Origin of the sequence: Wenxinia saemankumensis (assembly GCF_900141735.1) — a bacterium.
Lineage (GTDB): Bacteria > Pseudomonadota > Alphaproteobacteria > Rhodobacterales > Rhodobacteraceae > Wenxinia > Wenxinia saemankumensis.
The window spans coordinates 328,561-382,639 of the sequence record NZ_FQYO01000003.1 but is presented as its reverse complement, the minus strand read 5'-3'; the positions used below and the strand labels follow the sequence as shown (position 1 = coordinate 382,639).

Here is a 54,079-nt window from a genome sequence, read left to right as displayed (position 1 = left end):
ACGAGGAGACGACATGACGAGAGCCGCGATCTTCGACCTCGACGGCACGCTGATCGACAGCGAACGGCTGATCCTCGACGCGGGCGCGCTCGCGCTCGAGGCGATGGGCATCCCCGAGGGGCGCGCCCGCCTCGTCGCGCTGGTCGGCACGGCCGGCGATCAGGCGGCGCTGCTGCGCGGCGTCTTCGGCGAGACCTTCGACACCGCCACCTTCGAATCGCTCTGGGACGAGGAAGCGGCCCGCGCCTGGGCGGACGGCATCCCGCCCCGCGCCGGCGCGGTCGACCTGCTGCGGCACCTGCTGGATACCGGGGTCCCGCTGGCCCTGGCGACGAACTCGCCCACCGACTGGGCGCATCGCCGGCTGGCGGAGGCGGGGCTCGACCACGCCTTCCCGCCGGAGCACGTCTGGGGGCGCGACCGGGTCGAGCGGCCGAAGCCCGCGCCGGACCTGTTCCTCGCCGCCGCGCGCGGCCTGGGGATCGCGCCGGCCGATTGCGTGGCCTTCGAGGATTCCGATCCCGGAACCGCCGCCGCCCTTGCCGCGGGCATGACCGTGGTCCAGATCCCCGACCAGCGCCCCGCCGGCACGCGCGACGCCCACCACCTGGCGGAGAGCCTGCTGGACGGCGCGCGGGCCGCGGGGCTGATCTGAGAGCCGGAGGACCAGATGGACGAGATGGACGAGACCACCCGCACCGAGATCGAGGCCGCCGCCTTCCGCCGCCTGCGCCGCCACCTGATGGAGGAGCGGCCGGACGTGCAGAACATCGACCTGATGACCCTGGCCGGGTTCTGCCGCAACTGCCTGTCGCGCTGGATGCAGGAAGCCGCCGCCGAGCGCGGGGTGGAAATGGGCAAGGACGAGGCCCGCGCGCTCTATTACGGGATGCCCTACGAGGCGTGGCGGGCGATGCACCAGCGCGAGGCGACCGACGCCCAGAAGGCCGCCTTCGACGCCGTGCCGAAGGAGCATTAGGCGGGTGAACCGGACCCGGCCGGGGCGGGGGACGTCCCGTCCCCCCTTGGCCTGGCGGCCAATTCCCCCCTGGGGAGTATTTGGGGCAAGATAAGGGGGCGGCCGATTTCGCTCCCGTCAGGGGAGGGAAGACGAGGCCGGCGCAGGCCGACCTGGAAAGTCCCGCCGTTGGCGCGTCGTCCGGCCGGGGGCGGGGGACGTCCCGTCCCCCCTTGGCCGGGCGGCCAATTCCCCCCTGGGGAGTATTTCGGGCAAGAGAAGGGGGCGGCCGCTTTCGCTCCCGTCAGGGGAGGAAAGACGAGGCCGGCGCAGGCCGACCTGGAAAGTCCCGCCGTTGGCGCGTCGTCCGGCCGGGGGCGGGGGACGTCCCGTCCCCCCTTGGCCTGGCGGCCAATTCCCCCCTGGGGAGTATTTGGGGCAAGATAAGGGGGCGGCCGCGGGGTGCGGCCCTCAGTTCCGGACCAGTCCGACGCCGAAGATCCCGGCGGAGATGTCGATCCGCCGGAGCGTGCCCGCGGCATAGGTGAGGTCGATGTCGATCTGCCGGAAGCGGAAGGGCGAGACATGGCCCGGCCCCGCCACGACGCGGTAGTCGAGGGCGCAGACGGTGCCCTCCGCCGTCTCGGTGCGGGCGGTGACGCGCCCCTCGGTCACCCGGCGCCCGTCGTAGAGACGGAAGGATTGCGGACAATCGCTGCCCTGGACGATGCGCCACAGCCCCGTCACGGGATCCGAGACGGGGGCGGCCAGGGTGGCGGGATCGGAGGCCGCGGTCGCCTCGGAGGGCGGGTCGATCTCGACCCCCGTCACTTCGGCGCCGTCGAACAGGACCGACACCGCCCGCTCGTGGTTGCGGAAGAGGTACTGCGTGACCGCCGCCCCCGCCTCGGTCCGGCGGGGCGCCAGCGTCGCCTCGCTCACCCCGTCCGCCACGCCGAGCGGGGTGTTGTCGAGCGTGGTGCGGAAGAGGGCGGCGGTGCTCTCCATCGTGCCGATGCGGGTCCCGCCGAGCAGGACGTCGAACGTCTCGGCCGAGGCGGGGGCCGCGAGGGCGGCGAAGAGGGCGACGAGGCGGAACATGGCGGGTCCTTTCGGGGCCGGGTCGGGATCAGGAGGCGGCCTTGCGGCTTTCCTCGAAATAGATCTCGCGCAGGCGCCGGGCCACCGGGCCGGGCGTTCCGTCGCCGATGGGGGCCCCGTCGATCGCGACAACCGGCATCACGAAGGTGGAGGCCGAGGTGATGAAGGCCTCGTCCGCCGCCTGCGCCTCGGCAATGGTGAAGGCGCGCTCCTCGACCTTCATCTGCGCCTCGCGGGCGAAGCGCAGGACGGCGGCGCGGGTGATGCCCGACAGGATGTGGTCCCCGAGGTCGCGGGTGACGATCGTGCCGCCCGCGACGATGTAGGCGTTGTTCGACGTGCCCTCGGTCACGTGGCCGTCCTCGACCATCCAGGCGTCGTCGGCGCCTGCGGCCTTGGCCATCATCTTGCCCATGGACGGGTAGAGCAGCTGCACGGTCTTGATGTCGCGCCGCCCCCAGCGGCGGTCGTCGATGGAGATCACGCGGATCCCCGTCCTGGCGGCCGGGCTGTCCGCGAGGCCGGGCTTGTTCTGGGTGAACAGGACCACGGTCTGCGGCGTGTCCTGGGGCGGGTAGGCGAAGTCGCGGTCGGCGGGGGCGCCGCGGGTGATCTGCAGGTAGACCATGCCGTCCTCGACCCCGTTGCGGGCGACGAGTTCGCGGTGGATCCCGCGCAGGTCCTCGGCCGCCATCGGCATCGTCATGCCGAGCTCGGTCAGCGAGCGGTCCAGCCGGGCGGCATGGCCGTCGAAGTCGATGAGCCTGCCGCCGAGCACGCTCGTCACCTCGTAGACGCCGTCCGCCATGAGGAAGCCGCGGTCGAAGACCGAGACCTTCGCCTCCCCCTCGGGGAGGTAGTCGCCGTTGACGTAGACGGTTCGGGTCATGGGGGGCCTCTCATCGTGTCGCCCCGGTGGTGTGGCAGATCGGCGGGTGGGTCAAGATGCGACCGTCTCAGCCGGTCCGGGTCAGGCCGGGCGCGTCGATGTGCAGCCAGTCCACGCGGCGCGCCGGATCGTAGACGGAGACGGAGGGCGGCGGCAGGGTCTCGTCCGCGAAGCACCCGGCCCGGACGGCGATCTGCCCCTCCGCGTCGCCGAGGCCGTAGAAGACCGTGGTGCCGCAATCGGGGCAGAAGCTGTTGGTGATGGTCGTGCCCTCGTCGCCGGTGCGCCGCCACTCGCGGTAGCTTCCGGTGATCGTGACCTGCGCGCTTTCCCATCGCGCGTTCCAGGAGAAGGCGCTGCCGGACAGGCGCTTGCAGGCGTGGCAGTGGCAGATCGAGACCCGGATCGGGTCGCCCGTGCAGGTGAGGATCAGCTGCCCGCAGGCGCATCCGGCCGTGCGCCTCATCGGGCGCGCCTCCCCCGGGCGGACCGGGCCCGCGCTGGCCGCGCGACAGGACGCGCGGCCGGTGCCCCCTTCCCCGGCCGCCCCCGGGCGCGTCCTACCCCCATAGCGCGGCCTCCGGCGGGTGGACGAGGCTGCCGTCGAACCGCAGCGGCGGCTCGCGGTCCCGGGCGAGGAGGAGCGGGCCGTCGAGATCGACCACCTCGGCCCCCTGCGCGGCGAGCATCGCGGGGGCCATGGCAAGCGAGGAGCCGACCATGCAGCCGACCATGACCCGGTGCCCGGCGGTGCGGGCGGCATCGCACAGGGCCAGCGCCTCGGTCAGGCCGCCGGTCTTGTCGAGCTTGACGTTCACCACGTCGTAGAGCCCCGCGAGCGCGGGCAGCGACGCACGGTCGTGGCAGCTCTCGTCGGCGCAGAGCGGCACGGGGCGGTCGAGCCCGCGCAGCGCCTCGTCCTCGCCGGCGGGCAGCGGCTGCTCCACCAGCGCCACGCCGAGCCGGGCGAGATGGGGAGCGAGGTCGCGGTAGATCGCGGCGCTCCACCCCTCGTTCGCGTCGATCACGATGCGGGCCTCCGGCGCGCCGCGGCGCACCGCCTCGAGCCGGGGCATGTCGTCGGGCGTGCCGAGCTTGATCTTCAGCAGCGGGCGATGCGCCTCCTCGCGGGCGCGGGCCTCCATCGCCTCGGGACTTTCGAGCGAGAGGGTGTAGGCGGTGGTGAGGGGGCCGGGCGCGGGCAGGCCGAGGATCTGCCAGACGCGCCGCCCCTCCGTCTTCGCGCGCAGGTCCCAGAAGGCGCAGTCGACCGCGTTCCGGGCCGCCCCGGCGGGCAGGGCCTCCGGCAGGTCGGCATGGGCGAGGTCGGCGGGCAGGCCCCGTATCTGCGCCTCGACGCTGTCTAGGCTCTCGCCGTAGCGGGCATAGGGCACGCATTCGCCCCGCCCGGTGACGCCGCCGCGCGTCACGGTGGCGGTCAGGACCTGCGCCTCGGTCCGCGAGCCGCGCGAGATGGTGAAGGCGCGGGCGAGCGGAAAGGCCTCGCGGGTCACGTCGATCATGGGAGCCTCCTTGGCGGGGTCGGGGCGGGCGCGGGGCGGGCCGATGCGCCCCTGAGCGCGGTCCGCCCCCCGCTGTCCTGTCAGATCCCGTCCAGCGCGTCGACCAGGGGGCCGGCGCCGAAGCGGTAGGGGTCGGTCGCGGGCAGGTCCATCCGCTCCGCCGCCTCGGCAAGGCAGGCGCGGGCCGCGGCCTCGTCCAGCGCGGCGGTGTTGATCGAGAGGGCCACGAGCCGGCAGTCGGGATTCACCCGGCGCGCGTGAAGGAGCGCGGTGTCGCGCGCCTCCTCGAGGCTGGGAAGGGGATAGTGCGGCAGGCCGCGCATGTGGGTGCGCGTCGGTTCGTGGCAGAGGACCAGCGCGTCGGGCTGGCCGCCATGGATCAGCGCCAGCGAGACGCCCGCATAGGACGGGTGCGACAGGCTGCCCTGCCCCTCGATCAGGTCCCAGTGGTCCGGATCGTTGTCCGGGGTCAGCCATTCGATGCTGCCGGCCATGAAATCGGCGATGACCGCGTCGAGCGGCACGCCTTCCCCGGTGATGAGGATGCCGGTCTGGCCGGTGGCGCGGAACGTGGCCTTCATGCCCCGCTGACGCATCACCCGCTCCATCGCCATGGCCGTGTACATCTTGCCGGCGGAGCAGTCGGTGCCTACGGCGAGGCAGCGCTTTCCAGTGCGCCTCTCGCCGCTGGCAATGGGATAGCGCACGGACGGGATGCGCACGTCGTGCAGGCGCTGCCGCTCGGCCCTCGCCGCCGCCACGAGATCGGGCTGGTCCCGCAGCAGCGTGTGCAGGCCCGAGGCGATGTCGTAGCCCATCTCGACCGCCTCGATCATCGCGGCGCGCCAGCTTTCGGCGAAGGTTCCGCCGCGATTGGCGACGCCGATCACCAGCGTCCGCGCGCCCGCCTCCCACGCCTCGGCGAGACTCATGTCGGGCAGGCGCATGTCCGCCCTGCAGCCCGGCAGGCGGAGCTGCCCCACGGCATGCTCGGGGCGCCAGTCGCGGATGCCCTGCGCCACCTTCGCCGCCAGAGGGTCCGGCGCGTCGCCGAGGAAGAGGAGATAGGGGGTCGGGATCATCGCGCGCTCCGGCCGTTCGGGGTCTGTCCCCCCGAGGATGGGCCGCCCGGGGCCGAAGTCACGCGCCGTCCGGCCCTACCAGATGGGGAAGGTCGGTAGATGACCGGCCGCCTGCACGGCCTCGATCAGCTCCGCCAGCGGAATGAGCGCGAGGAAGACGAGCGCGTCGGCGAAGTTGCCGCGCAGCGCCCGCACGTCGGCGGTGATCCGCGGCGGGGTCGAGAAGCCCGACAGGCGCGGCAGGATCCGCGGCACGCGCGCGGCATAGTCGTCGTAGGCCGGGCCGAAGGCGCCGCGCAGGTAACGCTCCTCCCGGCGGGCGGTGATCCAGAGCACGGCGAAGGTGGCCCCGCCGATCAGTGCGGCGAGGGTGACCGAACTCAGCAGCAGGCCGAACGCCGTCGCCCCGATCGTGGAGAAGAGGTAGAGCGGGTGCCGGCACAGCGAATAGGGCCCGTCCTGCATGACCGTCCGGTTCTTGGCCGCGCCGATGTAGAGGATCGCCCAGAACCGGCCGAAGATCGCGGCGAAGAGCAGGATTCCCCCCAGCGGCTCGAGCGTCTCGGACGCGAGACCGCCATCCTGCCAGACAGGGCGGCCGCACAGGACCAGCGGGATCAGCGCCAGGCCGAGGAGCCGGAGCACGAGGATCCGCTGCCATTGCCGCACCGGGCGGGGCTGGCCCGCCTTTCCCGTCGATCCGTTGCCGGTCACCACATCGTCTCCTTCGCCCTGCCGGGCCACTGCGCGTCGTAGGCGGCGCCGTCGAAGCCGGCCCTCGCCTCCTCCAGCAGCTCGCCCACGCTCGGCAGGCCCGCGCTCTCGTCGGCGCCCGACCAAAGCCCCGCCCGCAGGATCGCGCGGGCACATTGCGAGTAGACCTCCGCCACGGTCACGACGATGACCGTCGCGGGCGATGCGGCACCGTGCCGCCCGTCCCGGGCGAAGCTCTCGCGCAGATCCTCGTCCGCGGTGAGGACGGCCCGGCCGTTCACGCGCACCACGTTGGCCGATCCGGGCACGAGGAACATCAGGCTCACCCGCCCGTCCGCGACGATGTTGCGCAGGGAATCGAGCCGGTTGTTGCCGCGCCAGTCCGGCATCAGCAGCGTGCTCTCGTCCGCGATCCGCACCACGGGGCCGTCATCGCCCCGGGGCGAGTCGTCGGTGCCGCCGGGGCCTACGGTCGTCAGCACGCAGAACCGGCTACGCCCGATCCAGTCCGCGTAGAGCGGCGTGATGCGGGGCCGGACCTTGATCGTCGCCGCCTCGCCCGGCCTGCCGTAGAGCGCCTCGAGCGCGGCGAGGTCGCGGATCGGCTGCATCAGCCGGCCACCCGGACCGGAAAGCCTGTTTCGGCGAGAAGGGCGTCGGACCGCGTCTCGATCTCGCCCTCCAGCCGCGCCATAAACTCCATCACCGGCAGGCCGGCGGGAATCTCGGGCAGGAACTCGACCACCGCGGTGCCGGGGCGGCGATGGACGCCGCGCCGCGGCCAGAAGATCCCGACATTGCAGGCGACGGGCACGCAGGGCTGGCCGAACGCCTCGTAGAGCGCGCCGGACCCGATCTTGTAGGGGGCGGGGACGCCCGGGGCGACGCGCGTGCCCTGCGGATAGATGATCAGCTGCCCCGGATCGGACCGGCCCGCCGCCACGTCCGCGACCATCCGCTTGACCGCCTGCGCGCGCCGGCCGCGATCGACCGGAACGCAGCCGATCCGGCGGGCGAACCAGCCCAGGATCGGGGCGTGGGTCAGCTCCTTCTTCATGATGAAGCGGCCGCGCGGGACCGAGCCGTAGATCATGATGATGTCGAGGAAGCTCTGGTGCTTGGCCGCGATCAGCACCTCGCCCGCGGGCGGCGTGCCCCGCACCTCGGTCCGCAGGCCCACGCACCAGCGCGCCAGCCAGCGGGCGTAGCGGCACCATCCCTGGCAGGCCGCGACCGCCCCCTCGCGGCTGGCCAGCGCCCAGGGCAGGTAGACGAGGCCGTAGACCGCCATCCCGGCATAGAGCAGGATCGAGAAGACGAGGCTGCGCGCCCATTGCACGGTGTAGCCGAGGCCGCCGCCGGCCCCCCGGCTCATGCCTGCGCCTCGAGCGAGCGCATCGCCGCCGCCCGCGTGGCGAGGAACGCGACGAGCGCGGCGAGCGGCGGGATCAGCACCGGCAGCAGCCAGCCCGCCCCGGAAAAGCCCAGCCCATCGAGGAAGCCGCCCGCCACCTCGCCTCGCGGCAAGATGGCGAGGGCGAGCGTGCCCGCCGCCGCCCCGGCCGCCGCGCCGATGGCCGTGCGGACGGTGAAGCGCCGGACGAAGGCGCGGGCGATGTAGACGTCGCGCGCCCCGACGAGCCGCAGCACCCGGATTACCTGCGCGTTGGCCGAGAGCGCCGCCTGCGCCGCCAGCGTGATCATCGCCCCGGTCGCCGCGCCGATCAGCAGGATCGACACCCAGCCCAGCAGGCGCAGCCGGCCCGCCGCCTCGACCAGCGGCTGCCGCCAAGCGGCGTGGTCGTCCAGCATCGCGCCCGGCACCTCGGCCTGGAGGCGGGCGCGCAGGCCGGTGGCGTCATAGCCCTCGGCATCCTCGACGATCTCGATCAGCTGCGGGATCGGCAGGTCCTCCAGGGGCAGCTGCGCGCCGAACCACGGCTCGAGCAGGGCCTGCTCCTCCTCCGACGTCAGGGCCCGGGCCGAGGCGATGCCGGGCGTGCTCTCCAGCACCCGCAGCGCGGCCTGGGTCTGCAGGTCCACCTGCGCCTCGGGGGCCGAGATGCGCAGCGTCGAGGTGCGGGCCAGCTCGGCGCCCCAGCGCTCCGCCAGCCGGCCGGAGGTGGAGGCGAGCGCCATCGCGAAGACCGCGAGAAAGGCCATCGCCCCGGCGGTGAACAGCGTCAGCCGCGCCGTGTAGCCGGTCGGCGGCACCGCCCGGTCAGCCTGCGGATCGCCCGCCAGCAGCGACAGGAGCAGCGAGAACCGCCTCACAGGTCCGCCCCCGCCGCCTGCAGCCGCCCGCCCTTCAGCCGCAGGACGCGGGACTGCACCTGTGCCTTGGCCGCGCGGATCAGGTTGAGGTCGTGGGTCGCGACCAGCACCGCCTTGCCCATGCGGTTCAGCTCGACCAGCAGGCGCAGCAGCCGCTGCGACATCTCCCAGTCGATGTTGCCCGTGGGCTCGTCGGCGATGATCACGTCGGGCGAGACGATGACGGCACGGGCCAGGGCGGCGCGCTGCCGTTCCCCGCCCGAGAGCTGCGGCGGCAGCTGGTCCACCTGATGCGACAGCCCGACCCAGGTCAGCAGCTCGCCGAGGTTCTGCTCGGCCTCGGCCTGCCGCCCGGCGACGGTGAGCGGCAGGGCGATGTTCTCGGCCAGCGGCAGGTGGTCGAGGAACTGGCAGTCCTGGTGCACCACGCCGATCCGGCGCCGCGCCAGGGCGATGCCGTCGCGGTCGACCTTGCGGGCGTCGGTGCCGAACAGCTTCACCCGGCCGGAGGTCGCGATCAGGTCGCCGTAGCAGAGCTTGAGCAGCGTCGTCTTGCCCACGCCCGACGGGCCGGTGAGGAACTGGAACGAGCCGGGCGCGAGGGTCAGCGACAGGTTCGAGAACAGCTCTCCGCCGCCGTAGCTGTACGACACGTCCTCGAGCTCGATCACCCCTGGTCCCCCGGCAACGGACATCGTGCGGCCGGCGCGCGCGGTGCCCCGGGCGCCGAAGCCGTCCTGCGCGCCTTGTGCCGAAAAGGTCGCGCGGGCGCAATCTGTCCCTGCGCGGGCCGGGGAAGCGCTTGGAACGGGAGCGAGGGATCGTTAGCGTTTCGCCAACGATGTGAGCAGGATGCCGGACGCCCCGGCCCGGGGACCGAAGGCCGAAGGACCAGATGCGACTGAGCTGTCCCAATTGCGCGGCGCAATACGAGGTGCCCGACGACGCGATCCCGCAGGCGGGGCGCGACGTGCAATGCTCCAATTGCGGGCAGATCTGGTTCGTCCCGGCCGATGGCGGCGCGGCCGCGCCGGCCCCGGATGCCGCGCCCGAGCCGCCGCCCGCCCCGCCCGCCGCCGAACCCGATCCGCGGCCCGTGCCCGACACGGTCCCGCCAGGCCCCGAGGACGGCTGGGGCGACGAACGGACGCAGGACGACGAGGACGACGAGAGCGCCCCGGCGGAGAAGCGCCCGGCGAGCGCGCCGCGCGCCCATCCGGCGGAGGGCGCCGCCCAGCCATCCGCGCGGGAGGGGGACGCCCCCGCCGGCGCCGCAGGGGACGCGACCGACGACGCGCCTGCCGAGGCAGGGACGAGCGGCACGTCCCCGGCAGCCGCGGGCCCGTCCGGCCGGGCGCTCTCGCCCGAGGTGCAGCGCATCCTGCGCGAGGAGGCGGAGCTGGAACGCCGCCGCCGCGCCGGTGCCGCGCCGATCGAATCGCAGCCCGATCTCGGCCTGACCGATCCCCCGGCCCCCGCCCCGGCGCCGGCCCCGGCCCCGGCCCCGAGTCCGGCGCCGGAGGCAGAGGGACAGGACGCGCCGCAGGCCGCGACCGCCCCCAGCGCGGCCGAGGCCGAGGGCCAGCATTCCGAGGAGGCGCGCCGCCGCATGGCGCGGATGAAGGGCGAGCCGGTCCCGCCGATCGCCGCCGCCGTGCCGGGCGGCCCGGCCCCCACCGGGCGCGGCGGCCGCCTGCCCGATATCGACGAGATCAACTCGACGCTCGAACCCGAGGCGCGCCGCGCCGCGCAGCGCCAGGCCCGCGCCGCCGAGGATCACGAGACCCCGGCCGAGACCTCCGAGCGTACCTGGCGCCACGGCTTCCGCCTCGGCTTCGGCCTCGTGCTGCTGATCGCGGCGGTGCTGGCGCTGATCTACCTCTACGCGCCGCAGATCGCCGAGCGCCTCCCCGCCCTCGCACCCGCCCTGGCCGATTATTCCGACGCGGTGGACCGCCTGCGACTCTGGGTCGACCTGTCGCTGCAGGGGCTGATCGACGAGGGACCGGACGCGGCCTGACGCGGCGGGAGCGCAAGTGGGGGGGTGCGACCCACCCTACGCGGAACAACATGGATTTGCGGGACCGGGGTGGGTGCAACCCACCCTACAAGGCAAGGCGTAGGGTGGGTTGCACCCACCCCGGCCCCACGACCGTGCATAGGGTGGGTTGCACCCACCCCAGCCCCACGGCCGCCCGTAGGGTGGGTTGAACCCACCCCAGCCCCACGGCCGCGCGTAGGGTGGGTTGAACCCACCCCAGCCTGACCACCCGACCGCGCGGCGAACGGGTCGCCCACCCCCGCCCGATGGACCGGCGGAGTGGGCGGCATGGCCCCCGCCCCCGGCGCTTCGCCACCGATCCTCGGGTCGCCGGCTCGCGTCTGGCGATCGCCCCCGGGTGGAGGCGCCGGCCGGATTGCGGCGCGGCCTATTCGCGGGGCGGCGCGCTCGGCACGGCGATCCCGGCGGCGCGGAATCGCTCGAGCTCGGCATAGGCGTCGAGCGCCTGGCCGGCATAGGCCTGGTAGTAGCGGTCGCCTCCGAACAGGGCGAAGGCCGCCGCGCGGGACCGGAAGGCCGCGTCCTCCTGCGCAAGGCTCCGCCGGATCGCCGGATCGGCGCCGCCGGTCGCGGCGAGCAGCGCCGCGTCGCGGGCCGGGATCCCGCCGCCGGCCGCCTGCGGATCGCCGCCCAGCACGATCTGCGCCTCGACCAGCGGGGCGGGATCGGCGCGGTTGCCGGCGGCCGGGTCGGGCGGCGGAAGCGCGGTGCCGGGGGGCATCTGGAGGGGCCGCTGCGGCACGACCGAGAACTCGTCGGGCCCCGCGCTGGGGCTCTCCAGCACGCGCAACCCGTCGGTCCCGCCGGCGCAGGCCGTCAGCGCGCCGAGTGCCAGCGCCGCTCCGATCGCTCGTCCCGTCCGTCTCATGCCGTCCCCCGTCTCGTCCTCGCCCCCGGTCATAGCCGTCCTCGGCGCCCGGGTCACGTCCTGCCGCGCGGGGCGGGCTTCGCCGCGCGCGTCCGCTTGCCCTCCCCGTCCCGCCCCTCCCGGCCCCGCCCGTCCGGCCCGTCCCCGGTGAAGAAGACGAGCCCCAGCGCCCCGGCGAAGACGGCGATGTCCGCGACGTTGAAGGCGAAGGGATTGTCGATGCCGCAGCAGCTCATGTTCAGGAAGTCGGCGACCGCGCCGTAGAGCAGCCGGTCCAGCACGTTGCCCAGCGCCCCGCCGACCAGCAGCCCGGCCGAGAGGTGCATCCAGCGGCTGCCCTGGCCGCGCCAGACCCAGACGAGCACCAGCGCCGAGACGCCGACCGCGATGGCGATCAGCACCCAGCGCATGTCGGCGCCCGAGAGAAGGCCGAAATTGACCCCCCGGTTCCATGCCATGCGGAAGTTGAGAAAGGGCGGAAAGACGTCGATCGCCTGCCGCTGGGCGAGGTTCAGCAGGTGGACCACGACGTATTTCGTGAGCTGGTCGACGACGAAGACGACCAGCGCCGTCCAGAGGGTGAGACGCATCGACGGACCCCTAGTGCCGGAAGTGGCGCATGCCGGTCAGCACCATCGCGATGCCGTGGGCGTCGGCGGCGGCGATCACCTCGTCGTCGCGCATCGACCCGCCCGGCTGGATGACGCAGGTCGCGCCGGCCTCCACCGCCTCCAGCAGACCGTCGGCGAAGGGGAAGAACGCGTCGGAGGCGACGGCCGCGCCCTTCACCGGGCTCTCGGAAAGGCCCAGCGCCTCGGCCATGCGGCCGGCCTTCGCCGCGGCGATCATCGCGCTGTCGAGCCGGCTCATCTGGCCCGCGCCGATGCCGACGGTCTGTCCGTCCCGCGCATAGACGATGGCGTTGGACTTCACGTGCTTGGCCACGGTCCAGGCGAACATCAGGTCGTCGAGCTGCGCCTCGGTCGGGGCGGCCTTCGTCGCCAGCTTCAGCGCATCGCGCGCCACGAAGCCGGTATCGCGGTCCTGCACCAGCATCCCGCCCGAGACCTGCCGCCAGGCCGGGCCGCCGGCGCGCGGGTCGGGCAGGCCGTCGGTGACCAGCAGGCGCACGTTCTTCTTGGCCGACAGGATGCGGCGGGCCTCCTCGTCGGCGCCGGGGGCGATCACGACCTCGGTGAAGATCCGGGCGATCTCCTCGGCCGTCTCGCCGTCGAGCGGACGGTTGAGCGCGACGATCCCGCCGAAGGCCGAGGTGCGGTCGCAGTCGAAGGCGCGGGACCAGGCCTCGCGCGGAGTGTCGCCCAGCGCGACGCCGCAGGGATTGGCATGCTTGACGATGACGCAGGCGGGACGGTCCCCCGGCCCTTCCCCGCCGAACTCGGCCACCAGCTCGTAGGCGGCGTCGGTATCGTTGATGTTGTTGTAGGACAGCTCCTTGCCCTGCAGCTGCGTCGCCGTGGCGACGCCGGGGCGGGCCGAGCCGTCCGCGTAGAAGGCGGCCGACTGGTGCGGATTCTCGCCGTAGCGCAGCCCCTGCCGCAGCGTGCCGGCGAAGGCGCGGCGGCGCGGCTGCCCCTGCGCGAAGGCGCCGGCCATCCAGCCCGACACGGCGGCGTCGTAGGCGGCGGTGCGCGAGAAGGCGGTGAGCGCCATCCGCTCGCGGAAGGCGCGCGACGTGGCGCCGTCCTGCGCCTCGAGCTCGGCCAGCAGGCCCTCGTAATCCTGCGGGTCCACGATGACGGTGACGTCGTTGTGGTTCTTGGCCGCCGCGCGGATCATGGCGGGGCCGCCGATGTCGATGTTCTCGACGATCGTGGCGGCATCGGCGCCCCCGGCCAGCGTGTCCTCGAACGGGTAGAGGTTCACGACGAGCAGGTCGATCTCGGGAATGCCGTGCGCCGCCATCGCGGCGCGGTGCTCGTCGTTCGACCGGGCGGCCAGCAGCCCGCCATGCACGTTCGGGTGCAGCGTCTTGACGCGGCCGTCCATCACCTCGGGAAAGCCCGTCACCTCGGCCACGTCCCGCACCGCGATGCCCGCCTGCCGCAGCGCCCCGGCCGAGCCGCCGGTCGACAGGATCTCGACCCCGCGCGCGGCGAGGGCGGCGGCCAGGTCGGTCAGCCCGGTCTTGTCGGAGACGGAGATCAGGGCCCGCCGCACCGGGGCGGCCTCTGTCCTGGTGGCGGAGATGGCGGTGACGGTCATCGGCGGATCCTCGGAAGCGGGCGTCGGCCCGGGGCCTCGGGCGGGCGGCGGTCAGGCGTCGTCCTCGTCCCATGTTGTCATCGGGGCGGTGTCGCGCACCGCGTCCGGCGTGTCGTGCGTCTTGGCCAGCGACCAGCGCATGCGCGTCGCATAGGCCAAGGTGCGGCCGGATAAAACCACCTGCTGCGTGGCACGGGGCCGCGGCCGCCCGGATTCGAGGTAGACCGACCGCTCCAGCGTCAGCCGCGCGCCGGGTTCCCCCTGGAACAGCCAGTCCTCGCCCGAGACGAGGTGCAGCAGCACCGCGGCGCCGCCGGTATCGAGCTCGGCCTCGACATCGGGATGCAGGTGGAACCGGATCGAGAAGGCGATGCCCTGCATCCCGGTCTTCTGCATCACCCGGTCGAAGCGCTGCGCGTCGGCGTCCGACAGCGTGGTGAGGATGTCCTCGCCCACCAGCGCGCGCCCGTCGGAGCCGAGGTCCAGCGTGCGGGCATGGGTCAGCCCGTGGCTGCCGCGCCAGCCGTCATGGCTCAGCTCCAGCCGCGTTCCGTCGCCCAGATCGGACGACACCGCCTGAACCCGGCCGGGGCCCTCCGCCAGCCAGCCGGCGGCGTTGCCCGTCCCCTCGGGCGCCAGCCGCGCCGAGGAGACGCCGTCGATCCCCAGGGTGGAATGGGAGGGGGTCGCCCGCCCCGCCCGGCGCCAGTCGCGGCCGAAGGTCCGGCCCGAGCCGCAATTGACGATCAGCGGCCGCCGGGCCGAGGTCAGCTCGAAGGCGAGGGTCGAGGCATGGCCCTCGGCCGAGGCGAGGCCGATGGGCGGGGGCGCGGCGTCGACGATCAGCGTCGTGCGGCCGCCCGACAGGCGGCGAAACCCCATCGCGGCCGCCTCGGCCCGGGCGCCGCGCCGCCCGGCCGCGGCGAGGGCGTGGTCGAGCCGCCCCTCGTTTCCCCGCCCCCCGCCATGGAACCGGGCGAGGGCGCCGTCGGAATGGCGCAGGGTGCGCAGGGCCGGGACGATGCGGTGGATGGCGGCGGTCACGGGCTCGGGCACCGCGCGGTCCGCCTCGGCGGCGGCGAGGACGGCGCGGTTGAGCAGCGTCAGCACCTGCAGCAGGTCCTCGGGATTGCGGCTGGCGAGCCCCCCGCCCGCATCGACCTGGCGCATGCTCTCCTGTGCCAGCGCCGCCAGGGCGGGGCCGGCCATCCCGTCCTGCCCCTGCAGCGCCAGGCCGGCATAGACGATGGCGGCCAGCGCCTCGATCCGGGGCAGCCCGGCCGGGCCGGCGGGCCAGCGCTGGGCGAGGAAATGGACCTGCGCGACCAGCAAGCGGAAGAAGCGGGCCTCGTCCTCCGCCCCCCGGCCCTGCAGCAGGAAGGGCGCGTGGTCGATCCAGCGGATCACCCGCCGCGCGGTCAGCGGCACGGTCCAGCCGGGCCCCCTGCCCCGCCCCGCCGCGTCGATCCAGCGGAAGGTCCAGTCCTGCGCGCGCCCGCGGGCGGCCTCGCCTCCCAGCGCGGCGAGATCGTCCAGCCAGAGGAAGCCCTGCGCCGCGTCGCGGGCCGGCCCCTCCTCCGCCGCGACGTCCCAGATCGCGGCGCCCGGCGCCTCGATCGCCGCGCCCCCCAGCAGGAAACGCCCCTCCAGCATCCGCCGTCCCTGATCGACCCGGCCCAGGAGGCGCGGCTCGGGGATGCCGACCAGGGGGGCGGGCCGGCCCCGCCGGACCGCCCGGCGCGCCGCGCGGCGGTCGAGGAACCGCGCCCAGTGGGCCGCCCATCTCTCGCCTCTCGCCACGCCTGCCCTTCCTGCCCGCAAAAGTCCGGGAAACCTGCGGACCCTAGCCGGGCTTGCGCAGGAGCGCCATGTAGAACCCGTCGATGCCGCCCCGGTCCGCCCAGTGCGACGGCAGGATCCGCAGCCCGCCCTCGGACGAGCGCCAGGCCGGGTCGACCCAGTCCGCCCCGGGCGGGACGACCTCCAGTCCCGGGTGTCGGGCCAGCGCCTCCTCGACCTGGACCTCTCCCTCATCGGGGATGAGCGAGCAGGTGCAGAACACCATGCGCCCGCCGGGCGGGAGCAGCGTCAGCGCGTGGTCGATCATCCGCGCCTGCAGGGCGATCAGCTCCGAGATGCCGGCCCCGTCGCGGGCGAAGGGCAGGTCGGGGTGGCGGCGGATCGTGCCCGTGGCCGAGCAGGGCGCGTCGAGCAGCACCGCGTCGTAGCGCCCCTCGTGGATCAGCGCGTCGCCGGCGATCACCTCCGCCTCCAGCCCGGTCCGGGCGAGGTTCTCGCGCAGGCGGCCCAGCCGTGCCTCCGACAGGTCGAGCGCGGTGACCCGTGCCCCGGCCGCGGCGAGCTGCAGCGTCTTGCCGCCCGGCGCGGCGCAGAGGTCGATCACCCGCTCGCCCGCGCGCGGCGCCAGGAGCCGCGCCGGCAGCGCGGCGGCCGCGTCCTGCACCCAGAACCCGCCGGTCCCGTATCCCGGCAGGGCGCTCACCTGACCGGCATCGACGAGACGGAGCGAGCCGGTCGGCAGTTCCTCCCCCCCGAGGCTGGCGGCGAGCGGCCCGCCGGGCTCGCGCAGCGTCAGGTCGAGCGGCGGCACCGCCCCGTGCACCGCCTCGATCCGCGCGATCTCGGCCCGGCCCCAGGCCTCGACCAGCGGGCCGCGCAGCCATTTCGGCAGGCGCTGCGGCGGCAGGTCGATCCAGGCCGCCTCCGCCTCGGGCGCGATCTTGCGCAGGACCGCGTTGACGAGGCCCTTGAGCGGCCGCGTCCGCTTGCCCCGCCCCGCGATCTCGACGAGGTCGTTCACCACCCCGTGCGAGGCCGCGCCATGGGCCAGCTCGACCGCCCCGAGACGCAGGATGTTGCGCACCGCCAGCGGCGGCATCCGGGTCAGCGACGGGGCGAGCAGCCGGTCGGCCCGGCCGAGATCGCGCAGCGTCTGCGTCGCCAGCCGCTGCGCCCGCGCCCGGTCCGCCGGGTCGAGCGCCGAGAGCGCCGCGGGCATCGCCTCGGCCAGCGTGCGCCCCTCGCCGATGACCGCCGACAGCAGCGCCAGCGCCGCACGGCGCGGCGCGATCCCCGCGGGGGCGGCGGGCGGGGCGGGGCGGCTCGGGCGGGCCATGGGCGATCCTTCGTCGGGAGAGTCTGGCGGCGGGGGTTTGAGCGGCGGTCCCGCCGGACCTATATCGCCCTATAGCAACGACGCGCCCCGCCTTGAAGCCGCCCGCCGATTGCCAGACAGGAGGCCCAGACCATGACCGACGAGACCCGGGCACCCGGCCCCGCCGCCCCCCGCGCCGACCTGCCGGAGGCCGCCCGCCGCGCGCTGCAGGAGGCGGAGGCCCGCCGCAGGGCCGCCACCGGCCCCGACCTGCCCCCCGAACTCGGCGGCCGCGACGGGCCCGAGCCGGTGCGCTACGGCGACTGGGAACGCAAGGGCATCGCCGTCGACTTCTGAGGGGCCCGGACCGCCCGGTGTGCTGCGACCGGAAAGCGGCGGAAGGCCCTGCCTGGGAGCGGTCCCCCGGGTGCGCGGCCGTGCCGGCATCTGCCCTCCGGGCTCCTGCGCGAACGGCACCGGCCCTGCGTCACTGCCGATGGAGTGGGGTTGCCCTCGTGACTGTCCGGGGTGACCGCCGGACTCTCGCCGTCTGAGTCAGCGGGCGCCCTGCCCGGGCCCGAGGCCGGGGCGGCGGGGCCGAGAGATCTGCCAGAGGCCCCGCCGGGGCGCGGCGCCCCGATGCGCGACCTTGCCGCCATGCCGCCTTCAGATGTCCGGTCCGAACGGCACCGGCCTCGCATCGTTGCCTATGGAGAGGGGATGCCCCCGTAATCGCTGCGGGCAACCGCCGGGACCCCGCCGCCTGCGCCCGACGGCGCCACGCCCGCGCCAGGACCGGGGCGGCGGCGCCGGGCAAGCGGACGGAGGCCCCGCCGGGGCGCGGCGCCCCGATGCGCGACCTTGCCGCCATGCCGCCTTCAGATGTCCGGTCCGAACGGCACCGGCCTCGCATCGTTGCCTATGGAGAGGGGATGCCCTCGTAGTCGCTGCGGGCAACCGCCGGGACCCCGCCGCCTGCGCCCGACGGCGCCGCGCCCGCGCCAGGACCGGGGCGGCGGCGCCGGGCAAGCGGACGGAGGCCCCGCCGGGGCGCGGCGCCCCGATGCGCGACCGCGCCGCCATGCCGCCTTCAGATGTCCGGTCCGAACGGCACCGGCCTCGCATCGCCGCGGATGTACAGGGGATGGCCCGGATGACCGTCGCGGGTGACGGCCAGCGCGTGCAGCCTCTCCCGCGGCAATCGCGCCAGGACCTCCGCGTTCCGGCCCGCCAGCGCGCCATGCACGCCCCAGCCCGCCATCACCATGTCCGCCCGGACCGCCGCCCGGTCGATCAGCCGGTCGGCCTGCGGACCCACGGGGTCCGCCGCGCGGCGCAGGTCGGCCGGCCGCGTCGCGCGGAAGGCGAAGAGGTTCGCGATCTCCATCCGACCGTATCCCCATCTGCGGCTGAACGCCTCGCAGCGCGCGATGGTCCGGTCGTTGGTGCGCTCGTCCGCGGTGGAGGGGTTGAGCATGACCCACAGGATGCGGGGCCCCGGCCCGAACCGTCGCGAGAGCAGGTAGCGATAGGCGCCGCAGGACGACGACACGGCATGCGAGCGATGGCCCGGACCCCGGTGACGGCGGAGGATCAGCATCCGGCCCGGCCGATCAGAGGACCAGGTAGACCGTGCTCTCGCCCCTGCCCCCGCGCGAGGTCAGGCGCAGCCGCGTCTCTCCCAGCGCCTCGACCCGCTGGCAATCCGCCGGTCCGGTGATGCCGTCGATCTCGATCTCGTGGCAGAAGGTGCCGTTCTGCCACGTCCACCGGCCGATCATGGGGCGGCCCCGGGATTCGCCGGTCAGGCTGCCGTCCGAGCCGACCCGTATGGTCACCCCCATCAGCCAGATCGAGAGGGTGCGGCCCTCGACCAGCGCGAGGAACGCGGTGCGCTCGGTCACCGGCCGGTAATCCTCGGCCTTCGCCGGGACTGCCAGGAGGCCGGACCACCCGCACAGCGCGAGGACGAAGGCGAACCGGCGCCGACCGGGGCGGTGGCGCTGCAGGGCGGACATGGTGGGACATCCTGATAGGGTCGCTCCTACTACGCCCGGCAGGCAGTGCCGGTTTCCTCCGGGCTGGTACCGAAAGCGTCAGCGCCCGGCCGCGCCGGCAAGGGGCGGCGGCCGCCGGGGTGCAGCGCCCCCCGGGCGCGGCCCGGCAGCCCCGGTCCCGGCTCATCACCCCGGTCCATCGCCCCGTTTCCCGGCCATCTACTCTCCCGGCGCGGTGGCGTAGCCGGCCGCCGGGGCCGGCGGGGGCGCAAGGCGCGAGGGCACGGCGCTGGGGGTGACAGGGCGCGCGGGGGCACGATCCCGCGGCGATGGCCGCCCCCGGCACGCGGCGGGGGGCCGATAGACGGGACCGGGACCGGGGCGCCGGCGGCCGGACTGTACGCCCACCGAACCGGCCGGGCGGATACCGGCACCGGCTGGAACGGGACGGGTCCGCCCGGGCCCGGGCCGGACGGCACGACCGCGTAACCGGCCGGGCGGATACCGGCACCGGCCGGAACGGGGCGGGTCCGCCCGGGCCCGGGCCGGACGGCAGCGAACCCGCGCGAGGCAGGGGCTCCGGCACGCGCCGACATCGCGGACGGCGCGGGCGATCCTCAGCCCCGCGTCGCCTCGCCCAGGCCGAGCACGTCCATCATGTCGTAGAGCCCTTCGGCCCGCCCCTGTCCCCAGAGCGCGGCCCGCAGCGCGCCCCGGGCGAAGATCGCCCGGTCTGTCGCCACGTGGCGCAGCACCACCCGTTCGCCCGGCCCGGCGAAGAGCACGTCGTGCTCGCCCACGATGTCGCCGCCGCGGATCGCGGAGAAACCGATGGCCCCGGCGCGGCGCGGCCCGGTCATGCCGTCGCGCCCCCTCTCCTCGACCGAGGCGAGCGGCACGCCCCGCCCCTCGGCGGCGGCCCGTCCCAGCATGAGGGCGGTGCCGGAGGGGGCGTCGACCTTGGCCCGGTGATGCGCCTCGACCACCTCGATGTCGAAGTCCTCGCCCAGGGCGGCGGCCACCCGGCGGGTCAGCCCCACCAGCAGGTTGACGCCGAGGCTCATGTTCCCGGCCATCACGACGGGGGCGTGCCGCGCGGCGCGGCGGATCGCGGCGATCCCGCCTTCGTCGATCCCGGTCGTGCCGATGACGTGGACCGCCCGGGCCTGCGCGGCCAGTTCGGCATGGGCGAGCGTCGCCTCGGGCGTGGTGAAGTCGATCACGCCCTGCGCCCCGGCGAAGGCGGCGACCGCGTCGTCGCCCGCGACGACGCCCAGCGCCGGGCCGCCCATCGCCTCGCCCACGTCGCGGCCGACCCAGTCGTGGCCGGGCCGGACGAGCACGCCGCAGAGCCGGGCCTCGCGGCTCTCGGCCACGGCGCGGATCAGCATCCGGCCCATGCGGCCGGCGCCGCCGGTGACGAGGATCCCCGGGATGTCGGTCATGGCAGGCTCTCCCCTCGTGGCGGCTTCGGGCGCAGGCTTAGCGCGCGGAGGGGCGCTTGTCCAAACGCGCGGCGCCCACCGGCCCCGGCCCCGGCATCCACCCGGCCCCGGCCCGCGACCGGCCGGCGCGAGGGTCCCCGGGGCACCCGCCCCTCCGCCGGGGCGAGGCGGGGAGGCGGCCGCGCATCTTGTCCGGGGCGGCGCGGCCGTCTATCTGCCGCCCATGGCCAAAGCCCCTTCCCAGAGACAGCTTCGCGTCGGCGAAGAGATCCGCCGCACCCTGTCGGACGCGCTGATGCGCGGCGACGTCCATGACCCCGCGCTGGCGGGCCTGTCGATCACCGTGACCGAGGTCGAGGTGACGGCGGACCTGCGGATCGCGACCGTCTTCGTCATGCCGCTCGGCGGCGGCGACCGCGAGGCGGCGATCTCGGGCCTCAAGCGGGCGAAGGGCGAGCTGCGCCACCACGTCGCCCGCTCGATGGCGCTGAAGCACGCGCCCGACCTGCGGTTCCGGATCGACGGCACCTTCGACCGGATGGACGACACCCGCCGCATGCTGTCCGACCCGCGCGTCCGCCGCGACGTGGAGGCCCGGGACGAGGATGCGGACGGGGATCCCGCGGACGAGGCGTGATCCGCCGCGTCCTCGCCGGCGCCCTCGCCCTGACGGGCCTCCTCGCCGCCCCCCCCGCCTCGGCCGCTCTCTGCCGCGAGATCGCCTTCGAGGGTGCCCGCTACACGATCTGCGACATCGCCCCCGCGGAAGAGGCGCTGCGCCTCTACCTCTCGGCCCCGTCTGGCCGGCCCTACGGCCAGTTCGGCGCGCTGGAGGCGGCGCGGGGGCCGATGGCCTTCGCGATGAACGCGGGCATGTACCATGCCGACCGCCGTCCCGTGGGGCTCTACATCGAGGACGGGGTAGAGCTGGCGCCGCTGGTGACCTCGGCCGGGCCGGGCAATTTCGGGCTGCTGCCGAACGGGGTGCTCTGCCTGTCCGATGACCGGGCCCGGGTGATCGAGACGCGCGCCTATGAAGCGGACCCTCCGGAATGCCGGTTCGCCACGCAATCGGGGCCGATGCTGGTGATCGACGGCGCGCTGCATCCCCGGTTCATCCCGGACAGCCCCTCGCGCCACGTCCGCAACGGGGTGGGCACCAGCGCGGACGGCCGCCGCGCGGTCTTCGCCATCTCCGCCCGGCCGGTCAGCTTCCACGCCTTCGCGCGGCTGTTCCGCGACGGGCTGGGCCTGCCGAACGCGCTCTATCTCGACGGGTCGATCTCGCGCCTGCACGCTCCCGCGCTCGGCCGGTCGGATCCGGGGGCGCGGATGGGCCCGATCGTCGCGGTGCCCGCGCGCTGACGGCCGGGGCGGGCCCCACCCGCCTTCGCCGCCGATCCGGCTTCCGCGGCCCGTCCCCGACCGTCCGGCGCGTGCTGCCGGCCCCGGTCCCCTTCCCCCCGCCATCGATCGGGGGCCGACGCGGCGCGCCGCGGTGGTGCGCCGGCCTCACTTCGCCGTCAGGGGCGCCGCGCCCGCTTTACGCGGCGGGGCCGGGCGGGGCATGAGGCGCCATGTTCGACGCCGCCGCCCGCCGCCTGATCGACCCGGTCCTGAACCGCTGGGGCCGCGCCCTCGCGGCGCGGGGGGTGGAGGCCGACCACGTCACGCTGGCCGGGCTCGGCTGCGGCCTGCTGGCCGCGCTGCTGATCGCCTTCGGATGGTTCCTCCCTGCGCTGCTTCCGATCGCGGCCTCGCGCCTCGCCGACGGGCTGGACGGGGCGGTCGCGCGGGCGAGCGCGCGGACCGATTACGGCGGCTATCTCGACATCGCGACCGACTTCCTCTTCTACGGGGCCGTGCCGCTGGCCTTCGTCCTGCACGATCCGGCGACGAACGGGGCGGCCGGGGCGTTCCTGCTCGCCTCGTTCTACTTCAACGGGGCCACCTTCCTCGGCTACGCGATCCTCGCCGAGAAGCGCCGGATGGAGACGGCGGCCCAGGGCGTGAAGTCGCTCTACTTCTCGGACGGCCTGCTCGAGGGGACCGAGACGATCCTCCTCTTCGTCGCGATCTGCCTGCTGCCGGGCCAGTTCCCGGCGCTGGCCTGGATCTTCGGCGCGCTCTGCTTCCTGTCCGGGGCTTTGCGGCTCTGGGGCGCGCGGGCCGTGTTCCGGTGAGCGCGCCGCTCCTGATCCTCGGGGGGAGCGGCCGGATCGGCCGGGCCTTCGCCGCGCTGCGCGCCCGGGGGCACTGGCCGGGCCCCGCTCCGGTCCTGGCCGGCCGGAGCGGCGGGGACCTGCGCTGGCAGCCGGGAGAGGCGCCGGTCGAGGGGGCCCGCGCCGTGGTCCACATGGCGGGCCCGGCGGGCAGCGCCGATACCGCGGCGACCGTGGCGCTGGCGCGGGCGGCGCTGGACCTCGCGCAGGGGCTGGGGGCGCCGCTGCTGCACGTCTCGACCGCGGCGGTCTACGCCCCCTCCCCCCAGCCGCATGACGAGGACGAGGGCTCCGCCCCGCCTGGTGGCTACGGCGCGGCGCGGCTGGCGGCAGAGGCGGCGCTGGGGGACGCGGCCTGGCACCTGCGGCTCGCCAATGTCGCGGGCTGCGATTCGCTCTTCGGCGCGATGGCGGAAGGGGGGGTCGTGCTCGACCGCCTGCCGGACGGGCGCGCGCCGGAGCGGTGCTGGATCGGCCCGCTGACCCTCGCCCGCGTCCTCGTCGCGCTGGCCGACCGGGCCGCCGCCGGGGCCGAGCCGCGCGTGCTGAACGTCGCCCAGCCCGGCGCCCTTGCGATGGACGCCGTGCTGCGGGCGGCGGGCCTGGGCTGGACCTGGCGCGACGCGCCGCCCGGCGCGCTGGCGCGCATGGCGCTGGCGACGGACCGGCTCGCGGGGCTGGTCGCCCTGCCCCCCGCCACGGCCGAAGGGCTGGTGGCCGAGGCGCGGCTGGCCGGCTGGCGCGCGGGGCCGTCCCGGTGACCCCCGGCAAGCGGCTCTTCGACCTCGTCCTCGCGGCGGTGCTGGCGGCGCTGCTGGCGCCGCTCCTGCTGATCCTCGTGATCGTGCTGCTGGTGCGCGAGGGACGGCCGGTCTTCTACGTGGCCGAGCGGATGGCGGCCCCGGGCCGCCCCTTCGGCCTCGTCAAGCTGCGGACGATGCGCCCCGCGCCCGAGGGGGCGGCGGCGACCGGCGTCACCGGCGGCGACAAGTCGGACCGGATGTCGGGGCTGCACCGCGCGCTGCGCAGGACCCGGATGGACGAGATCCCGCAGCTGTGGAACGTGCTGCGCGGCGAGATGAGCTTCGTCGGCCCGCGCCCGCCGCTGCGGGTCTATGTCGAGGCCTTTCCGGAGCTCTACGCCGAGGTGCTGAAGGGCCGGCCGGGCATCACCGGGCTCGCCAGCCTCGTCTTCCACGCGCACGAGGAACGCATCCTCGCCGCCTGCCGCACCCCCGAAGAAACGGATGCCGCCTATCGGCGCCGCTGCGTGCCCCGCAAGGCACGGCTCGACCTGATCCATGCCCGGCACGCCTCGGTCTGCGCCGATCTCGCCATCATGGCCCGCACGCTCGGCGCGGTGCTGCGGCGGCGCTGAACGCGGGGCGGGCGCGAACCGGGCAGGATGCCGCTAAAATCGGCAGGAACCGGCCGACCCCGATCCGGCAGGAGAGGATGGAGGAACGGGCACGGTTGATGTAGGATGCCCCCCGGGTCCAAGAGGAACGGGGGGGCGACCGCACCGGCAGCGCGCCGGTCCGGACGGGGGCGATCGAACGGGGCATGAACCAGTTGACCAAATCCGCTGCGGATCTGATCGCCCGGGGCTCCGGCGCGCTAATCGCGCTTCCGCGCGGGCTGAAGCAGGCGGTCATGCTGTCGCTGGACGTGGCCCTCCTGCCCGTGGCGCTGGCGCTGTCGCTGGCGATCCAGACCGGCGAGCGGCCGCGCCTCGGCTCCTACGTGCTCGAGGTCGAGGCGCTGGCGATGCTGATGCTGGTCGCGGGGCTGCTGTCCTACGCGATGGGCCTGCACCGCATCCAGCTGAAGGCCTACGAGATCCACGCGATGCGGCTGACGGGGGTCCATGCGATCGTCATCGCCGGGGTCACCGCGATCCTCGACGGCGTGACGGGCTACGCGACGCCGCCCAGCACCTTCATCGTCTTCGCCATGATCTACTTCATCCTCGGCGCGTCCTGCCGGCTGCTGCTGCTGCAGGTCGTGCTCGGGGCCTACCGGCGCGGCAACGACCAGCTGCGCGTGGTGATCTACGGCGCGGGGCGGACGGGCCAGCAGCTCGCCGCCGCCTTCACCACCGACATGACGATCAAGCCGATCGCCTTCGTCGACGACAATGCGAACTTGCAATCGACCATCGTTCAGGGGCTGCGGGTCCATTCGCCGCTCGTCCTGCCCCGCCTGATGGAGGAGAAGCGCGCCGATCGCGTCCTGCTCGCCATGCCCAGCGTGCCGCGCTCGCAGCTGACGCTGATCTCGCGCCGGCTCTCCGACCTGGGCATCGACGTGCTCGCCCTGCCCTCCTTCGCGCAGCTCGCCGGGTCGGGCGCGCCGCTGGTCAGCCAGCTGCGCCCGGTGGCGCCGGGCACGCTGCTCGGCCGCGCCCCGCTCGACGCCGAGTTGCCGGGCGGCTCGGCCGCCTATCAGGGGCGGTCGGTCCTCGTCTCCGGCGGCGGCGGCTCGATCGGGTCCGAGCTGTGCCGGCAGCTCCTCGTCTGCCGGCCGCGCCGCGTGGTCATCGTCGAGAGCTCCGAGCTCGCGCTCTACCAGATCACGATGGAGCTCGAGGCGCTGGTCGAGGGGACGCAGGTCGAGATCGTCTCGATCCTCGGCTCGGTCTGCGACGCGGCCCTGATGCGGCGGGTCCTGCGCGAGAACGCGGTCGAGATCGTGCTGCACGCGGCGGCCTACAAGCATGTGCCCATCGTCCAGCGCAACCCGATCCCGGGATTCCAGAACAACGTGATCGGCACCCAGACGCTGGCGCAGGCCGCGATGGAGACCGGGGTCGCGCGGTTCATCCTCGTCTCCACCGACAAGGCGGTCCGGCCCAGGAACCTGATGGGCGCGTCCAAGCGCCTGGCCGAGCTGGTGGTCCAGGATCTCGCCCGGCGCGCCCGCGACAGCGGGGCCCCGACGGTCTACTCGATGGTGCGCTTCGGCAACGTGCTCGGCTCGTCCGGGTCGGTGATCCCGCTCTTCACCCAGCAGATCCGGCGGGGCGGGCCGATCACCGTCACCGACCGCGAGGTGACGCGCTACTTCATGACCATCCCCGAGGCCGCGCGCCTCGTCCTCGCCGCCGGCAGCTTCGCCGAGGGGGGCGAGGTCTTCGTCCTCGACATGGGCGAGCCGATCTCGATCTACGCGCTCGCTCGTCAGCTGGTCGAGAGCGCGAACCTCACCGTCAAGGACGAGTCGAACCCGGACGGCGACATCGAGATCCGCTTCACCGGGCTCCGCCCCGGCGAGAAGCTGCACGAGGAGCTGCTGATCGGGACCGGCCAGGTCACGACCCCGCATCCCAAGATCATGCTGGCCCGCGAGGGCGCCCTGTCCGAGATCGAGGTCGCCGCCGCGATCAAGGCGCTGCGCGCCGCCATCGCCGAGGCGGACGACGATGCGCTGCGCGCGGTCGTGTCGCGCTATGTGGAGGGCGGCGCCGGTCTGCTTCAGCCGAAGGCCGAGCTGGCCCTGTCCTAGAGCGCCCCGGGGCCCCGCCGGGCCTGACCGGAACGCCCCGGCACCGGTCCTGCCGCCGCGTGCCGGCGCCGGTCCCGGTCATCCCCCCGACCGGCCCGCCCCCCATGCCCTCGACCTGTCACGTCGCTCGCCCTGCCCGCCGCGGGGCGACGTCCGGTCCGACCCCTCCATCGACCTGCCCGGGTCTCCGGCCGCAACCTGTCCCGGTCGGACTTCCTGCGGGCATCAGGACGCCCTCGCCCGCCTACCGCTCCGGTGGAAGGGCCAGCGCTGTCCCTCGGCGCCCGCGACGACTCCTCTGCCCGCGGGCCAAGGGGGAGCGGCCCCTCCGTGCCCGGCCATCGCGGGCGAGGCCATTCGTCCCGGGCCCGGACGGAAAAGGGGCGCGGATCGCTCCGCGCCCCCGTCCCGCGATGTCCCGGCGCTGCGAAACAGCGCTTCGGGATCAGTTCAGCGCGGCATCCGTGACGGCCGAGGTCCAGGCCCCCTCGGGCTCGGCCGTGATGACCGGGTCCGAGCCGCCGCCCAGAAGCGTGTCGACCGTGATCTGGTAGGCCTCGGGATCCAGCGCGCCGTCCGATCCGGCGGTCAGCTTGGCGACCTCGTTCATCATCCGGATCTGGTGTTCCTCGGTCTGGGCGCCGGTCTCGTCGTAGTCGAGCACGATCATCGCCGCCTCTTCCGGGTTCTCCTCGGCCCATTTCCAGCCGCGCATCGAGGCGCGGACGAAGCGGGCCATCTCGTCGACGAATTCGGGATCCTCCAGATCCTCCTCCATCACGTAGAGCCCGTCCTCGAGCGTGGCGACGCCCTGCTCGTCGTAGCGGAAGTTCACCAGCTCCTCGGGCGTGACGCCCGCGTCGATGACCTGCCAGTACTCGTTGTAGGTCATGGTCGAGATGCAGTCCGCCTGCCGCTGCAGGAGCGGGTCGACGTTGAAGCCCTGCTTGAGCACCTCGACCGACCCTTCGGACGCGCCGTCGGTCGCGATGCCGAGCGTGCTCATCCAGCTGAGGAACGGGTATTCGTTGCCGAAGAACCAGACGCCGAGCGTGCGGTTGTCCAGATCCTCGGGGCTCTCGATGCCGACATCGCCCCAGCAGGTCAGCTGCATGCCCGAGGCGGCGAAGGGCTGGGCGATGTTGACCAGCGGCAGCCCGTTCTCGCGCGCGGCGAGGGCGGCGGGCATCCATTCCACGATCACGTCGGCGCCGCCGCCCGCGATCACCTGCGTCGGTGCGATGTCGGGGCCGCCGGGCAGGATGGTGACGTCGAGCCCCTCCTCCTCGTAGAAGCCTTCCTCCAGCGCGACGTAGTAGCCGGCGAACTGGGCCTGCGTGACCCATTTCAGCTGCAGCGTGACCTCGTCCATCTCCTGCGCGCCGGCCAGCAGGGGGGTGAGCGCGAGCGCGCCCGCGGCGATCAGTACGTTCTTCAAGATTGGACCTCCATGTTGTCCGTCTCGTGGCCCGGGGTTCGGCCCCGGTGCCGGTTCAGCGGCGCTGCGACGGATGCCAGAACGTCACCCGCGTCTCGATCAGGGCGACGACCCCGTAGAAGGCCGTGCCCGCCAGCGCCGCCACCACAATCGACGCCCAGACCATGCCGAGGTCAAGCGCGCCGATGGAGGTCGAGATGCGAAAGCCGAGGCCCAGCGTGGGAGAGCCGAAGAACTCGGCAACGATGGCCCCGATCAGCGCCAGCGTGGTGCAGATCTTCAGCCCGTTTAAGATGAAGGGCAGCGCGGCGGGCAGGCGCAGCTTGGCCAGCGTCGATCCCCACGAGGCGCCGTAGGTCCGCATCAGGTCGCGCTGCATGGCGCTGGTATCGGCGAGGCCGGCGACCGTGTTCACCAGCATCGGGAAATAGACCATCAGCACGACGACCGCCGCCTTGGACTGCCAGCCGAACCCGTACCACATGACGAGGATCGGGGCCGTCCCGACGATCGGCAGGGCGGCCATGAAACTGCCCAGCGGCAGCAGGCCCCGGCGCAGGAAGTCGTAGCGGTCGACCAGCAGCGCGGTCAGGAAGGCCGCGCCGCATCCGATCACGTAGCCGGTCAGCCCGCCCTTGAGGATCGTCTGCACGAAATCGCCCCAGAGGGTCGGCAGGTTCGCCGCGAAGGTCGCGGCGATGACCGAGGGCGGCGGCAGGATGACCTGCGGCACGGCGAAGGCGCGCACCAGCACCTCCCACGCGACCAGCACGACGAGGCCGAGCGCGAGCGGCGCGATCAGCCCCGTCCCGGCCGTGCCCCGCGCCGACAGCGCCGCGACCGCCCCCCATCCGGCAAGCGCGGTCAGGACGACGAGGGCCAGCGCCAGCGCCGCCGGGCCGGTCGCGGACCAGAGCGCCAGCGCCGCCAGCCCGGCGAAGGCCGGCACCGCCAGGGCGGGGCCGGGGCGGGCGCCGCTCATGCCGGTCCCCCCATCGCGCGCAGCGTCCGCCGCTCGAGCCAGCCGACGAACCAGACCAGCAGCGCGGCCAGCGCCGCGGCGGCGAAGAGCGCGGCCCAGATCTGCGCCGTCTGCCCGTAATAGCTGCCCGCCAGCATCCGCGCGCCGAGGCCGCCCTGCTGCACCGGGAGCTCGCCCACGATGGCCCCGACGAGGCTGGCCGCGACCGCGATCTTCATCGAGGCGAAGAGATAGGGGACCGAGGCGGGCAGCCGCAGCTTCCAGAAGACCTGCGCGCTCGAGGCGTTCCAGGTCCGCATCTGGTCGAGCTGCATCGCGTCCGGCGCGCGCAGCCCCTTCACCATGCCGACCACGACCGGGAAGAAACTGAGATAGGCGCTGATGATCGCCTTGGGCAGCAGCCCCTGCACCCCGACCGAGTAGAGGACGACGATGATCATCGGGGCGAGCGCCACGATGGGGATGGTCTGGCTTACGATGGCCCAGGGCATCAGGCTGAGGTCGAGCACCCGGCTGTGCACGATCCCGACCGCCAGCAGGATGCCCAGCACCGCCCCGATGGCGAAGCCGGCAGCCGTCGCGGTCAGGGTGATGCCGGCGTGATAGACGAGGCTGCGGTTCGAGAAGCTGCCCGACTGCACGATGCCGCGGCGGCCGTTCACCTCCTCGTCCCAGGTGGAGGCCCAGATCTCGGCCGCGATCTGGTGCGGGGCGGGCAGGCGCGGCCGCTCGAGGCTCCACGCCTCGCCCAGCTGACCGGCATTGCGCAGGGCGAGACCGATGGACGCCATGTCCCGCCGCTCCACCGCGCTGGCCGGTTCGATGACGGCGCCCGCGCGCTCGGCCCGGGTCAGCGTCTCCTGGACGTTCATCACGGGCACGGCGGCATACCAGAGCGCGAGCAGCGCCAGCAGCACGACGAGGACGGGGCCGAGCGCCCTCATGCGCGGCGCCTCTGCACGGTGCGGCGCCAGAGCACGACCAGCGCGCCGATCGCGAGCAGGCCGCCGAACAGCATCGCCCAGCGCGCCTCGGCGCAATGGTTGAGGAACGGCACGGCCAGGCATTTCTGGTCGGCATAGACGCCCAGCGCCGCGCCGAAGAGCGAGAGCCCCCCGGCGAAGCAGATCACGATCGCGGCCTTGAGCAGGCGGCGCTGCCAGCGGGGCGTGTCCTCAGTCATCGACCATCCCCGCCCGCAGCCCCTCGCGCACCCGGTGGGCGATCTCGATGAAGGCGCGGCTGTCGCGGATGTCGAGCGGCCTCTCGCGCGGGAGGGGGCTGTCGATCACGTCGGTGATCCGCCCCGGCCGGGGGGACATGACGACGATCTTCGTCGACAGGTAGACCGCCTCGGGGATCGAATGGGTGACGAAGCCGATGGTCTTGCCGGTCCGGTCCCAGAGCCGCAGCAGTTCCTCGTTCAGGCGGTCGCGCACGATCTCGTCCAGCGCGCCGAAGGGCTCGTCCATCAGCAGGATGTCGGCGTCGAAGGCCAGCGCCCGGGCGATGCTGGCGCGCTGCTGCATCCCGCCCGACAGCTGCCAGGGATACTTCTTCTCGAACCCGGCGAGGTCGACCAGCTCGAGGACCCGGCGCGTCCGCTCGGCCTGTTCGGCCTTCGGGAATCCCATGATCTCCAGCGGCAAGCGGATGTTGCCGCCGATCGTCCGCCAGGGATAGAGGCCCGCCGCCTGGAAGACATAGCCGTAGGCGCGGGCGCGGCGCGCCTCGTCGGGCGACATGCCGTTCACGGTGAGCGTGCCGCCCGTCGGATGCTCCAGCCCCGCGACGCAGCGCAGGAAGGTCGTCTTGCCGCAGCCCGAGGGTCCGATGAAGCTGACGAACTCCCCCTTGCCGATGGCGAGGTTCACGCCCTTCAGCGCGTGGACCGGCCCGTCATTCGTCCGGAAGGTGAGGTCGAGATCCGTCGCGGAGATGACGGGAGCCGATCCGGCGGGCGATCGGTCGGGCCGGGCTTCGGTCACGGCGCTCCTTTCCATGATATGCGGCAACGCCATGCTAACGGGGTCCCCCGTAGCGCCGGGATTCCCGCAGGCGCAGCGCGAAGGCGACGAGGAAGATCGCCGCCGCCGGGGCGGCGATCAGCGCGTAGACGAGGCTCAGCTCGCGCCCCGCCCCCTCGCAGACATGGGCGCCCATCTCGATGAAGGGGAGCGCGCCGCAGAAGCGCAGCGTGTCCAGCGCGGTGAGCGCGAAATAGGCCGCGCCGATATAGCCGATCCACACGGCGAGCCCCGGCCGGCCGATCCGCTTCGCGCCCCACATGAGGAGGAGCGCGAAGCCGATGAAGACCAGCATCATGCCGAAGAGGCCGCCGAGCATCATGGCGCTGCCCTCAGACCCCGCTCGCCGGGATGCCGGAGCGTTCGACCGGCCGCGGGGCGGTCATCTCCTTCCAGCTCGACAGCGCCTTGTTGATCTCGCCCTTCGGCGGGCGCTTCACGAACTGGCCGTGTCCTTCCTCGGTGCGGATCTCGCCGTCATGGACCGCCACCTTGCCCCGAGTGAGGGTGAAGCGTGGCAGGCCCGTCACCTCCTTGCCCTCGAAGACGTTGTAGTCGATCGCGGATTGCTGGCTGGAGGCGCTGATCGTCTTGGACTTCCCGGGGTCCCAGACGACGATGTCGGCATCCGAGCCCTCGCGGATCGCGCCCTTGCGGGGGTAGCAGTTCAGGATCTTGGCGATGTTGGTGCTCGTCACCGCGACGAACTCGTTCGGGGTCAGGCGGCCGGTCCGCACGCCGTGGGTCCAGAGCATCGGCATCCGGTCCTCGAGACCCCCGGTGCCGTTCGGGATCTTGGTGAAGTCGCCGATGCCGGTGCGCTTCTGCTCGGTCGTGAAGGCGCAGTGATCGGTGGCCACGACGCTGAGCGAGCCCGATTGCAGCCCCGCCCAGAGTGAGTCCTGGTGCTGCCTGTTGCGGAAGGGCGGGGACATGACGCGGCGGGCGGCATGGTCCCAGTCGTGGTTGAAATACTCGCTCTCGTCCAGCGTCAGGTGCTGGATCAGCGGCTCTCCCCAGACGCGCTTGCCCTGCTGGCGGGCGCGGCGGATCGCCTCGTGGCTCTCCTCGCAGCTCGTATGCACGACGTAGAGCGGCACGCCCGCCATGTCGGCGATCATGATCGCGCGGTTCGTCGCCTCGCCCTCGACCTGGGGCGGGCGGGAATAGGCGTGGCCCTCGGGGCCGGTATTGCCCTCGCGCAGCAGCCTTGCCGACAGGTCCGCGACCACGTCGCCGTTCTCGGCATGCACCATCGCGATGGCGCCGAGTTCGGCAAGGCGCTGGAACGAGGCGTACATCTCGTCGTCCTGCACCATCAGCGCGCCCTTGTAGGCCATGAAGTGCTTGAACGTGTTGATGCCCTTGTCCTCGACCACGGTCTTCATCTCGTCGAAAACCTGCTCGCCCCACCAGGTCACGGCCATGTGGAAGGAATAGTCGCAATTGGCGCGGGTGGACTTGTTGTCCCACATCTGGATCGCGTCCAGCAGCCCCTGCCCCGGGCTCGGCAGCGCGAAGTCCACCACCATCGTCGTGCCGCCGGCGAGGGCGGCGCGGGTGCCGGATTCGAAGTCGTCGGTGGAATAGGTGCCCATGAAGGGCATCTCCAGATGCGTGTGCGGGTCGATCCCGCCGGGCATGACGTAGCAGCCTGTGGCGTCGAGCGTCTCGTCGCCGGAGAGGGTCTCTCCGATCTCCACGATCTTGCCGCCGTCGATCAGGACATCGGCCTTGTAGGTCAGGTCGTGGGTGACGATCGTGCCGTTCTTGATGACGGTGGTCATGGGCATGCTCCCTGCGGTCGGACCCCGTTGGAGAGGGACGCGCCCGGCCCGAGGGGGGGCGCATCGCGCCCGCCCTGGGGGGCGGGTCGGGCGCGGCCCGGCGTTCCGCCGGGCAGGTCGTGCGAGCGGGAGCAGGTGCGTCTCAGCGCTTCACTCCCTGTAATCCGGTGCGTCGCGGTCCAGCACGCGCTTCATCTCCTCGAAATGCGCCGTTTCCGCCTCGCGGTAGGCGGCCCATTCCGCCGCCGTCGCCTCGGCCAGGGCGTCGTCCATCACGGCGAGCGGCTGGCCGGTCGAATAGGCCAGCACCATCGTGCGGCAGGCGCGTTCGAGATGGTAGAGGGCGTCGAAGGCCTCGGCCACGGTGGCGCCGAAGGTGGTGACGCCGTGATTTCCCATCATCACCGCCGAGTGATTGCCGACCGAGGCGGCGATGCGCTCGCCCTCGGCCCCTTCGCTGGCGATGCCGCCGAAGGACAGGTCGTAGGCAATGCGATTGAACCAGCGCGCCGTGACCTGGTCGATCGGCAGGATCGTCGGATCCTTCAGCCCCGCCAGCGCGGTGGCGTAGGGCGGGTGGATGTGCAGGGCGACGCGCGCCTGCGGCACGTTCCGGTGCAGCGCCGAATGGATCGACCAGGCGGAGGGGTCGGGCGCGCCGGGGCGGTCCATCGTGCCGGGGTCGTCCGCGTCGAGCAGCAGCAGGTCCGAGGCCCGGATCCGGCTGAAATGCATCCAGCGCGGATTGACCAGGAAGCGGCGGCCGTCCTCGGACACGGCGGCCGAGAAGTGGTTCGCCACCCCCTCGTGCCAGTCGGCCCTCTCCGCAAGGCGGAAGGCGGCGGCGAGGTCGATCCGCAACTGGTCCTCGCCGGGCATGGTGTCTAGGGCCATTCCTGCGCCTCGCATTCCGAGATGATCGCCTCTGCCGTCGTGCCGGTCAGTTCGGGCTGCGCCCCTTCGAGGAGGGTGCAGTCCCGCTCGGCCAGGTCGACATGCAGCGCCCAGGCGGTCGCGAGGCCCGTGGCTGTCCAGACATGGGCCGTCTCGACATGGGCGGCGGCGGTGTCGCGCTCGTAGGTGACGAGCGAGCCGTCGGGTTTCAGCTCGATCGAGTTCGCCCCGACGGAGGTGAGCTGACCGACCGGCGCGTAGGCCCCCTCCGGCGTCGCCGTGAGGACCGCGTAGGTCACGTTGACCATGCCGCTGCCGGTGGGGACCAGCAGTTCCGGACGCCCGTCGCCCGAGAGGTCGCGCAGGAGCGGGTGGTTCGCGGCGTCGTCCGTCTCGATCAGGATCGGCTCGCCGGCGGGCACGCCCTCGCCGTCGGTCTGGGTGATCTCGACGCTGTCCTCGTCGTAGGCAAAGCCCAGCACCCTCTCCTCGGTCCGCAGGGTGCAGTCCTGCCGGCCCTGCCCCATCGCCAGCGTGTCGCAGGCGGGGGCCTCGGCGGTCTCGCCCTCCTGCGCGCCGGCCGCCACGGGGAAGGCCGCCAGGGGGACCAGCGCGGCCAGCGCGACAAGCGCGCGCGCGCGGATCATTGCAGCGCCACCTGGTCCGCGCCGGGCGCGACGACCGGCGCCTCGGGCGCGGAGGCGACGGCGGGCGGCACGTCCCCGTCGCAGATCGGGTTGCCGGCGGAATCCCGCACGGGATAGCCGGTCCGCGGCTCGGTCACCTCGACCGAGAACAGGTAGCAGCCGTCGCCGCTGCGGAAGACCGTGGATTCGGGCGCCCCCGGCGGCAGGGCCGCGACGACCCGGGCCGGCAGCGGCTCGGGCTCGGGCGGGGGCGGCGGCTCGCTGGCGAGGCCGATGTCGAACATGGTCTGGTCGAAGGACGTGCCGCCCCCGCAGCCGGCGAGCAGCGCGGCGAGGGTGAGGGCGAGGATCGGTCTGGGGGTCACGTCGGAAAACTCCTGAAGGGTCCGCGTGAAGCTATTCCACGATCCCGGCGGTTTCCACCACGGCGTGGAACAGCACGTCCGCGCCCTTGCGCGCCCAGTCCGGGGTGATCTCCTCGGCCTCGTTGTGGGACAGCCCGTCCACGCAGGGGCAGAAGATCATCGCCGTGGGGGCGACGCGGTTGATCCAGCAGGCATCGTGTCCGGCGCCGGAGACGATGTCGCGATGCGAATAGCCCAGCCGCTCGGCGGCATTCCGCACGGCGCCCACGCAGCCCGCGTCGAACTCGACGGGGTCGAAATGGCCCGTCGGCTCGATCGTGATGCCGAGGCCCAGCTCCCCTGCGATCTCCTGCGCCTCCCTCTCCAGCCGTTCGCGCATCGAGGTCAGCTTGCCGAGATCGGGCGAGCGGAAGTCGACGGTGAAGACCGCCTTGCCGGGGATCACGTTGCGGCTGTTGGGATAGACGTTGGCCTGCCCCACCGCGCCCACGGCGTCCGGCTGGTGGTCCATGGCGATGCGGTGCACGGCCTCGGTGATCCGCGCCATGCCGAGGCCGGCATTCACCCGCATCTCCATCGGGGTGGATCCGGTATGCGCATCCTTGCCGGTCAGCGTGACCTCGAGCCACCACAGGCCCTGACCGTGGGTGACCACGCCGATCTCCACGCCCTCGGCCTCCAGGATCGGACCCTGCTCGATGTGGTACTCGAAGAAGGCGTGCATCCTGCGCGCGCCCACCTCCTCGTCGCCGACCCAGCCGATGCGCTTGAGCTCGTCGCCGAAGCTCTTCCCTTCTGCATCCTTGCGCGCATAGGCCCAGTCCTGATCGTGCTGGCCGGCGAAGACCCCGGAGGCGAGCATGGCGGGGGCGAAGCGGGTGCCCTCCTCGTTCGTCCAGTTGGTCACGACGATCGGATGACGCGTGCGGATGCCGAGGTCGTTGAGGCTGCGCACCACTTCCAGCCCCGACAGGACCCCCAGCACGCCGTCGTATTTCCCGCCCGTCGGCTGGGTATCGAGGTGAGAGCCGACATAGACCGGCAGCGCGTCCGGGTCCGTCCCCTCGCGCCGGGCGAACATGTTGCCCATGGAGTCGAGGCCCATCGTGCAGCCGGCCGCCTCGCACCAGTCCCGGAACAGGGCGCGCCCCTCGGCATCGGCGTCGGTCAGGGTCTGGCGGTTGTTGCCGCCCGCCACGCCGGGGCCGATCCTCGCCATCTCCATCAGGCTGTCCCAGAGGCGATCGCCGTTGATCCGAAGATTCTCGCCCGGTGCGGCCATGGCGCGCTTCCTCTCTGTCCCTGTGCGGCCCGTCTGTCGCGGACCTTTCCCCCGGTCCGGTTCCGATTTGACCGGGCGGTCAAAGGCACGCTACCAGAGGTCGGGGGTCAGTCAAGCGGCGGGGGGCCGCGCGCGCCCCGAGGGAGGGACCCGGGTGTCCGAGACGGCCAAGCGCCCCCGCACGCGCATCCAGGCGCGCAACAGGCAGGCGATCCTCGATGCCGGGCTCGACTGCTTCTCGGAGGCCGGGTTCCGGGGCACCACCCTCGACCGGATCGCGCGCGGCGCGGGCCTGTCGAAGCCGAACGTGCTCTACTACTTCCCGTCGAAGGACGCGATCTACGAGGCGCTTCTCGAACGGCTGCTCAAGACCTGGCTGGATCCGCTGGCCGAGCTGGATCCGGGCGGCGATCCCCGCGGCGAGCTGCTCGCCTATGTCGCGCGCAAGCTCGAGATGTCGCGGCTCTTCCCGCGCGAGAGCCGGCTCTTCGCGAACGAGATCCTGGCCGGGGCGCCCCGGATCGGGCCGATCCTGTCGGGCGAGCTGAGGGCGCTGGTCGACGAGAAGGCGGCCGTGATCCGCGGCTGGGCGAATGCGGGGCGGATCGCGCCGGTCGATCCGCATCACCTGATCTTCTCGATCTGGGCGCTGACCCAGCACTACGCGGATTTCGACGTGCAGGTCCGCGCCGTCCTCGGCGGGGCCGACCCCTTCCCGGCCGCAGAGGGCTTTCTCGCCGCGATGTTCGACCGGGCGCTCGCCCCCGAGACCGCGGCGGGGGCGCCGGGGGCCCTCCACGCGGCCGGGCGACCGGGCGGCCCCCCGGGCGATGCAGGCGCCGGCCGATCACGATGACGTCACGACGTCGTTTGACGTAGCGGCGCGGCAATGGTCGCGTATGAAGGGCCTTTGGGAACCGCTTCACGACGGACGACCGCAACCACGAAGACCGGGCGAGGGGAGCACGCCATGACTCGAGCCGACCGCCATCCCTACGAGACCGAGCGCCTCGCCCGCCTGTCGGAGCTGGAGATCATCGGCTCGGGCGCCGACCCCGAATTCGACGCCCTGACCCGGATCGCGAGCGAGGTCTGCCGCACCCCCGTCGCGCTCGTCAGCCTGGTCGAGAGCCAGCGGCAATGGTTCAAGTCCCGGCAGGGGCTCGACATCGACGAGACGCCGATCAGCCAGTCGATCTGCGCCTGGACCATCCTGCAGGACGGCGTGCTCGAGATCACCGACACCGCCAAGGATCCCCGCACGCTGTCCAACGCGCTCTGCATGGGCGACCGGCCGTTCCGCTTCTATGCCGGGGCGCCGATCGTCGATCCCGCGACCGACCTGCCGCTCGGATCGTTCTGCGTGCTCGATTACCAGCCGCGCGAGCTGTCTGCCTCGCAGAAGCGGCTGCTCGTCGATTTCGCCAACCAGGCGATGCGGCTGATCGAGCTGCGCCGCGCGGTGGCGACCGCCAACCTCGCCGTGCAGGAGACGAACCACCGGGTGAAGAACTCGCTGCAATCGGTCAGCGCCTATATCCGCCTGCAGCGCCGCGTGCTGCAGGGCGCCTCGCCCGAGGCGGAGGCCGCGCTGACCGCGACCGAGACGCGCATCGCCTCGGCCGCCGCGCTGCACGAGGCTTTGTGCTATTCCGCCGTCGGCGAGAAGGTCGACCTGCCCGGCTATGCCGCCCGGATCTTCGGCCTCGCCACCGCCGACATGCGCGAGGGGATCTCGACCCGGATCGACCTCGCCGCCTGCCAGGTCTCGTCGCGCCAGGCCTCGGCCCTCGGCACGATCCTGAGCGAGAGCGTGTCGAACTCGATCCGCCACGCCTTCGGCGAGGCCGGCGAGGGGCTGATCACCCTGACCGGGCGGCACGAGCCGGACGGGCGCTACCGGATGGAATTCGCCGATACCGGCGCCGGCCTGCCGAACGAGCGTCCCGCCCCCCGCGCCAATGGCGGCCTCGGCCTGTCCATCCTGGAGGGGGCGCTGGCGCAACTCGGCGCCGAGGGGGTCGCGCGCGAGGGCGACGCTCCCGGCTTCCATCTCGGCTTCGTGTTCACGCCGGAATAGGCCGGACCGGGGAAGGGGTCCCCTCCCCCGATCCGTCCCGGCTCATTCCGCCGCGACGGCGGCCGGGTTGTTGGGATGGGTCGTCCAGTTGCCGTATTCCGCCGGGACAATGCGCCCGGTGCGGGGATCGACGGTGCCGGCGGCCAGCTCCTCCATCGTGATGCAATCCTCGACCGGGCAGACATCGACGCAGAGGTTGCAGGCGACGCATTCGTCGTCCTTCACCGTGAAGACGCGCTCGGGGCTCATGGCGATGGCCTGGTGCGAGGTGTCCTCGCAGGCGGCGTAGCAGCGCCCGCAGGAGATGCACTTGTCCTGGTCGATCCTCGCCTTGGTCACGTAGTTGAGGTTCAGATACTGCCAGTCGGTGACGTTCGGCACCGCCATGCCGACGAAATCGGAGGTGGAGCGGTAGCCCTTCTCGTCCATCCATTGCGACAGGCCCGAGATCATCTCCTGCACGACGCGGAAGCCGTAGGTCATGGCCGCCGTGCAGACCTGCACGTTGCCGCAGCCCAGTGCCATGAACTCGGCCGCGTCGCGCCAGGTGGTGATGCCGCCGATGCCGCTTATCGGCAGGCCGCGCGTCTGCGCGTCGCGGGCGATCTCGGCCACCATGTTCATCGCGATCGGCTTCACCGCCGGGCCGCAATAGCCGCCATGCGTGCCCTTGCCGTCGATCGTCGGCTGCGGCGCCATCGCGTCGAGATCGACCGAGGTGATGGAATTGATCGTGTTGATCAGGCTGACCGCGTCCGCCCCGCCGTTCCGCGCGGCGCGCGCCGGCCCCCTTATGTCGGTGATGTTGGGCGTCAGCTTCACGATCACCGGGCGGTCGTAGTATTGCTTGCACCAGCGGGTGACCATCTCGATGTATTCGGGCACCTGACCGACGGCCGATCCCATGCCGCGCTCGGCCATGCCGTGCGGGCAGCCGAAGTTCAGCTCGATCCCGTCGGCGTTCGTCTCGGCCACCCGGGGCAGGATCGCCTTCCACGCCTCCTCCTCGCAGGGGACCATGATCGAGGCGATGAGCGCGCGGTCGGGGTAGTCGGCCTTCACCCGCGCCATCTCCTCGAGGTTCACCTCGAGCGGGCGGTCGGTGATGAGCTCGATGTTGTTGATGCCGAGGACGCGGCGGTCGGCGCCGTGGATCACGCCGTAACGGGGGCCGTTCACGTTCACCACGGGCGGCCCCTCGGCGCCCAGCGTCTTCCACACGACGCCGCCCCAGCCCGCCTCGAAGGCACGGCGCACGTTGTATTCCTTGTCCGTCGGCGGCGCGGAGGCGAGCCAGAACGGGTTCGGGCTGCGGATCCCCAGGAAGTCGGTCGTCAGGTCGGCCATCGGTCAGGCTCCTTGGCGTGGTTTGAACTGGTCAGGGTCGAGGCCGGCCGCACTTAGACGAGTGGCGGCGGCGACCTTGGTCTCATCGTCGAAGGTCCTGGGATGGCGCAGGACGACCGCCTCAAAAGTGAGTTCGGGATGGCCGCGCGCAATCAAATCGTCGAAGCCAGCCGAGGCCGTCGGTTTAAGCGTCAGGTCCGCAGCCATCTTCGCTTCGCCGTCCCGCTCGATCTTTTGCCGGGTGCGCGAAAGGCGGACGGTCTTGCCCCGTTCATCCCGCATCATTTCTTCGAGCGCATGTATCGAGGCCCAGACGTCGTGTTCCACCGTGCCGGGCGTGGCTTCCGGTTGCACGAGGCAGAGCCGGGCGAAGGCTGCCCGCTCGACGACCGCCGACTTCAGCCGCCGGGCGTTCTCGATGAAGGCGCGCAGACGATCCGGATCCTCCGTCGTCTCGATCACTCCGAGCGCGGCGCGTTCCTGTGCCGTGATCTCGCTCATCCCCCGCCCTCCTGGTGGTCCGGGCAATGATAGGCGGTGCGGCCGCCCACTGTCTTCTTCGTGATGGTGCCGCCGCATCTCGGGCAATCCGCGCCGTCCTCGCGGTGATGGATCAGCCAGTCGCCGGGCAGGTCGTCGTACCGGGCGTTCGTCTTCAGCACGCCCTCCAGCACCGCCCGCGCCTCGCGGTGGACGGCGGCAAGCTGCGCGGCGCTCAGCGCGTTCGCGGGCACGTCCGGCATGAGCCCGGACCGGTAGAGCGTCTCGTCCGACCAGAGGTTGCCGATCCCGGCGAGCTTCTTCTGGTCGAGCAGCGCGGACTTGATCGCCTGTTTCGAGCCGCCGAGGCGGTCCGCGAAGGCGTTGTCCCCGATCTCCATCGCGTCGGGGCCGAGGCCCGCCTCCTCGACGAAGCTCCCGGGATCCTCGGTCACCTTCACCCAGCCGAACTTGCGGGGGCAGCGGAAGGACAGACGGCGATCCCCCTCGAAGACCCAGGTGAACTTGGCGTGATCCGGTTCCTCGTCCGCGCCGTCGTCCCAGACGCGCAGGCTGCCGGACATGCCCAGATGCACCACCATCCACGGCCCGGATTTCGAGCCGAGGAAGATGTATTTCCCGTGTCGCCGCGTCTCGGTGATCCGGGTGCCGAGGAACGGGGCGCGCTCCGCCTCGGACGGCAGGTCCATGTGCCGGATCTCGCCCAGCGCGAAGTCGCGGATCGTCCGGTTGCACGCGCCTTCCGCGACGCGGCGGCGGTTCGCCTCGGCTTCCGGCAGCTCGGGCATCAGGCCCGCCCCTCTCGCGCGACGGGCCCGCTCACCCCATCAGCATCCGGTGGATGTCCTCGGCCGCGTCGCGCCCCTGCGCGACGGCCGTGACGGTGAGGTCGTCGCCGCCGCTCGCGCAATCGCCGCCCGCCCAGACCTTGCTCAGCGAGGTGCGGAGGGACCGGTCGACGCTGATCTTGCCGCCCGCGAGCTCGAGTCCCGCATCGGTGACCAGCGTCTGCCCGATGGCGCGCATGACGTGGTCGGCGGGCAGCCGGATCGTCTCGCCGGTGCCAGTCAGGGCGCCGTCCCGTTCCTCGGTGATCTCCAGCTCGATCTCCTGCGCGGCGCCATTGCCGTGCACCGCCTTCGGCTGGACGTTGAACATCAGGCGCACGCCCTTGCTCGCCGCGAGATCCTGTTCGTAGCGGCTGGCGGCCATCCGCTCGCGCGACCGGCGATAGGCGATCGTCACGTTGTCGGCGCCCAGCAGCCTGGACTGGATGGCGGCATCGACCGCCGTCATCCCGCCGCCGATCACCACCACGTTCCGCCCCACGGGCAGGGTGCCGCGATCCGGCGCCTGCCGCAGCTCCTCGATGAAGCGGACGGCATCGACGACACCGCCCTTGTCGCCGCCCTCGGCGGTCAGCGCGTTGACCCCGCCGAGGCCGACGCCGAGGAAGACGGCGTCGTATTCGTGGCGCAGCGCCTCGAGGTCGAGGCCCTGCCCGAGCGCCCGGCCCGTGACGAGCTCGATGCCGCCGATCCCCATGATCCATTCCGCCTCGCGGGCGGCGAAATCCTCGGTGCTCTTGTAGGCGGCGATGCCGTATTCGTTGAGGCCGCCGGGCTTGGGTTTCGCCTCGTAGAGCGTGACGTCGTGCCCCTTCATCGCCAGCCGGTGGGCGCAGGACAGGCCCGCCGGGCCGGCCCCGACGACGGCGATCCGCTTGCCGGTGGCCGGCGCCCGCTCGAACGGGTGGCCCTGGCGGGCCATCATCGTGTCGGTCGCGTGGCGTTGCAGGCGGCCGATCTCCACCGGCCTGCCTTCGGCCACCTCGCGCACGCAGACCTCCTCGCAGAGCTCCTCGGTCGGGCAGACGCGGGCGCACATGCCGCCCAGGATGTTGCTCTCGAAGATGGTCCTCGCCGCCGCCTCGGGCGTGCCGGTCGCGATCTGCCGGATGAAGAGCGGGATGTCGATGCCGGTCGGGCAGGCCGTCACGCAGGGCGCGTCGTGGCAGAAATAGCAGCGATCCGCCGCGACATGCGCCTCGTGCGGGTCCAGCGGCGGGTGCAGGTCGAGGAAGTTCTCGGCGAGCGTCTCGGGCGGCAGGCGACCCGGCACGATGCCGGGGGCGTAGGGGCTGGACATGGGCTCTCCCTGGAGATGCGGGCCTCTGGCGGGCCTTTCATGGACCGAGCCTGCCACATCGCGATATTTTATCAACTGGTAAAATGACGCCGTGGCAGGCCGGTCCCCGCAGGGCGGGAACCCGCTGCCCCGCGGGGTCGTGAGGGCGCATGCGTTGCGCCGCGCCCGGCCCGGGGGATAGCCTTGCCGCAGCAAGGCCCGGGACAGCCGGGCGCAGCCGACAGACGGGAGAGCAGCATGACCCGGACCCTGCCCCTCGCGGCCCTTCTCGCCGCCACGAGCACGCTCGCCACCACGGCCCTGCCCGTCGCCGCGCAGGAGGTCGACGTGGGCGCCTACCTCTCCGGGCGCACCGCCGCCATCGCGCAGGACTACGCCGTCGGGGCCGAGCGGTTCGGCCGCGCGCTCGACGCCGATCCCGAGAACCCGGTCCTGCTGCAATACACGCTCTCGCAGCTCATCGGGGCCGGCCGGACCGAGGAGGCGGCCGCCCTCTCCGCCCGCCTGGAGGCGCTGGGCGGCAGCAGCGTCGTCACCTCTGTCGTCCTGCAGGCGCAGGCCTTCGCCGAGGGCGACTGGGAGGTCGTGCTGGCGAGGCTGGAGGACGGGGACGAGATCAGCCCGGTCATCGACGGCCTCGCCCGGGGCTGGGCGCTGGTCGGCGCCGGCCGCGCCGAGGAGGGGATCGCCGCCTTCGACGACCTGACCGAGGAGAGCGGCCTCGCACCGTTCGGCCGCCTCCACAAGGCGCTGGCCCTCGCCCTCGTCGGCGACGATGCCGCGGCGGTCGAGTTGCTGGAGACCGCGCCCGAGGACGGCCTGACGGCCACCCGCGCGGCGCTGATCACGCGGGCGCAGGCCCTCGGCCGGCTGGGCCGCGGGGACGAGGGCGCCGAGCTGATCGCCGGGACCTACGGCGCCTCCCTCGACCCCGAGCTCGAGCGGCTGCGGGCGACCCTCGCCGCGGGCGAGACGCCGCCCTTCGACGTGATCGGCGGCGCCGCCGAGGGCATGGCCCTCGCCTATTACGGGGTGGCGGCGGTGCTCGCCTCCGACGCCTCGGACGAGGTCGCGCTGACCTATGCCCGGCTGGCCGAGCGGCTGGACCCCGGCAACGGCGAGGTCCTGCTGCTGACCGGCGGCCTGCTCGACCGGATCGGGCGGCACGACCTCGCCGTCGAGACGCTGGGCCGGATCGACCCGGAGGACGCCGCCTTCCTGCCCGGCGAGATGGCGCGGGCCGACGCGCTCTTCGCCGGGGGCGAGGAGGACCGGGCCGTCGCCGCGATGGAGGCGCTGGCGCGAGCGACCCCGGACAGCGACGTGGTGCAGGTCGCGCTGGGCGACCTGCTGCGCCGGACCGACGATCCCGCCGCGGCCGAGATCGCCTATACGAGGGGGATCGAGGGGCAGGAGGGGGACCCCGACCTGTGGCGGCGGCACTACCTGCGCGGCATCGTGCGCTACCAGACCGACGACTGGCCGGGCGCCGAGGCCGATTTCCGCGCCTCGCTGGAGCTGCGGCCGGACAATCCGGGCGTGCTCAACTACCTCGGCTATTCGCTGCTCGAGGAAGGCGGCGACCTGGACGAGGCGGTCGACCTGATCGAGCGCGCGGTCGCGCTCCAGCCCGAGAACGGCGCGATCGTCGACAGCCTCGGCTGGGCGCAGTTCCGCGCGGGCGACTACGCCGAGGCGACCCTGACGCTGGAGCGCGCCGCGATGCTCGAGCCCGTCGACCCGGTGGTGAACGACCATCTCGGCGACGCCTACTGGGCGGTCGGGCGCCTGCGCGAGGCGCGGTTCCAGTGGCAGCGCGCCCTGTCCTTCGACCCCGGGGAGGAGGAGGCCGCCCGCATCCGCGCCAAGCTGGAGGACGGGCTCGACGCCGTGCTGGCCGAGGAGGGCGCCACGCCGCTCGACGTGGCGGGCACGCCATGACCCTTCCGGTGCAGTCCGCCCCCGCCGCGACGCTCGAGCCGGGCCTGGCCCCGGCGAAGCTCAATCTCGGCCTCGCCGTGACCGGCCAGAGGGCAGGCGGCTATCACGAGCTCGACAGCCTCGTCGCCTTTGCCGGGGTCGGCGACCAGCTCTCGGCCGTTCCCGCGCCGGAGCTGTCGCTGAGTGTCGAGGGCCCGTTCTCGCCCGGCGTGCCGGTGGACGAGGGCAACCTCGTCCTGCGCGCGGCCGAGGCGTTGCGCGCCGCGCGGGGCGTCACCTCCGGCGCGCGGATCCGGCTGGTGAAGGCGCTGCCCCATGCTGCGGGCATCGGCTCGGCCTCGTCCGACGCGGCGGCGGCGATCCGGCTGCTGTCCCGCCTGTGGGAGGTGCCGCCGCTGGAGCCGGAAGATCCCGCCGTGCTGGAGCTCGGCGCCGACGTTCCGGTCTGCCTCGCCGCCCCGGCCGCGCAGTGGATGTCGGGCATCGGCGAGCGGCTGGAGCCGGCGGGCCGGCTGCCCGCCTGCGGGGTGATCCTGGTCAATCCGAAGCTGCCGCTGCCGACCGCCGATGTCTTTGCCGCGCTGGAGAGCCGCGCCAATCCGCGCCTGCCCGCCCTGCCTGACGCACCGTCGTGGCAGGACCTGGCCGAGTGGATGGACGGCGCGCGCAACGATCTCGAGGCGCCCGCCCGGGCTCTGGTGCCCGAGGTCGGGCGGGTGCTCGACCGGCTGCGGGCACATCCGGCGGTGATCGCGGCGGTGATGTCGGGATCGGGGCCGACCTGCATCGGCCTCACCCGCGACGCGGGCGCCGCGCGGCAGGCGGCGCGGGTCATCCAGCTGGCCGAGCAGGGCTGGTGGGTCGTGCCGGCCCCGCTGCTGTCCTGACCGCCAGGCACCCGATGGCGGGGCCGCGCCGGCGGCCCCCCCCTTCGGCCCCCTAGTTCAGACGCGCCACCACGTAACCGGCGATATCCGCCAGAAGGTGCCGGATCGGGTGGTCCGGGGCCGCCTCCAGCGCCGTCACCGCCCTGGCCGCCCAGGCCCGCGCGTCGTCGCGGGTCGAGGCGAGCGTGCCATGCGCGTTCAGCAGGCCGAGCGCGACCTCGTAATCGCCGTCCTCGACCTTGCCGCGACCGATGGTGCGGGCCCAGAAGGCGCGTTCGTCCCCGTCCGCGGCGGCGATGGCGCGGATCACCGGCAGCGTCAGCTTGCCCTCGCGCAGGTCGTCGCCCGTCCGCTTGCCGATCTCGGCCCCCTCGCCCCAGTCCAGCAGGTCGTCCGCGATCTGGAAAGCGATGCCCAGCGCGTCGCCGTAGGTCCACATCGCGCGGGTCACGTCGTCCGGGGCGCCGGCGATCACCGCCCCGACCTCGGTCGCGGCCGAGAACAGCGCCGCGGTCTTGCCGCGCGCGACCTGCAGGTAGGTCTCCTCGGTCGTGGCGAGGTTGCGGGCGGCGGTCAGCTGCAGCACCTCGCCCTCGGCGATCGTGGCGGCGGCGTCGGACAGGATCGACAGCACCCGCAGCGACCCCGTCTCGACCATCAGCTGGAAGGACCGGGCGAAGAGGTAGTCGCCCACCAGCACGCTGGAGCGGTTGTCCCACAGCAGGTTCGCGGTCGGCCGGCCGCGGCGCTGCGTGCTCTCGTCCACCACGTCGTCGTGCAGCAGCGTCGCGGTATGGATGAACTCCACCGTCGCGGCGAGCGTGACGTGATGCGGCCCGTCATGGCCCAGCATCCGCGCGCTGGCCAGGGTCAGCATCGGCCGCAGCCGCTTTCCCCCCGCCTCGATCAGATGGGCCGTCACCTCGGGGATGCGCGGCGCGTGCCGCGACGCCATCCGCTCGCGGATCGTCGCGTTCACCGCCGCGAGGTCGTCCGACAGCAGCGCCGCCAGGCGGGCATGCGGCCGGGATTCGGGCTCGTCGAGGCTCATGCGGCCCTCGTCTTGTGCCGCCCCGCGCGGGGGCCTAGGTCGCTGGATATGAAAGAGCTTCTGCGCACGACAGACCCCACCGTGATCCCCTTCGCGAGCGCCCTTCTGGAGGGCGAGGGTATAGATTGCTTCCCGCTGGACGTAAACATGAGCGTGCTCGAGGGGTCCATCGGCGTATTGCCGCGCCGCCTGATGGTCCGCGACGGCGACCTGATCCGGGCCGAGCGGGTGATGCGGGACAATGGCATCGACCTCGGCCGCTGAGGGCGGGACGACCCGCGACGCCTTTCTCGGCGGGCGGGTGATGGCCCTGCAGCCCGCGCGCGGCTTCCGCTCGGGACCGGACGCGGTGCTGCTGGCCGCGGCCGTGACGGCCCGGCCGGGCGAGACGGCGCTGGAGCTGGGCTGCGGCGCCGGCGTGGCCGCGCTCTGCCTCGCCGCACGTGTGCCCGGTCTGGCGGTGACGGGGCTGGAGGTGCAGCCCGCCTACGCCGCCCTCGCCCGGGCGAACGGGCTCGACATCGTCGAGGGGTCGGTCGCCGCCATGCCGCGCGCGCTGAAGGAGCGCCGGTTCCACCACGTCCTCGCCAACCCGCCCTGGTTCGACCGCCGGGCCGGACTGCCGTCGCCCGATGCGGGCCGCGACCTCGCCTTCGGCGGCCCGGTCCCGCTGAGGGACTGGGTCGCCGCCGGGGCGCGGCGCCTGCTGCCGCGCGGCACCTTCACCCTGATCGCGCGGATCGAGTGCCTGCCGGAGGCGCTCTCGGCCTGCGAGGGGCGGCTCGGCGGCATCGCGGTGCGCCCCCTGGCCGGCCGGGCGGGACGGGCCCCGGGACGGTTCGTCCTGCGGGCGATGCGCGAGGGGCGCGGCGCCTTCCGCCTGCTGCCCCCGCTCGTCCTGCACGAGGGCGCCGCACATCGCTCGGACCGGGACGGCTTCGCCCCGGGGGTTGACGCGATTCTCAAGGATGGCGCCCCTTTCCCCTGGACCGATTAAGACTTCGGCAAGATTCGGTCGTCACTCTCTCGAAACCGGCAAGGTTCTGCCGTGCGGCGTGACAGAATCAACGTCATGTGCTGCACTGGTCGGACCGACAACCAGAGGAGTGCCACGATGAGCCTGACGTCGCATGTCGCCGAACTGAGGAAGAAGCACCAGACGCTGTCCGCCCAGGTGGAAGAGGCGCACCGCTCCCCGGCCGCCGACGGACTCGAGATCGCGAAGCTCAAGAAGCAGAAGCTCCAGCTGAAGGAAGAGATCAGCCGGCTCAGCACCTGAGCCGCCCCCTCCCCCGGCCGGGTTGCCGCCGGGGGAGGGACGTCTACCTTGGCTGACATGAGGACACCCACCTTCCCGGCGCTTGCCGCCCTCGCCCTCCTCGCCGCCTGCGCGGCCCCCTCCGTCCAGCTGCCGGAGGAGGAGAGCATGGAGTGGCGCGCCCTCCGCGCCGAGATCGGCCGCACCTACGCGGACGTGTTCCAGGATTTCCCGTTCGAATCGGGCCCCGTCGCGGTACTGACCACCGACTCCCGAGGCGAGCTGCGCAGCTACACCTTCGCCCGCTGCGGCGAGACGGTCTGCGCCGGTTCGGCCCACGGCCCGCGCGGCCGCATCCTCCCCTCACTCGACTACACGGTGATCGACGGTCTCTACGGCCAGCGATTCTACCTGTCGCCCGGCGGCGACGGGGCGGTCCTGCGCGCGAACGGTCACCATTCCTGGCTGGCCTGGGAAACGGTCGAACCGATCGAGAGCTCGGCGACCGAATAGGACGGCCGCGCCGCCGGCATGCGGCACCTGGCGCGCCGCGCCGCCCGGCGCACGATTCCGGTCCGGCGGCGCGCCTCCCCCGCCACGCGTCCCCCGCGATTCCCCTGTCTTCACGGCATAAGCGCCCGCTTACGCGCCGCCGAAGCAGCGCCCGACGGATGGCGCCGGGCCGGGCGGCGCGGCAGGTGAAGGGCACGGCGAGCCCGGCGACGATGCCGGCGGGCCGCATCCAACCCTTCGCGAAAAGGATCGCGCCATGACCACCAGGATTCTCCTCTCCGCCCTCGCCCTCGCCGCGCTGCCGCTGGCCGCGGCCGCCATGCCGCAGGTCGGCGACATGGTCGGCACCAACCCCGAGGACGCCACTGCCGCGCTGGCCGGATTCGGCTGCACGGTCGACGAGTTCGAGGCCGAGGACGGCATGATCGAGGCCAAGTGCACCGACGAGACCGGCAAGATGTGGGAGGTCTACATCGACCCCGCCGACGGCACCGTCGCCCAGATCAAGGACGAGGATTGATGCCCGGGCCGGCCTTCCGCACGGCCGGCCCCGGGGAGACGGGCGGCGCGATCGCGCCGCCCGACCCCTGGGACCCGGTGGTGCGTCTCACCCACTGGTCCGTCGCGCTGGCGGTCGTGGTCAACCACTTCGTCACCCGGCCGGGCAGCGCCGCGCATGTCTGGATCGGCTGGGGCCTGATGGCGCTCCTCTTGCTGCGGCTGGTCTGGGGCTTCGTCGGCCCCCACGAGGCGCGGTTCAGCGCCTTTCCCCCGGATCCACGGGCGACGATGTCGCACCTGGCCGACCTGGTCCGCGGCCGGCTGCGCGACTACCCCTCGCACAACCCCGCCGGCGCGGCGATGGTTTACGCGCTGTGGATCACGCTCGCCGCGATCGTCGGCTCCGGCCTCGTGATGACCGGCGGCCGCAGCCCGATCGCCATTGCCGAGGAGAAGGCCGCCGTGGCGGCGGGCGACTGGTCGGTGCTGGTGGACAACGCCGCCGAGGAGGGCGAGCGTGACCGCACGGATGCGAGGATCGCGGGAGAGCTGCACGACGTGGCGGCGAACCTGATCCTCGTCCTGGCCCTGCTGCATGTCGCGGGCGTGGTGATCGAGAGCCGTGCCCTGGGGCGCAACCTCGTGCGGCCGATGATCCGGGGCCGCTCGCGGTGAGCGGCGCGGACGGGAAAGCAGGACGGGGGCGGGCGACCGCCCTCGCCTCGTACCTGCTGGTCCAGTCCCTCGCCGCGCTCTACTTCGTGGCCGACGCGATCGCCGATCTCGAGGGCGAGCCGCTCGGCCCCCATACGGTGATGGAGTTCCTCGTTGCCCTGACCCTCGTCGCGGGGATCGTCTTCGCCGCCCGCCAGCTCGGCCGGACGCTGGAGCGGCTGCGGCGGCAGGGCGTCGCGCTGGAGGCGGCGCGGGGCGATTTCGCGCGGCTGGTCGAAGGCCAGTTCGAGAGCTGGGGCCTGACCCCGGCCGAACGCGACGTGGGCTTCTTCGCGCTCAAGGGGCTCGACGTGGCCGAGATCGCTACGCTGCGCGGCGCGGCGCAGGGCACCGTGCGGGCGCAGCTCGCCCGGATCTACGCCAAGGCGGGGGTGAGCGGCCGCGCCCAGTTCGCCGCCTGGTTCGTCGAGGACCTGCTGGACGGCGGCGCGGGCAGGGCGCCGGACTAGAGCCGCGCCCGCTGCCGTCCCTCGGCGTCGAAATTCGCCGGGTCCAGCCAGGCCGCGAGGCGGACCCGCCGCGCCGGCCATTCGCGGTCGAGGATCGAGAACCAGGCCGTGTCGCGATTGCGCCCCTTGTAATGGGTCGCCTGCCGGAACGTGCCCTCGTAGGTGAAGCCCAGCCGCTCCGCCGCGCGGCGGGACGGCGCGTTGAGGGCGTCGCATTTCCACTCGTAGCGGCGGTAGCCGGTCTCGAAGGCGCGGGCCATCATCAGCGCCATCGCCTCGGTCGCGGCGGGGCGGCGCTGCAGGGCCGGGGCGTAGTGGATGAACCCCACCTCCACCGCCGCGCTGCCCGGGTCGATCCGCAGATAGGCGGCATGACCCACCGGCCGCCCTTCCGCCCGGATCGTGAAGAAGATCGGGTCGTCCCCGCCGATCCGGGGCGCCATGTCGGCGGCGAAATCCTCCGCGCCGTCGAAGGGGCCGTGCGGCAGGTAGGTCCAGCCCTCCCCGTCCCGATCCTCGGCGAAGGCGTCGAACAGCGCCGGCAGGTCGCCCCGCGCCAACGGGTCCAGCCGGCACCACCGACCGACCATGGGTGTGCGCGCCGGGCGGGGAACCGGCGACCGCCTGTCGACGGGCCAGCCGACAGGCTGGCCCAGCGCGTTCAGGCGGGTCTCGAAACTGGCGCCCTCCCGGGCCGCGCGGGGCCCCGGGGGATCGGGGGTAAGGTCCTCAGGCGAAGACATCGCCCAGCGCGGCATCCACCGCCTCGACCACCCGGCCGAGGTCGTCCTTCGTCGCGATCAGCGCCGGAGCGAAGACGAGCGTGTTGTTGTAGCCGGGGACCGAGCGGTTGGTCGCGCCGATGATGACGCCGTTCTTCAGGCAATGCGCCACGACCTGCTGCACCTTCGCCTCGTCGGCGGGCTGCTTCGTCTCGCGGTCCGAGACCAGCTCGACCCCCGCGAAGAGGCCCATGCCCCGGACGTCGCCGGCCACCTCGTGCTTGTCCATCAGCCCCTCGAGCTGGCCCTTGAACCAGGCGCCCATCTCCTCGGAGTTCTTCAGCAGCCCCTCGCGTTCGAGGATGTCCATGTTCTCGAGCGCCGCGACCGGGCCCGAGATGCAGCCGCCGAAGGTCGAGATGTCGCGGAACAGCGCCATCGGATCGCTGGCATCGGTGAATTGCTGGAACACGTCCTCGGTCGTGACGCAGCACGAGATCGCGGCGTAGCCCGAGGCGACGCCCTTCGCCATCGTGACGATGTCGGGCTTCACGCCGAACTGCTGGTAGCCGAACCAGGTGCCGGTCCGGCCCATGCCGCAGACCACCTCGTCGATATGCAGCAGGACGTTATGGCGGGCGCAGATGTCCTGGACCTTGTCCCAGTAGCCCGTGGGCGGGACGATGATGCCGCCGCCGGCCGTGATCGGCTCGAGGCAGAGCGCGCCGACACTGTCCGGCCCCTCGCGCAGGATCACCTGCTCGATCTGGTCGGCGGCCCATTCGCCGTAATTCTCGGTCGGGGCGCCCTGGTCGGCGGCCCGGTATTCCAGGCAATGCGGCACCTCGACGAAGCCGGGCGCCATCGGCCCGTATTGCGCGTTGCGCTCGTGCTGGCCGCCGGCGGAGAGGCAGGCGACGGTCGTGCCGTGATAGTCGCGGTTGCGGTAGAGGATCTTGTGCTTGCGCCCGCCATGGTGCTTGTGCGCGATCTGGCGCACCATCTTGAACGCCTTCTCGTTCGCCTCGGACCCCGAATTGGCGAGGTAGACGCGGGCGAGACCCGGCATCTTCTCGACCAGCCGCTGCGAGAAGCGCGCCCCGGCGATCGATCCCTTGGACCCGGCGAAGTAGTTCATCGTGACCAGCGCGTCGCGCACGGCGTCGGCGATCTCGGTCCGGCCGTAGCCGACGTTCACCGTCCAGACGCCGCCGGCGACGGCGTCGATATGCTCCTTGCCGGTGATGTCCCAGACGCGCAGCCCCTTGCCCTCGACGATGATCTGCGGATCGGTCGTCTCGAGATGCTTGTGCTGCATCATGTGGTGCCAGACATGGGCCTTGTCGGCGGCGATGATCTCGGCCGGGTCGTTCTGGCGCAGGGTGTCCATGGGGTCGTCTCCTCTGGGTTCCGCCGGGGTCGGCTGGCGCCGGGCCCCTTCGGCCCCCCGAGGAAATGGGGGCCAGCAGCGGGCAGGGTGTCAGGGTCCGCGCACCTCGCGGACCGCCCCGTCGGGGCTCACATTCCGGGAAGCGGCGGGCCGGGTCAAGGCCCCGCCCCGACCGCCGCCCCGCTCACATGTTCGGATAGTTCGGCCCGTCGCCGCCCTGCGGCACAGTCCAGACGATGTTCTGCGCCGGGTCCTTGATGTCGCAGGTCTTGCAGTGGACGCAGTTCTGGAAGTTGATCTGGAACCGCACGTCGTCCCCTTCGCCCACGAATTCGTAGACGCCGGCCGGGCAGTAGCGCGTGGACGGGCCGGCATATTCCTTCCAGTCGACCTGCACCGGAACGTCCGGATCCTTGAGCTTCAGATGCGCCGGCTGGTTTTCCTCGTGGTTGGTGAAGGAATAGGCGACGTTGGTCAGCCGGTCGAAGGACAGCGTGCCGTCCGGTTTCGGATAGTCGATCCTGCGGAAATCCCCGGCCTTGCCGGTCGCGTCGGCGTCGGACTTGCCGTGGCCCAGCGTGCCGAGGGCCGAGAAGCCCAACGTGTTCGTCCACATGTCGAGCCCGCCCAGCGCGAGCGAGGCGGCGAGGCCGTAGCGCGACCAGAGCGGCTTGACGTTCCGCACGGGTTTCAGGTCCGCCGCGATCGGGCCGGTCCGCACCGCGCTCTCGTAGGCCCCCAGCACATCGCCCGCGCGGCCGGCCTCCAGCGCCTCGTGCGCGGCCTCGGCGGCGTGCATCCCCGAGAGCATGGCGTTGTGGTTGCCCTTGATCCGGGGGACGTTGACCATTCCGGCCGCGCAGCCCAGCAGCGCGCCGCCGGCAAAGGCGACCCGAGGCAGCGACTGCCAGCCCCCTTCGCTGATCGCGCGCGCCCCGTAGGCGACGCGCTTGCCGCCCTTCAGCAGCTCGGCGACCATCGGGTGATGCTTGAACCGCTGGAATTCCATGTAGGGAAAGACATGCGGGTTCTCGTAGCCCAGATGCACGACGAAGCCGACATAGACCTGGTTGTTCTCGAGATGGTAGATGAACGACCCGCCGCCCGCGCCGCTCTCGCTCAGGGGCCAGCCCATCGTGTGGGTGACGGTGCCCTCGGCGTGCTTCTCGGGGTCGATCTCCCAGATCTCCTTCATGCCGAGGCCGTATTTCTGCGGCTCGGCCCCGGCATCGAGGCCGAGCTTGACGATCACCTGCCGGGAGAGCGAGCCGCGCACCCCCTCGCCGAGGAAGACGTACTTGCCCAGCAGCTCCATCCCCGGCTCGTAGTTCGGGCCGGGCTCGCCGTCGGCCCCCCGCCCCATCTCGCCCGCGACGACGCCGGCGACCCTGTCCCCGTCCCATACGATCTCGCTGCAGGCCATGCCGGGGAAGATCTCGACGCCCAGCGCCTCGGCCTGCTCGGCCATCCAGCGGCAGACATTGCCCATCGAGACGATGTAGTTGCCGTGGTTCTTCATCAGCGGCGGCATCGGGCCGTTCGGGATCCGCAGCTTGCCGCCCTGCCCCAGCAGGTAGAAGTTGTCCTTCCGGACCGGCACGTTCAGCGGCGCACCCCTCTCCTTCCAGTCGGGGATCAGCGCATCGAGGCCCACGGGGTCCAGCACCGCGCCCGACAGGATGTGGGCGCCCACCTCCGACCCCTTCTCGAGCACGACGACGGAGCGTTCGGGATCGAGCTGCTTCAGCCGGATCGCCGCCGACAGGCCCGCCGGGCCGGCGCCGACGATCACGACGTCGTATTCCATCGATTCCCGGGTCATCTCGGCCATCGGATCCTCCAGTTGCGGACAGTCTTTTCGGCATCACGGTCTCGGGGAGGGACATTGGCATCCCCCCGGCCCCCGCGCAATCGGACGCAACCGCCTGCGACGCGGGGTCTCTTTCTCGATCGCGAGAGCCCCCGCCCCGGTCGCGCGGGGCGTCGGGACGATCCGGCCGCCCTTGACTTGTCGCGGCCGCGTTCTGTTATGTCTGCCCGACGATCTGCAGCGGGACGGCGCCTGAGACGAGGCCCGTCCCGGTTTCGTTCCGTGACACAACCGCCCGAGGACCCAAGTCCATGGACAAGATCCCGCTGACCCGCACCGGCTACACCAAGCTCGAGGGCGAGCTGAAGCAGCTCAAGACCACCGAGCGCCCGCAGATCATCGCGGCCATCGCCGAGGCGCGCGCGCATGGCGACCTCAGCGAGAACGCGGAATACCATTCGGCCAAGGAGAAGCAGAGCTTCATCGAGGGCCGCATCAAGGAGCTGGAGGGCGTGCTCGGCCTCGCCGACGTGATCGACCCGGCCAAGATGTCGGGGCCGATCAAGTTCGGCGCCACGATCGACCTCGTGGACGAGGATACCGACGAGGAGAAGACCTACCAGATCGTCGGCGAGTACGAGGCCGACATCGAGGCGGGCAAGCTCAACGTCAAATCCCCCCTCGCCCGCGCCCTGATCGGCAAGGACGAGGGCGACAGCGTCGAGGTCCGCACCCCCGGCGGGGCGAAGTCCTACGAGATCCTCAAGGTCGCCTACAAGTGAAGGCGCCGGGCCGGACGGGTCCGGACGGCGCCACCGGGATCGACCGCATCGCCGCGCTTCTCGGCGCGGCGTGGGTCGTTCTGGGCCTCGTCCTGCTGGTCGCCGGAGGCGACCTCACGGCGCGCGGGCTGCTGACCGGCCTCGCCGCGATCCTCGGGCCGGGGGCGGTGCTGGGCACCGCCGCGCTGCTGCTGCGACGGCAGGACGAGAGCCGCGCCGAGCTGCGGCGTCTGGCCGCCACGGTCGAGGCGCTGCAGGTCCCGGACCGGCGCGAGCGCGCGCCCGCCGCCGCGGCCGGCGAGGTCGAGAGGCGGCTCGCCGAGATCGCGCATGCGGCCAAGACCACGCAGGCGGCCATGGCCGCGCTCGTCTCGGGCCGGTCGGGCACGCCCCTGGCCGCGCCGCCCCGCGCCGCCCGCCCCGCCGGCCCGCAGAAGACCCGGCAGAACGGCCGGCCCGCCGAGGCGCCGCAGCCGGAAGCGGACATTCGCGGGGGCGAGGCGCAGGCCAGCCTCGCCCTCGGCGCCGCCGCCGCCCAGGTCGAGCCGCTGGCCCGCCCCCT

Annotated in this window: 60 protein-coding genes (1 of these 60 cut by a window edge); 23 read left to right on the top strand and 37 right to left on the bottom strand. The window is 73.0% G+C overall.

Annotated elements, in window-relative coordinates; all coding sequences use genetic code 11:
• The first annotated feature begins 13 nt into the window (after positions 1-13).
• Entirely contained in the window at positions 14-655 is a 642-nt protein-coding gene (locus BUE30_RS09410; protein ID WP_073329216.1) for an HAD family hydrolase, read from the top strand.
• Positions 656-679: 24 nt separating this feature from the next.
• Positions 680-979, top strand: coding sequence for a DUF1244 domain-containing protein (locus BUE30_RS09405; RefSeq protein ID WP_073330255.1), 300 nt, complete (start codon positions 680-682; stop codon positions 977-979).
• A 450-nt stretch (positions 980-1,429) separates the two neighbouring features.
• On the opposite strand, the gene BUE30_RS09400 is transcribed toward BUE30_RS09405, so the two are convergent.
• From BUE30_RS09400 to BUE30_RS09355, 10 genes are all read right to left on the bottom strand, one after another.
• Entirely contained in the window at positions 1,430-2,059 is a 630-nt protein-coding gene (locus BUE30_RS09400; RefSeq protein WP_073329203.1) for a hypothetical protein, read from the bottom strand.
• A 28-nt stretch (positions 2,060-2,087) separates the two neighbouring features.
• Positions 2,088-2,948: a D-amino-acid transaminase gene (locus BUE30_RS09395; RefSeq protein WP_073329199.1), complete on the bottom strand. Its 861-nt coding sequence runs from the start codon at positions 2,946-2,948 to the stop codon at positions 2,088-2,090.
• A 67-nt stretch (positions 2,949-3,015) separates the two neighbouring features.
• The gene (locus tag BUE30_RS09390) at positions 3,016-3,414 is read right to left on the bottom strand and encodes a GFA family protein (protein ID WP_073329195.1); all 399 of its coding nucleotides are present in this window, start codon (positions 3,412-3,414) and stop codon (positions 3,016-3,018) included.
• Between the two features lie 94 nt (positions 3,415-3,508).
• Complete coding sequence (dgcA, locus tag BUE30_RS09385; RefSeq protein WP_073329191.1) at positions 3,509-4,471, bottom strand: N-acetyl-D-Glu racemase DgcA; 963 nt, start codon at positions 4,469-4,471, stop codon at positions 3,509-3,511.
• Between the two features lie 80 nt (positions 4,472-4,551).
• Entirely contained in the window at positions 4,552-5,553 is a 1,002-nt protein-coding gene (gene dgcN / locus BUE30_RS09380) for an N-acetyltransferase DgcN (protein WP_073329186.1), read from the bottom strand.
• A gap of 75 nt (positions 5,554-5,628) precedes the next feature.
• Positions 5,629-6,267 carry a methyltransferase family protein gene (locus BUE30_RS09375; protein ID WP_244526321.1) on the bottom strand — a complete coding sequence of 213 codons (639 nt, stop codon included), beginning with the start codon at positions 6,265-6,267 and terminating at the stop codon, positions 5,629-5,631.
• The gene (locus BUE30_RS09370; RefSeq protein ID WP_073329181.1) at positions 6,264-6,878 is read right to left on the bottom strand and encodes a pyridoxamine 5'-phosphate oxidase family protein; all 615 of its coding nucleotides are present in this window, start codon (positions 6,876-6,878) and stop codon (positions 6,264-6,266) included. The genes BUE30_RS09375 and BUE30_RS09370 overlap by 4 nt, the downstream gene beginning before the upstream one ends.
• Complete coding sequence (locus BUE30_RS09365; protein ID WP_073329177.1) at positions 6,878-7,642, bottom strand: lysophospholipid acyltransferase family protein; 765 nt, start codon at positions 7,640-7,642, stop codon at positions 6,878-6,880. The genes BUE30_RS09370 and BUE30_RS09365 overlap by 1 nt, the downstream gene beginning before the upstream one ends.
• Positions 7,639-8,541 carry a cell division protein FtsX gene (locus BUE30_RS09360; RefSeq protein ID WP_073329172.1) on the bottom strand — a complete coding sequence of 301 codons (903 nt, stop codon included), beginning with the start codon at positions 8,539-8,541 and terminating at the stop codon, positions 7,639-7,641. Before BUE30_RS09360 ends, BUE30_RS09365 begins: the two co-directional genes overlap by 4 nt.
• The gene (locus BUE30_RS09355) at positions 8,538-9,212 is read right to left on the bottom strand and encodes a cell division ATP-binding protein FtsE (protein ID WP_073329167.1); all 675 of its coding nucleotides are present in this window, start codon (positions 9,210-9,212) and stop codon (positions 8,538-8,540) included. Before BUE30_RS09355 ends, BUE30_RS09360 begins: the two co-directional genes overlap by 4 nt.
• 224 nt (positions 9,213-9,436) lie before the next feature.
• Here BUE30_RS09355 and BUE30_RS09350 point away from each other — a divergent pair, with 224 nt between their 5' ends.
• Complete coding sequence (locus BUE30_RS09350; RefSeq protein WP_073329163.1) at positions 9,437-10,561, top strand: zinc-ribbon domain-containing protein; 1,125 nt, start codon at positions 9,437-9,439, stop codon at positions 10,559-10,561.
• 409 nt (positions 10,562-10,970) lie between these two features.
• On the opposite strand, the gene BUE30_RS09345 is transcribed toward BUE30_RS09350, so the two are convergent.
• From BUE30_RS09345 to BUE30_RS09325, 5 genes are read right to left on the bottom strand one after another with little or no spacing between them, the layout of a single operon-like run.
• Positions 10,971-11,504: a DUF3035 domain-containing protein gene (locus BUE30_RS09345; RefSeq protein ID WP_244526320.1), complete on the bottom strand. Its 534-nt coding sequence runs from the start codon at positions 11,502-11,504 to the stop codon at positions 10,971-10,973.
• Positions 11,505-11,524: 20 nt separating this feature from the next.
• Entirely contained in the window at positions 11,525-12,061 is a 537-nt protein-coding gene (gene lspA, locus BUE30_RS09340) for a signal peptidase II (RefSeq protein WP_073329159.1), read from the bottom strand.
• A gap of 10 nt (positions 12,062-12,071) precedes the next feature.
• On the bottom strand, positions 12,072-13,697 hold the full coding sequence (purH, locus tag BUE30_RS09335; protein WP_073329156.1) for a bifunctional phosphoribosylaminoimidazolecarboxamide formyltransferase/IMP cyclohydrolase: 1,626 nt from the start codon (positions 13,695-13,697) through the stop codon (positions 12,072-12,074).
• Positions 13,698-13,748: 51 nt separating this feature from the next.
• The gene (locus BUE30_RS09330; protein WP_073329153.1) at positions 13,749-15,497 is read right to left on the bottom strand and encodes a heparinase II/III family protein; all 1,749 of its coding nucleotides are present in this window, start codon (positions 15,495-15,497) and stop codon (positions 13,749-13,751) included.
• A gap of 43 nt (positions 15,498-15,540) precedes the next feature.
• Positions 15,541-16,833 carry an RsmB/NOP family class I SAM-dependent RNA methyltransferase gene (locus BUE30_RS09325; RefSeq protein WP_073329150.1) on the bottom strand — a complete coding sequence of 431 codons (1,293 nt, stop codon included), beginning with the start codon at positions 16,831-16,833 and terminating at the stop codon, positions 15,541-15,543.
• 132 nt (positions 16,834-16,965) lie between these two features.
• Between BUE30_RS09325 and BUE30_RS09320 the strand changes: the two genes are divergently transcribed.
• Positions 16,966-17,169 carry a DUF1674 domain-containing protein gene (locus BUE30_RS09320; RefSeq protein WP_073329146.1) on the top strand — a complete coding sequence of 68 codons (204 nt, stop codon included), beginning with the start codon at positions 16,966-16,968 and terminating at the stop codon, positions 17,167-17,169.
• A gap of 733 nt (positions 17,170-17,902) precedes the next feature.
• Here BUE30_RS09320 and BUE30_RS09315 read toward each other — a convergent pair.
• The 3 genes from BUE30_RS09315 to dapB all read right to left on the bottom strand — a co-directional run bounded on the left by BUE30_RS09315 (position 17,903) and on the right by dapB (position 20,254).
• Entirely contained in the window at positions 17,903-18,412 is a 510-nt protein-coding gene (locus tag BUE30_RS09315) for a DUF1643 domain-containing protein (protein ID WP_073329141.1), read from the bottom strand.
• A gap of 13 nt (positions 18,413-18,425) precedes the next feature.
• A complete protein-coding gene (locus BUE30_RS09310; protein ID WP_073329137.1) occupies positions 18,426-18,830 on the bottom strand; it encodes a hypothetical protein in 405 nt (134 codons plus the stop codon).
• Between the two features lie 596 nt (positions 18,831-19,426).
• Positions 19,427-20,254: a 4-hydroxy-tetrahydrodipicolinate reductase gene (gene dapB, locus BUE30_RS09305; RefSeq protein WP_073329132.1), complete on the bottom strand. Its 828-nt coding sequence runs from the start codon at positions 20,252-20,254 to the stop codon at positions 19,427-19,429.
• A 214-nt stretch (positions 20,255-20,468) separates the two neighbouring features.
• Between dapB and rbfA the strand changes: the two genes are divergently transcribed.
• The 6 genes from rbfA to BUE30_RS09275 all read left to right on the top strand — a co-directional run bounded on the left by rbfA (position 20,469) and on the right by BUE30_RS09275 (position 25,980).
• The gene (gene rbfA, locus BUE30_RS09300; RefSeq protein WP_425303927.1) at positions 20,469-20,891 is read left to right on the top strand and encodes a 30S ribosome-binding factor RbfA; all 423 of its coding nucleotides are present in this window, start codon (positions 20,469-20,471) and stop codon (positions 20,889-20,891) included.
• Entirely contained in the window at positions 20,888-21,619 is a 732-nt protein-coding gene (locus BUE30_RS09295) for a phosphodiester glycosidase family protein (RefSeq protein ID WP_083601300.1), read from the top strand. The genes rbfA and BUE30_RS09295 overlap by 4 nt, the downstream gene beginning before the upstream one ends.
• 212 nt (positions 21,620-21,831) lie before the next feature.
• Positions 21,832-22,437, top strand: a complete 606-nt coding sequence (locus BUE30_RS09290) for a CDP-alcohol phosphatidyltransferase family protein (protein ID WP_073329126.1) — start codon at positions 21,832-21,834, stop codon at positions 22,435-22,437.
• Positions 22,434-23,237, top strand: a complete 804-nt coding sequence (locus BUE30_RS09285) for an NAD-dependent epimerase/dehydratase family protein (RefSeq protein ID WP_073329121.1) — start codon at positions 22,434-22,436, stop codon at positions 23,235-23,237. The genes BUE30_RS09290 and BUE30_RS09285 overlap by 4 nt, the downstream gene beginning before the upstream one ends.
• On the top strand, positions 23,234-23,854 hold the full coding sequence (locus BUE30_RS09280; RefSeq protein ID WP_073329116.1) for a sugar transferase: 621 nt from the start codon (positions 23,234-23,236) through the stop codon (positions 23,852-23,854). Before BUE30_RS09285 ends, BUE30_RS09280 begins: the two co-directional genes overlap by 4 nt.
• A 185-nt stretch (positions 23,855-24,039) precedes the next feature.
• Positions 24,040-25,980 carry a polysaccharide biosynthesis protein gene (locus BUE30_RS09275; RefSeq protein WP_083601298.1) on the top strand — a complete coding sequence of 647 codons (1,941 nt, stop codon included), beginning with the start codon at positions 24,040-24,042 and terminating at the stop codon, positions 25,978-25,980.
• A gap of 445 nt (positions 25,981-26,425) precedes the next feature.
• Here the strand turns inward: BUE30_RS09275 and BUE30_RS09270 are convergent, their stop codons facing one another.
• The 11 genes from BUE30_RS09270 to BUE30_RS09220 all read right to left on the bottom strand — a co-directional run bounded on the left by BUE30_RS09270 (position 26,426) and on the right by BUE30_RS09220 (position 35,402).
• Positions 26,426-27,418: an ABC transporter substrate-binding protein gene (locus BUE30_RS09270; RefSeq protein ID WP_073329112.1), complete on the bottom strand. Its 993-nt coding sequence runs from the start codon at positions 27,416-27,418 to the stop codon at positions 26,426-26,428.
• Positions 27,419-27,473: 55 nt separating this feature from the next.
• Positions 27,474-28,400 carry an ABC transporter permease gene (locus BUE30_RS09265; protein WP_083601297.1) on the bottom strand — a complete coding sequence of 309 codons (927 nt, stop codon included), beginning with the start codon at positions 28,398-28,400 and terminating at the stop codon, positions 27,474-27,476.
• The gene (locus tag BUE30_RS09260) at positions 28,397-29,344 is read right to left on the bottom strand and encodes an ABC transporter permease (RefSeq protein ID WP_073329107.1); all 948 of its coding nucleotides are present in this window, start codon (positions 29,342-29,344) and stop codon (positions 28,397-28,399) included. Before BUE30_RS09260 ends, BUE30_RS09265 begins: the two co-directional genes overlap by 4 nt.
• On the bottom strand, positions 29,341-29,583 hold the full coding sequence (locus BUE30_RS09255; RefSeq protein ID WP_073329102.1) for a hypothetical protein: 243 nt from the start codon (positions 29,581-29,583) through the stop codon (positions 29,341-29,343). The genes BUE30_RS09260 and BUE30_RS09255 overlap by 4 nt, the downstream gene beginning before the upstream one ends.
• Positions 29,576-30,388: an ABC transporter ATP-binding protein gene (locus tag BUE30_RS09250; RefSeq protein WP_425303921.1), complete on the bottom strand. Its 813-nt coding sequence runs from the start codon at positions 30,386-30,388 to the stop codon at positions 29,576-29,578. The genes BUE30_RS09255 and BUE30_RS09250 overlap by 8 nt, the downstream gene beginning before the upstream one ends.
• A gap of 34 nt (positions 30,389-30,422) precedes the next feature.
• Complete coding sequence (locus BUE30_RS09245) at positions 30,423-30,749, bottom strand: hypothetical protein (RefSeq protein WP_073329098.1); 327 nt, start codon at positions 30,747-30,749, stop codon at positions 30,423-30,425.
• A 10-nt stretch (positions 30,750-30,759) separates the two neighbouring features.
• Positions 30,760-32,214 (bottom strand): dihydropyrimidinase, encoded by a 1,455-nt coding sequence (gene hydA / locus BUE30_RS09240; protein WP_073329093.1) that lies wholly within the window; start codon positions 32,212-32,214, stop codon positions 30,760-30,762.
• A 150-nt stretch (positions 32,215-32,364) separates the two neighbouring features.
• On the bottom strand, positions 32,365-33,108 hold the full coding sequence (locus tag BUE30_RS09235) for a class II aldolase/adducin family protein (protein ID WP_073329089.1): 744 nt from the start codon (positions 33,106-33,108) through the stop codon (positions 32,365-32,367).
• A complete protein-coding gene (locus BUE30_RS09230) occupies positions 33,099-33,755 on the bottom strand; it encodes a hypothetical protein (RefSeq protein WP_073329085.1) in 657 nt (218 codons plus the stop codon). Before BUE30_RS09230 ends, BUE30_RS09235 begins: the two co-directional genes overlap by 10 nt.
• The gene (locus BUE30_RS09225) at positions 33,752-34,120 is read right to left on the bottom strand and encodes a hypothetical protein (protein ID WP_073329082.1); all 369 of its coding nucleotides are present in this window, start codon (positions 34,118-34,120) and stop codon (positions 33,752-33,754) included. The genes BUE30_RS09230 and BUE30_RS09225 overlap by 4 nt, the downstream gene beginning before the upstream one ends.
• Positions 34,121-34,151: 31 nt before the next feature.
• Positions 34,152-35,402, bottom strand: a complete 1,251-nt coding sequence (locus tag BUE30_RS09220; protein ID WP_073329077.1) for a Zn-dependent hydrolase — start codon at positions 35,400-35,402, stop codon at positions 34,152-34,154.
• A gap of 154 nt (positions 35,403-35,556) precedes the next feature.
• Between BUE30_RS09220 and BUE30_RS09215 the strand changes: the two genes are divergently transcribed.
• Positions 35,557-36,258 (top strand): TetR family transcriptional regulator C-terminal domain-containing protein, encoded by a 702-nt coding sequence (locus BUE30_RS09215; protein ID WP_244526319.1) that lies wholly within the window; start codon positions 35,557-35,559, stop codon positions 36,256-36,258.
• 114 nt (positions 36,259-36,372) lie between these two features.
• On the top strand, positions 36,373-37,482 hold the full coding sequence (locus BUE30_RS09210) for a histidine kinase dimerization/phosphoacceptor domain -containing protein (protein ID WP_073329073.1): 1,110 nt from the start codon (positions 36,373-36,375) through the stop codon (positions 37,480-37,482).
• 42 nt (positions 37,483-37,524) lie between these two features.
• On the opposite strand, the gene preA is transcribed toward BUE30_RS09210, so the two are convergent.
• The 4 genes from preA to BUE30_RS09190 are packed head-to-tail and all read right to left on the bottom strand — an operon-like array spanning position 37,525 to position 41,478.
• A complete protein-coding gene (gene preA / locus BUE30_RS09205; protein ID WP_073329070.1) occupies positions 37,525-38,829 on the bottom strand; it encodes an NAD-dependent dihydropyrimidine dehydrogenase subunit PreA in 1,305 nt (434 codons plus the stop codon).
• Between the two features lie 3 nt (positions 38,830-38,832).
• Entirely contained in the window at positions 38,833-39,330 is a 498-nt protein-coding gene (locus BUE30_RS09200; RefSeq protein ID WP_073329067.1) for a hypothetical protein, read from the bottom strand.
• Positions 39,327-40,118, bottom strand: coding sequence for an Fpg/Nei family DNA glycosylase (locus BUE30_RS09195; protein WP_073329063.1), 792 nt, complete (start codon positions 40,116-40,118; stop codon positions 39,327-39,329). Before BUE30_RS09195 ends, BUE30_RS09200 begins: the two co-directional genes overlap by 4 nt.
• Before the next feature lie 31 nt (positions 40,119-40,149).
• Complete coding sequence (locus BUE30_RS09190) at positions 40,150-41,478, bottom strand: NAD(P)-dependent oxidoreductase (protein ID WP_073329059.1); 1,329 nt, start codon at positions 41,476-41,478, stop codon at positions 40,150-40,152.
• A 237-nt stretch (positions 41,479-41,715) separates the two neighbouring features.
• Between BUE30_RS09190 and BUE30_RS09185 the strand changes: the two genes are divergently transcribed.
• A complete protein-coding gene (locus BUE30_RS09185) occupies positions 41,716-43,419 on the top strand; it encodes a tetratricopeptide repeat protein (protein WP_073329054.1) in 1,704 nt (567 codons plus the stop codon).
• Positions 43,416-44,306 (top strand): 4-(cytidine 5'-diphospho)-2-C-methyl-D-erythritol kinase, encoded by an 891-nt coding sequence (locus BUE30_RS09180; RefSeq protein ID WP_073329050.1) that lies wholly within the window; start codon positions 43,416-43,418, stop codon positions 44,304-44,306. The genes BUE30_RS09185 and BUE30_RS09180 overlap by 4 nt, the downstream gene beginning before the upstream one ends.
• Before the next feature lie 52 nt (positions 44,307-44,358).
• Here the strand turns inward: BUE30_RS09180 and BUE30_RS09175 are convergent, their stop codons facing one another.
• A complete protein-coding gene (locus tag BUE30_RS09175) occupies positions 44,359-45,357 on the bottom strand; it encodes a polyprenyl synthetase family protein (protein WP_073329045.1) in 999 nt (332 codons plus the stop codon).
• 48 nt (positions 45,358-45,405) lie between these two features.
• On the opposite strand from BUE30_RS09175, the gene BUE30_RS09170 reads away from it, so the two are divergent.
• The 7 genes from BUE30_RS09170 to BUE30_RS09140 all read left to right on the top strand — a co-directional run bounded on the left by BUE30_RS09170 (position 45,406) and on the right by BUE30_RS09140 (position 48,813).
• Positions 45,406-45,621 (top strand): putative signal transducing protein, encoded by a 216-nt coding sequence (locus BUE30_RS09170; RefSeq protein ID WP_073330235.1) that lies wholly within the window; start codon positions 45,406-45,408, stop codon positions 45,619-45,621.
• Positions 45,599-46,354 carry a tRNA1(Val) (adenine(37)-N6)-methyltransferase gene (locus BUE30_RS09165; protein WP_073329040.1) on the top strand — a complete coding sequence of 252 codons (756 nt, stop codon included), beginning with the start codon at positions 45,599-45,601 and terminating at the stop codon, positions 46,352-46,354. Before BUE30_RS09170 ends, BUE30_RS09165 begins: the two co-directional genes overlap by 23 nt.
• A gap of 117 nt (positions 46,355-46,471) precedes the next feature.
• Positions 46,472-46,636: a YdcH family protein gene (locus BUE30_RS09160; protein WP_073329035.1), complete on the top strand. Its 165-nt coding sequence runs from the start codon at positions 46,472-46,474 to the stop codon at positions 46,634-46,636.
• A 48-nt stretch (positions 46,637-46,684) separates the two neighbouring features.
• Positions 46,685-47,128, top strand: a complete 444-nt coding sequence (locus BUE30_RS09155) for a hypothetical protein (protein ID WP_139300522.1) — start codon at positions 46,685-46,687, stop codon at positions 47,126-47,128.
• A 256-nt stretch (positions 47,129-47,384) separates the two neighbouring features.
• Entirely contained in the window at positions 47,385-47,648 is a 264-nt protein-coding gene (locus BUE30_RS09150) for a PepSY domain-containing protein (protein WP_073329024.1), read from the top strand.
• Positions 47,648-48,304: a cytochrome b/b6 domain-containing protein gene (locus tag BUE30_RS09145; protein ID WP_073329019.1), complete on the top strand. Its 657-nt coding sequence runs from the start codon at positions 47,648-47,650 to the stop codon at positions 48,302-48,304. Before BUE30_RS09150 ends, BUE30_RS09145 begins: the two co-directional genes overlap by 1 nt.
• Positions 48,301-48,813, top strand: a complete 513-nt coding sequence (locus BUE30_RS09140) for a helix-turn-helix transcriptional regulator (RefSeq protein WP_073329015.1) — start codon at positions 48,301-48,303, stop codon at positions 48,811-48,813. The genes BUE30_RS09145 and BUE30_RS09140 overlap by 4 nt, the downstream gene beginning before the upstream one ends.
• Here BUE30_RS09140 and BUE30_RS09135 read toward each other — a convergent pair.
• The 3 genes from BUE30_RS09135 to BUE30_RS09125 all read right to left on the bottom strand — a co-directional run bounded on the left by BUE30_RS09135 (position 48,810) and on the right by BUE30_RS09125 (position 52,756).
• Complete coding sequence (locus BUE30_RS09135; protein WP_244526318.1) at positions 48,810-49,373, bottom strand: GNAT family N-acetyltransferase; 564 nt, start codon at positions 49,371-49,373, stop codon at positions 48,810-48,812. The genes BUE30_RS09140 and BUE30_RS09135 overlap by 4 nt on opposite strands.
• 169 nt (positions 49,374-49,542) lie before the next feature.
• Complete coding sequence (locus BUE30_RS09130) at positions 49,543-50,925, bottom strand: aminotransferase family protein (RefSeq protein WP_073329011.1); 1,383 nt, start codon at positions 50,923-50,925, stop codon at positions 49,543-49,545.
• Between the two features lie 184 nt (positions 50,926-51,109).
• On the bottom strand, positions 51,110-52,756 hold the full coding sequence (locus BUE30_RS09125; protein ID WP_073329007.1) for an electron transfer flavoprotein-ubiquinone oxidoreductase: 1,647 nt from the start codon (positions 52,754-52,756) through the stop codon (positions 51,110-51,112).
• A gap of 290 nt (positions 52,757-53,046) precedes the next feature.
• Between BUE30_RS09125 and greA the strand changes: the two genes are divergently transcribed.
• Together greA and BUE30_RS09115 are read left to right on the top strand one after the other, a co-directional pair.
• Positions 53,047-53,517, top strand: coding sequence for a transcription elongation factor GreA (gene greA / locus BUE30_RS09120; protein WP_073329003.1), 471 nt, complete (start codon positions 53,047-53,049; stop codon positions 53,515-53,517).
• Positions 53,514-54,079, top strand: partial view of a hypothetical protein gene (locus tag BUE30_RS09115; RefSeq protein ID WP_073328998.1) — the 5' portion only. Its footprint extends 454 nt past the window's final position; 566 of the gene's 1,020 nt are visible here — the first part of the coding sequence; the start codon lies at positions 53,514-53,516; its stop codon lies off the right edge, out of view. The genes greA and BUE30_RS09115 overlap by 4 nt, the downstream gene beginning before the upstream one ends.

Coding starts and splice junctions, on each gene's coding strand:
- BUE30_RS09410 (WP_073329216.1), top strand. CDS start 14: ATGACGAGAGCCGCGATCTTCGACCTCGACGGCACGCTGATCGACAGC.
- BUE30_RS09405 (WP_073330255.1), top strand. CDS start 680: ATGGACGAGACCACCCGCACCGAGATCGAGGCCGCCGCCTTCCGCCGC.
- BUE30_RS09400 (WP_073329203.1), bottom strand. CDS start 2,059: ATGTTCCGCCTCGTCGCCCTCTTCGCCGCCCTCGCGGCCCCCGCCTCG.
- BUE30_RS09395 (WP_073329199.1), bottom strand. CDS start 2,948: ATGACCCGAACCGTCTACGTCAACGGCGACTACCTCCCCGAGGGGGAG.
- BUE30_RS09390 (WP_073329195.1), bottom strand. CDS start 3,414: ATGAGGCGCACGGCCGGATGCGCCTGCGGGCAGCTGATCCTCACCTGC.
- dgcA (WP_073329191.1), bottom strand. CDS start 4,471: ATGATCGACGTGACCCGCGAGGCCTTTCCGCTCGCCCGCGCCTTCACC.
- dgcN (WP_073329186.1), bottom strand. CDS start 5,553: ATGATCCCGACCCCCTATCTCCTCTTCCTCGGCGACGCGCCGGACCCT.
- BUE30_RS09370 (WP_073329181.1), bottom strand. CDS start 6,878: ATGCAGCCGATCCGCGACCTCGCCGCGCTCGAGGCGCTCTACGGCAGG.
- BUE30_RS09365 (WP_073329177.1), bottom strand. CDS start 7,642: ATGAGCCGGGGGGCCGGCGGCGGCCTCGGCTACACCGTGCAATGGGCG.
- BUE30_RS09350 (WP_073329163.1), top strand. CDS start 9,437: ATGCGACTGAGCTGTCCCAATTGCGCGGCGCAATACGAGGTGCCCGAC.
- BUE30_RS09345 (WP_244526320.1), bottom strand. CDS start 11,504: ATGACCGGGGGCGAGGACGAGACGGGGGACGGCATGAGACGGACGGGA.
- lspA (WP_073329159.1), bottom strand. CDS start 12,061: ATGCGTCTCACCCTCTGGACGGCGCTGGTCGTCTTCGTCGTCGACCAG.
- purH (WP_073329156.1), bottom strand. CDS start 13,697: ATGACCGTCACCGCCATCTCCGCCACCAGGACAGAGGCCGCCCCGGTG.
- BUE30_RS09325 (WP_073329150.1), bottom strand. CDS start 16,833: ATGGCCCGCCCGAGCCGCCCCGCCCCGCCCGCCGCCCCCGCGGGGATC.
- BUE30_RS09320 (WP_073329146.1), top strand. CDS start 16,966: ATGACCGACGAGACCCGGGCACCCGGCCCCGCCGCCCCCCGCGCCGAC.
- BUE30_RS09315 (WP_073329141.1), bottom strand. CDS start 18,412: ATGCTGATCCTCCGCCGTCACCGGGGTCCGGGCCATCGCTCGCATGCC.
- BUE30_RS09310 (WP_073329137.1), bottom strand. CDS start 18,830: ATGTCCGCCCTGCAGCGCCACCGCCCCGGTCGGCGCCGGTTCGCCTTC.
- dapB (WP_073329132.1), bottom strand. CDS start 20,254: ATGACCGACATCCCGGGGATCCTCGTCACCGGCGGCGCCGGCCGCATG.
- BUE30_RS09290 (WP_073329126.1), top strand. CDS start 21,832: ATGTTCGACGCCGCCGCCCGCCGCCTGATCGACCCGGTCCTGAACCGC.
- BUE30_RS09275 (WP_083601298.1), top strand. CDS start 24,040: ATGAACCAGTTGACCAAATCCGCTGCGGATCTGATCGCCCGGGGCTCC.
- BUE30_RS09265 (WP_083601297.1), bottom strand. CDS start 28,400: ATGAGCGGCGCCCGCCCCGGCCCCGCCCTGGCGGTGCCGGCCTTCGCC.
- BUE30_RS09260 (WP_073329107.1), bottom strand. CDS start 29,344: ATGAGGGCGCTCGGCCCCGTCCTCGTCGTGCTGCTGGCGCTGCTCGCG.
- BUE30_RS09255 (WP_073329102.1), bottom strand. CDS start 29,583: ATGACTGAGGACACGCCCCGCTGGCAGCGCCGCCTGCTCAAGGCCGCG.
- BUE30_RS09245 (WP_073329098.1), bottom strand. CDS start 30,749: ATGATGCTCGGCGGCCTCTTCGGCATGATGCTGGTCTTCATCGGCTTC.
- hydA (WP_073329093.1), bottom strand. CDS start 32,214: ATGACCACCGTCATCAAGAACGGCACGATCGTCACCCACGACCTGACC.
- BUE30_RS09235 (WP_073329089.1), bottom strand. CDS start 33,108: ATGGCCCTAGACACCATGCCCGGCGAGGACCAGTTGCGGATCGACCTC.
- BUE30_RS09230 (WP_073329085.1), bottom strand. CDS start 33,755: ATGATCCGCGCGCGCGCGCTTGTCGCGCTGGCCGCGCTGGTCCCCCTG.
- BUE30_RS09220 (WP_073329077.1), bottom strand. CDS start 35,402: ATGGCCGCACCGGGCGAGAATCTTCGGATCAACGGCGATCGCCTCTGG.
- BUE30_RS09210 (WP_073329073.1), top strand. CDS start 36,373: ATGACTCGAGCCGACCGCCATCCCTACGAGACCGAGCGCCTCGCCCGC.
- preA (WP_073329070.1), bottom strand. CDS start 38,829: ATGGCCGACCTGACGACCGACTTCCTGGGGATCCGCAGCCCGAACCCG.
- BUE30_RS09200 (WP_073329067.1), bottom strand. CDS start 39,330: ATGAGCGAGATCACGGCACAGGAACGCGCCGCGCTCGGAGTGATCGAG.
- BUE30_RS09195 (WP_073329063.1), bottom strand. CDS start 40,118: ATGCCCGAGCTGCCGGAAGCCGAGGCGAACCGCCGCCGCGTCGCGGAA.
- BUE30_RS09190 (WP_073329059.1), bottom strand. CDS start 41,478: ATGTCCAGCCCCTACGCCCCCGGCATCGTGCCGGGTCGCCTGCCGCCC.
- BUE30_RS09185 (WP_073329054.1), top strand. CDS start 41,716: ATGACCCGGACCCTGCCCCTCGCGGCCCTTCTCGCCGCCACGAGCACG.
- BUE30_RS09180 (WP_073329050.1), top strand. CDS start 43,416: ATGACCCTTCCGGTGCAGTCCGCCCCCGCCGCGACGCTCGAGCCGGGC.
- BUE30_RS09175 (WP_073329045.1), bottom strand. CDS start 45,357: ATGAGCCTCGACGAGCCCGAATCCCGGCCGCATGCCCGCCTGGCGGCG.
- BUE30_RS09170 (WP_073330235.1), top strand. CDS start 45,406: ATGAAAGAGCTTCTGCGCACGACAGACCCCACCGTGATCCCCTTCGCG.
- BUE30_RS09165 (WP_073329040.1), top strand. CDS start 45,599: ATGGCATCGACCTCGGCCGCTGAGGGCGGGACGACCCGCGACGCCTTT.
- BUE30_RS09160 (WP_073329035.1), top strand. CDS start 46,472: ATGAGCCTGACGTCGCATGTCGCCGAACTGAGGAAGAAGCACCAGACG.
- BUE30_RS09150 (WP_073329024.1), top strand. CDS start 47,385: ATGACCACCAGGATTCTCCTCTCCGCCCTCGCCCTCGCCGCGCTGCCG.
- BUE30_RS09145 (WP_073329019.1), top strand. CDS start 47,648: ATGCCCGGGCCGGCCTTCCGCACGGCCGGCCCCGGGGAGACGGGCGGC.
- BUE30_RS09130 (WP_073329011.1), bottom strand. CDS start 50,925: ATGGACACCCTGCGCCAGAACGACCCGGCCGAGATCATCGCCGCCGAC.
- BUE30_RS09125 (WP_073329007.1), bottom strand. CDS start 52,756: ATGGCCGAGATGACCCGGGAATCGATGGAATACGACGTCGTGATCGTC.
- greA (WP_073329003.1), top strand. CDS start 53,047: ATGGACAAGATCCCGCTGACCCGCACCGGCTACACCAAGCTCGAGGGC.